The sequence below is a fragment of the Actinomycetospora sp. 2LY8.5 genome (assembly GCF_057180585.1).
The window spans coordinates 344089-401406 of the sequence record NZ_JBXUHE010000004.1 but is presented as its reverse complement, the minus strand read 5'-3'; the positions used below and the strand labels follow the sequence as shown (position 1 = coordinate 401406).

The following is a 57318-nucleotide window of genomic DNA, read 5'->3' as shown; positions in this document are numbered from 1 at the left end:
CGGCGCGTTCCACCACACCGTCTACGTCCTCGACGGCGGCCTGCTCTTCGGCCTGCACACCCACCACGGTAAGGAGTCGAAGGACCGCTTCGACGAGCACCGCACGGGTCTGGACCACATCTCGTTCGGGCTCCCCGGCAGCGCCGAGCTCGAGCAGTGGCGCGACAAGCTCGACGCGCTGGGCATCGCCCACAGCGGCATCAAGAAGGCGCACTACGGGACGGGCATCTCGTTCCGCGATCCCGACAACATCGCTCTCGAGTTCTTCATCGCGCCCGGCACCTGAGCCGGCTCGTGCCAGGATGCAGCGAACGCCCTGTCGGCGTGCTCGGCTGGATGTTCGCTGCGTCTCTGCGCTCGAAGTCCCGTGGATCACCGGCGGGTCGCGCGCCGCGTTCGCGTGGGAAGTCGGCGTGGGTACGGCCGAGCACGGATCGTGATAGTCCTACAAAGCAACTTATCGGGTCGGTAGACGTATCCAGTGGTAGGGTGCGGCTATGGCTGCTCGGCGGGACTACTTCGACGGCTGCGGCGCTGCGCACGCGCTCGACCTCGTGGGGGAGCGGTGGGCGCTGCTCGTCGTGCGTGAGCTGGTGCTCGGCCCCAAGCGCTTCACCGACCTGCGGGCCGGGCTGCCGCACGCGAGCCCGAACGTGCTCTCCCAGCGGCTGCGCGAGCTCGAGGACGCCGGCGTGCTGCGCCGGCGCCGGCTGCCCCCGCCCGCCGCGTCCGCGGTGTACGAGCTCACCGAGTGGGGCCAGGAGCTCGAGCCGGTGCTCCAGGCGCTCGGCCGCTGGGCCGCCCGCTCGTTGCCCGAGGCCGACGGCATCAAGGTCGACTCGTTCATCCTGTCGCTGCGCACCCTGTTCGTGCCCGAGCGCGCCGTCGACGTCGACGTGACCCTGCAGCTGGTGCTCGACGAGCAGCCGTTCAAGGTCCACCTCGCGCACGGCGAGCTCGACATCGAGCGCGGCGAGGTGTCCGGCGCGGACGTCACCGTGCGGTGCTCGCCGACGACGCTGGCCGGCGTGGTGCACATGGGCCTGCCGATCGCCGACGCCGAGGCCCAGGGGCGGCTCGTGCTCACCGGCGACGCCGCCGCGCTGACCCGCCTCGTCGACAGCGTGCAGATGCCCGAACCCCTGCCCGCCTAGGGTCGCCGCCTAGGGTCGCTGCGGCCAGCCGGGCGCCAGATCGACGTGGTCACGCGTGCGGCGCAGCGGGAACGCCGGCGCGCGCTTGTCCAGGAACGCCGTGACGCCCTCGGCGGCGTCGGCGTCGCGCCCCAGCTCGGCCACGGCCCGCGAGTCGAGGGCGTGCGCCTCCCACGGCGAGCTCGCCGAGAGCATCGACCACATCATCTGCCGGGTGAGCGCCACCGACACCGACGAGGTGTTCTCGGCGACCTCCCGGGCCAGGGCGTAGGCCGTGTCGAGGAGGTCCTCGTCGGGCACCACACGCGAGACGAGCCTGCCCTCCAACGCCTCGCGCGCGCCGAAGACCCGGCCGGTCATCGCCCACTCCATGGCCTGCGAGATGCCCACGACGCGCGGCAGGAACCAGCTCGACGCCGCCTCGGGCACGATCCCGCGGCGCGCGAACACGAAGCCGAAGCGGGCCGACGCGCCCGCGATCCGCACGTCCATCGGCAGGGTCATCGTCGCGCCGACACCCACCGCGGGGCCGTTGACCGCCGCGATCACGGGCACCCGCAGCGCGGCGAGGCGCAGCGACACCACACCGCCCCGGTCGCGTCCCACGCCGTCGATCTCGCCGTAGTGCTCGGCCTCGTCGCGGCCCCGGTCGTCGAACGTGCTGCCCCCCTCGCCCAGGTCGGCCCCGGCGCAGAACGCCCGCCCCCGCCCGGTGACCACCAGCACCCGCACCGCGTCGTCGGCGTCGATGGCGTCGCAGGCGGCGACGAGCTCGTCGCACATCCGGCCGGTGAAGGCGTTCATCCGCGCCTCCCGGTCGAGCACGATCGTGGCGATCCCGCCCACCACCGAGTACTCGATCTCGGTGTAGTCCTCCCCCGGCACGCGCGCCTCCCGTCCCTCGGTCCCCGACGCGACGCACCCTCTCGCCGCCGACGAGAACGGTCAACCCTGACCGGAACCGAGCACGGCTCGTCGCGCGCCGTTGGGCCGGACGGGCGACGGTGGGCAACGCGACGTTCTCGGGTGTCGCAGGGTGTGGACAGGCTGCGCACGGGGTAGGAAGGTCGGACGTCCGGGTCGACGGTGCGGTCGCCCGTTCCCCAGCCGGCGCCCCCGAGCGCCCGAGGAGGACCCGTGACCACCGTGATGCGCTCCCCCCTCACACCCGCCGAGGACGTCGTCGTCCCGGTTCCCGAGACGGTCGACGCGGCCACCCTGAGCTGCCGGCTGCACGCCGTCATCGCCGACCCCGCGACGCTGACGGTCGTCGTGGAGGCCGGCGACCGCGCCGACGACCCCGACCTCGCCCGCGTGCTCGCCTGCGCCCGCGACGCCGCCACCGGCCGGGGTCTGGGCTTCGTCATCAGGTAGTCGCCGTCGGACCCCCGTGGTTTCCTGGGGACATGCCGTTCGTCCACGGGCACCCGCGCGAGTCGGGGTGGGTCGTCTCCCACTACCGTCGCCCGCAACGCGCCGGGGACGACCAGCTCGACCTCATCGTGCCCGCCCCGCGCGCCCGCGACCACGAGCCGGGCGACGATCAGGACCGCGAGAGCACCTCCGACGAGGACGCCGACGACCCCGAGGACCCAGACGACCCCGACGACGCTCCCCGCGCCAGCGTCTTCTCCATCCCGCGCCGCACCGCGTCGACGAGATAGGGCCGCAACCGCTCGGGGTCGACGATCGCGTGCACCGAGCCCATCTCCCGAGCCCGGGCCACCGAGTGCTTGGTGTCGAACTCGTCGGCCACCTCGCCGAGCTTCTCCGAGCGCACCACCGGCCGCACGCCGGCCAGTTCGCCGCGCAGCTCCGCGACGTCCTCGCCGCGCTCGAGCCGTTCGCTGATCCGGCTCTCGAGGTCCGCGACGCGCGGGTCGGCGGCCGTGCGCTTGGCGACCTCGCCCGAGAACACCACCGCGGCCGCCGGCGCCCCGCCGATCACCGAGGCGTACGAACCCTCGACCGCGGCGATCTCCATCTCGTCGTTGAGCGTCCCGGAGAACACGACGAAGGCGCCGCCGTGGTACCGCGAGACGACGCAGAAGACGATCGGCCCGTCGAAGTTCACGACCGCCCGGCCGATCTCCGCGCCGTACTCGAGCTGCAGCCCGCGCAGCGACTCCGGCGAGCCGTCGAAGCCCGACAGGTTGGCCAGCACGACCACCGGCCGGTTGCCGCTCGCCGCGTTGATCGCCCGCGCCGTCTTCTTCGACGACCGCGGGAACAGCGTGCCCGCGGTCCACTGCGACGGCCCGTCCACCGGCGGCGGCCCCCGTCGGGGGATCGGCTTGGACTCGATGCCGATGAGCTCGACGGGCCGGCCGCCGAGGTGGGCGTCGAGCACCACCACCGACTCCGCGGCCTGCATGTCGGCCCAGCGCTCGAGCGTCGGGTGGTCGGTGTCGGCGACGCCGCTCATCAGCGAGCGGATGTCGAACGGCTTCTTGCGCTCGGCGTTGCTCGCCGGGTCGAAGATCTCCCCGATGACGGTGAACCCGTCGCCGTGGTGCGGCGCCGACCGGACGTCGCGCTCGACCGGGTCGTGGGTGGGGGCGGGACGAGGGAAGCGCTCGCCGGGCACGACGTAGGTGTGCCGGTAGTGCGCGAGCAGCACGTCGACGGCCCCCGAGAGGTCCGGCGCCCAGTACTGGGCCTCGCCGTTCGGGCCCATGATGCGGTCGTAGCCGCCGATGCCGTAGTTGTCCTCGGCCGAGACGCCTCCGGAGTAGTCGAGCGACTGCTTGCCGGTGAGCACCATCGCCGAGTCCGGGGTCATGACGAGGATGCCCCGGGTGTGCATGAGCATCGTGGCCTCGGCGTTCCAGTAGGGCTGGGCGCCGACGTTGATGCCGGTGACGACGACGTTGATCTCGCCGCCGGCCTGCGTGAAGTCGATGATCGCCCGGAGCACCCGGGAGATCCAGTCCATGTTCTCGGTGCCGGAGTCCATGGCGATCTTCGCGCCCGCCGACACCGCGTACCACTCGATGGGCACGCGGTGCTCGCGCGCGAGGTCGATGGCGGCGAGGACGCGACGGCACTCCGGCTCGGCGATCGCCCCCAGCGCGCGGGTCGGGTCGCCGAGCAGCACCACGCGCGTGAGGCCCTCGGGTTGGCGCAGGGTCGGCGTCGTGACCATGCCGAGGACGAAGTTGGCCGTGTTCGACCCGGGCGCGCGGTCGACCGGGACCGGCTCGAGGGTCTCGGGGTCGATGTCGTACTCGGTGAACGTGCCCGCCTCACCGCCCGGGTCGGGGCTGCGGGTGAGCAGCGGGACGAGCTCGTAGGGGTAGAGCGCACCGCGGCGCGCGGCCTTGATGACCTTCTGGGTGTACGCGTCGAGCTCGGCCATCGGCCGGGTCGGCGGGGTGGTCACCCGCAGGGTGAGCCCGGCGCCCGGCGGGCGGGACATCCGCAGCAGGAACTCGCCGTCCGGGGTCCGGAACCGCACCATGACCTGCTCGATGCCCAGCGACTCGGTGCGCGGGGCGAGCGTGCGCACGATCCCGTCCAGCTCGGCCAGCGGGACCTCGACGAGCGGCCAGACGTAGAGCAGCACGCGGTTCCAGCGCAGCGCCGCCAGCTCCGAGTCGGCGGCGCGCGCCGAGCGCAGGCTGTCGAGCGCCGCGTCGAGCACGGCCTCGACCTGGGGCAGCGCCCGCACCGTCCCGTCGTCGCCGCGCAGGATCGTGAGGTCCCGGACGTCGCCGGTGACGATCAGCCGGCGGTCCTCCGGAACGTGGCGGCCCCGGGCGTGGAACAGGTGGACGTCGGTGGCCGAGGGCAGGCGGGTCAGGTCGAAGTCGCGCAGCCGCCACAGCCCGAGCCGCTCGGCGACCATCGGGTGCAGGCCGCGCAGGGTGCGGTCCTCGACCGGGAGGCGAAGCGACGGGGGGAGCGCACCGAGCGGGGAGCTCGACCCGGGAGGCGGCGCGTGCGCGTCGTCGGGCCGGAAGGTGAACCAGCTGGTGGCGGCGCCGCCGTGGTCGCCGTCGTGCCCGGTGCCGCGGATGCCGACCGTCACGCGCCCGACGGCCGCGGGGATCGTGCCGATCGAGTCGCGGATGCGCCTCGCGCGTTCCTCGGGCCCGTCGGGGGCCTCGGGGCCGCGCGGTGAGGTGACGTAGAGGTCGACGAGCACGGTGTCGCCGTCCGGGAGCGCCTCGATGAGGCGGTGCAGGTCGGTCGACACGGTCGCCGGGGCCGTGGCGCCGTCGGGCTGGTCGACCGTCGCCACGGTCGCGAGGACCACGTACGAGTCGCCGTCGTGGGTGTACCGCGCGGTGAGCAGCGGGCGCCCCGGGTGCTCGTCGACGTGCACGTCGCCGACGTCGCGGATGAGCCCGTAGTAGCGCCGGGTCATCACCTCGAGCATCACCGCGTGGTGGCGCTCGGAGAACAGCCCGAGGATCGGCTCGCCGGACGCGACGATCTCGTCGATCTGCGCCGACCGGGTCGCGGGGTCGTCGGACAGCGCGTCGAGCTCGGCGCGCACCCGCTCCTGGGTCTGCTCGCGCTCGGACTCGATCAGCGGGGCGTCGAAGCAGCGGAACCGCACCTGGCGGGCCAGGTCGCCGACCTGCGGGTGCCGCACCTGGGTGGCGGCGACGAGGTGGTCGAGCACCGCGCGGTAGGCCTCCCCCTGATCGTCGCCGTCGGCGTGGACCGACTCCGGCGCTCGCAGGCGGGCGCGCATCAGCGCGGCGACCACCGGCTGGTGCGCGCCGGAGCGGCGGTGGGCCAGGAACATCCGGTACAGCGCGGGCCCGAGCAGCTCCGGGGCGGCGGTCAGGTCGGGTACCCCGTAGTGCTCGAGCGCCCGGGTGAGCTTGAGCCGGAAGGACTCGGGCAGGACCTCGGCGTCGGCGTCGCGCGAGCGCAGGTAGGCGTAGAAGTACTCCTGCGGGTTGCGCGTCGACTCCTCGTCGACCGCGGTGTCGTCGAGCTCGCCCGGACCGCCCTCGAGGCGGCGGTTGCGCGAGAGGGCGGAGAGGTCCGCGACGATGCGCAGGATGCCCATCTCGTCGGCGAGCAGGTCGCGGTCGTCGGCGGGGAGCTCCTCGCGGGCGCGGTCCAGCGCCTCCAGCAGGGGCGTGGTCTCGCGCTCGTCGACGTCGTAGCCCAGCACGAGCGCGCGCAGGGCCGCGAGCGCGTCACGGGCCCGGGTGCGGGCGTCGGCCCGCACGTCCTCGGGCATCGGCGAGGCCAGCGCGGCGAGGCTGACCCGCTCCTCGCCCGACGAGCCGCCCGGGTCGTCGGCGTCGGGCTCGAGCCGCACGAGCCGCGACCCGCCCTCGACCTGGGTGTTGGCGTCGACCAGCACCTCGGCGACCCGCCCGCTGACCGGGGCGCGCAGTGCGGTCTCGAGCTTCATGCTCTCGACGACGGCGACCGTGTCGCCCTCGCTGACGGGGTCACCGGGGGAGACGGGGATCGAGACGACCATCGCCGGTGCGGGGGCGCGCACGAGCCCGGCCTCACCGCCGGCGATGCGGTGCACGGCGCCGTCGACCTCGACGAGGTAGTCGGGGCCCTGCGCCACCGACAGGACGCCGAAGGTGCGCCCGCCGACGGTCAGGCGGCGCTCGAAGCGCCCGGAGCGCTCGACGACGACGTCCACCCCGGAACCATCACCGTCGCCCTCCAGCACCACCCGGTAGTGCGACGGCCGCGTGCGGGCCACCCGCAGCCGGTAGGACTCGCCCACGACGCGGACGTCGACCTGGTGCCACACCTCGTGGCCGACCTCGGGCCGGCCGCGCTCGGCGGAGAGGAACAGGCGGCCCTCCTGGCGGAACTCGTGCGCCTCGTGCGCCTCGACGGCGGCGGCGAGCAGGGCGACGTCGACGCGGCGCGGCGGGGTGTAGCCGTCGGCCATCATCGTGTCGAGCCAGGTCGTGTCCGCGGTGCCCTCGGTGACCTCGGGCCGCGAGAGCAGGTCGAGCAGGAACGCCTTGTTGGTGGTGCCGCCCTCGACGACCACGGCCGTCTGGCGGATCGCGCGCGACAGCCGGGCGCGGGCCTCGTCGCGGGTGCGGCCCCACGCGATCACCTTGGCGATCATCGAGTCGTACTGCGGCGGGATGACGTCCCCGGTGGCCACGCCGGTGTCGACGCGGATGCCGGGGCCCGCGGGCAGCACGAGGTGGCGGATCGCGCCGGGGGCGGGCGCGAAGCCACGCTCGGGGTCCTCGGCGGTCAGGCGGGCCTCGATGGCGTGCCCGGAGGCCGGTGGGCGGATCGGGTCCGCCTCGCCCAGAACCTCGGCCAGCTCGCCGCCCATCGCGACGTGGAGCTGGAGCTTGACGACGTCGACACCGGTGACGGCCTCGGTGACCGGGTGCTCGACCTGCAGCCGGGTGTTGACCTCCATGAACGAGAGGACCTCGTTCGCCGGGTCGTAGAGGAACTCCACCGTGCCGGCGTTGACGTAGCCCGCGGCGCGGGCGAGGTCGGCGGCGCTCTGACGCAGCAACCGGTCCTGCTCGGCGTCGAGGGCCGTGGACGCGGACTCCTCGAGCACCTTCTGGTGGCGGCGCTGGACGCTGCAGTCGCGCACGCCGAGCGTCACGACCCCGCCCGCGGCGTCGGCGACCACCTGTACCTCGACGTGCCGCCCGCCGCGCACGGCGCCCTCGAGGAACACCGTGCCGTCGCCCGCGGTGCGCGCGCCCTCGGACGAGGCGCGGGTGACGGCGTCGTCGAGGTCCTCGGCCCGGCCGACGAAACGGATGCCGCGACCCCCGCCGCCGGCGGTGGCCTTGACCATCAGCGGGAAACCGATCTTCTCCGCGGCGGTGCGTGCGGCCTCGACGTCGGCGACCGGGCCGCCGCTCCAAGGGGCCATCGGCACGCCGACGCTCTCCGCGATCCGCTTCGACTCGATCTTGTCGCCGAGCCGGCGCATGGTCTCGGAGTTCGGGCCGACGAACGCGATGCCCAGCCGCTCGCACAGCGCGGCGAACTCGGCCCGTTCGGACACGAAGCCCCAGCCCGGCCACACGGCGTCGGCGCGGCAGGAGACCAGCGCCCGCTCGAGCTCGGGGAGGTCGAGGTAGGGCACCGGGCCCATGTCGTCCGGGTCGTCCGGGCCGATCAGCACGGCCTCGTCGGCCTCGCGCACCGCCATCGCGTGGCGGTCGACCGCCGTGTGCACGGCGATGGTGCGGATCGGCGGGAGGACGCCGTCGTTCTCGACGTTCCACTCCCGTACGGCGTTGATCAGACGCATCGCGGGCTCACCGCGGTTGACGATCGCCAGGCGCTGGAACGGACGAGGCGGCACGCTCACGGTCGCCGACCCTAACGGCGACCGGCGGGTCACGCGGAGTCCTCGGGGTGCTCGCTAGCCCGCCGGGTGGCTCCCGTGCCCGATCCCTCTCACCGCTCGCCGGACCGCGGCGGGAACGTCATCAGGTCGGGGACGCGCCCGACGCTCGCGGGCCCGGACGCCCGTGGGGTCTCGTCGCGCAGCTCGCGGAGCAGGTCGGTCACGGGTCGGCCCTGCCCGTGGGCGGCCGGGTGCGCGGTGCGCGCGAGGTCGGCGAAGATCGGCGTCGGCTCCATCGCGGCGATGCTAGCCGCGACCGTCCGTTCCCGGACCGACGCGCCCACGGTCGTGCGGAAGCGCATCACCCGCCCGAAGGGCACCCACGAGCCGGACCACGACGCCGACGGCACCGAGGCCGCCGAGCGCGAGCAGCACCACGGTGCCCCACCCGTCGAGCGCGCCCTGGATGAGCACGGCGTGCCCCACGCCGAGCACCACGACCAGACCGGCCAGGCTCCCGTGCACGAACCGCCAGGTGGCTGCCGACCAGCGCAGGCGCCGCCGCAGGAGCCCGAGCAGCGTGACCACCGCCAGCAGGATCGTCGCGATCAGCGCCATGCGAGCCCGCGTCGGGCCGTCGATCGACATCGCGTAGAGCGCGTCGTCCGGGCTCTCGACCACGAGCGCGAGCACGTGCACGGCCACGAGCACGGCGATCACCCCGCCGGCGCGGACGTGCGCGCCGACCTTCCGGCGCGTGAGCCAGGGCTGGGCGGCGAGGGCGGCGACGGCGACGCAGGCCGCGAGTGTCGACACGACGAGCACGGGGGAGGCCTGCGCGAGGTGGGGCGCGGCCACCGCGAGGCCGAGCAGGAGCACCCCGCCCAGCGTCGCGACCCCGAGGACCACTCTCACGAGGCCGGCACCAGCGTGAGGTCGACGACGGCGAGGGGGTCCTCGGGGTCGACGACGTGCCGCTGCCACACCGACTCCCACGGGCTGCGGTCGGGATCGTGGGCGACGTGCACGTTGGGCTCGCCGAACTGGGCCACCGCCGGGTCGGTGTCGACGCGGTAGCGCCCGTCCGGGCCGGTGAGGACGGTGGTCCGGTTCTCGCGCTCGCTGCCCAGCGCGGTCTGCAGCCACACCTGGACGGGAACGCCGTGCAGCGGACGGCACGCGGTGTCGCGAACGATCCCGGTGATCTCGAGACCGCGGCCGAGCGGCACGTCGAGCGGGGCGTCCTCGCGGTAGTTGTTGCGTCCGCCGGGGTTGGTCACCGTCGGCGGGCAGGTTGCGCCGGGGGCGGGCGCCGGCGCGGCGGTCACGACCTCCGTCGCGCCCACGTTCCGCGCACCGGTGCCCGACTCGTCCGAGCGCCACAGCGCCGCGGCGATGATCGCGACGAGCAGGACCACCGAGGCGACCGCGACGGGGTGCGGGCGGGTGCGGGGCACGTCCCGAGCATGCCTGGTGTCCGGGTCAGTCGGGGACGCGGGCGAGCACCACGGAGTTGACGACGTCGGTGTGCGGGTGCAGCACAGCGAGCGGTTCCAGCCCGCCGAGACCCTCGTCGGCGACGTCGAGCACGGGGTAGAGCAGGCCACGCAGTGAATGCGCGCTGCGGGCGAGCACGGTGGCGCCGGGGCGCATCCGCGCGCGGACGTGGGCGAGGGCGGCGGCCTTGTCGCCGGGGGCGAGACCGACGAGGGCGGCGACGCACACGAGGTCGTAGCCGGTGAGGTCGTCGAGGGCCAGGACGTCGCCCCGGGTGACCGTGACGTCGTCGCCCAGCGCGCGCGCCACGGCGCCGCCGAGCGCGACGGCCTCCGGGTCGAGGTCGACGGCGTCGACGGTGACGCCGTGGCGTGCGAGCAGCAGCGCCGAGAGCGGCAGCGGCCCGGAGCCGACGAACAGGGCGCGGCGGGGCGCGCGCGGGGCGTGGCCGGCGACGGCGTGGTACTCGATGCGGGTGAGGTCGCGGTAGTTCTGCAGGTACGGGAAGCGCTCGAGCTCGGCGTCGGGGTCGGTCGCGGCGAGCACGCGGCCGGCCCAGGCCCGCTCGAGGGCGTACTCGCCGCTCGCACATCGGGCCCGCAGGTCGGGCAGGCGGTCGGTCAGCTCCGGGTCGGCCAGCACGGCCTCGACGACGTGGTGCGGGCGCGGCGTGACGGCGAGGCCGACGAGCCGGGTGAACAGCGCATCGGTGTCGGGGCCGGGCTCCAGGTCGGGCGCGGCGACCAGGGCGTCGTGCAGGGAGAGGATCTCGGCGAGGAGGGCGGTGTGCTCGGCGGCGGTACCGCAGGCCCGAACCGGGAGACGGCCGGCGCGGGTCCGGGCGGTCGGGCGGGTGATCGCGCGGTTGTACGGGGTGCTCATCTCCGAGGGGACCTCCCACCGGCGGGCGACATCGTCCGAGAGCCCATGGAACGCGATCTCTCGCTCTGGCACGATACGTAAACGTGTACGCAACTGACAACGCCGGATCGTCGGACGGCGGGTTCGCGGACCTCCCCGCGAGCGAGCACGTCGACGTCGCGGTCGAGGGACTGCGGATGCTCGCGGACCCGACGCGGTTGCGGATGTTGTGGCTGCTCTGCGGCGACGAGCTCGACGTGTCGACGCTCGCGGAACGCCTGGGCGCGACGCGGCCCGCGGTCTCGCAGCACCTCGCGAAGCTCCGCCTCGCCGGTCTGGTCACCCAGCGACGTGCGGGACGTCACGTCCTCTCGCGTGCGCGGGATCACCACGTCGGCGACCTGCTCGACGTGCTCCTCCACGACGCGGGACACCGTCGGGCGATGACCGCGCACCCGCCGGAGGCCCCGCCGTAGGGTCCGGTGCCGTGGGGGAGCCGGACGGTCAGCTGGCGTGCTCGAGCGCGAGGTCTGGCACGACCTCCTCACCCCCGACGCCGCGGACACCCTGCGCCGCGAGCTGCACCCACGTCTCGCCGACCCGACGACCACGCCGCTGTGGGTGCTGTCGATCGGTCTGCGGATCGGCGGGCGCCACCGCGACGTCGGCATGCTCGGGGTGACGTTGCGTCACCCCGACGGGAGCCCTCTCGGCGCGGTCCTGATCTACGCGCCGCTCCTGCCCGCGCGGGTGCTCGCGCTGGTCACCGAGGGCGACGAGGCCATGTTCGAGCGCATGGCCGACCTCTCCGCGCCCGCCCAGCGGTCGGCCGCGGTGGTGTTCGCCGACATCGACGGGTCCGGGCCGTTGTCCCGGCGCCTGCCGACGCCGGTCTACTTCGAACTGATCCGCGGGGTCACGACCGCGTTCGACGAGCTGGTCGGCCGGCACGGCGGCATCGTCGGCAAGCACGCGGGCGACGGGGCGAGCGCCTACTTCCTGAGCGACTCCCACGGGTCCGACGCCGACGCCGCGAGCGCCGCGCTGCGCGTCGTGCAGGAGCTGCCGGGCGTCGTGGCCGACGTCGTCGCCGATCTGGCCGAGAGCGGTGCGGAGGTCCGCGCCGAGGACTGCCGCATGAACTTCGGCGCGCACTGGGGCGCCGGGCTGTTCATCGGGCAGATCGTCACCGGCGGCCGGCTCGAGGTCACGGCGCTGGGCGACGAGGTCAACGAGTGCGCGCGCGTGGAGCAGGTCGCGACCGGGGGCCAGCGGCTCGTCACCAAGAACCTCGTCGAGCGCCTCGGCGAGGACTCCGCCGCCGCGCTCGGCCTGCGTCCCCGTGGCCTGACCTACCGGATGCTCGCCGAGCTCACCCGCGACGGCGGTGCGGGCGGCGGCAAGGCCGAGCGCGATGCGGGGTCGTTGGCGGTCCACGATCTCGGTTGAACTCCTCTACGGTCTCGGGAATGAGCGCCGACAAGAGTTCCCTGATCAGTGAGGACGAGCGGCAGCGGCTGACGGCGGCGCGCGACCGGATCCGCGAGGAGTTCCTCTACTCGCGTGAGAACCGGCCGCCCTCGACGGGCAAGGGCATCCACCACACCGCGCTGGTCTGCCGCGACGTGCGCACCACCGTCGAGTGGTACCAGAACGTGGCGGGCTTCCCGGTCACCGTGCTGTTCGAGAACCGCGACCTCGCCGGCTCGACGCACTTCTTCTTCGACGTCGGCAACGGCAACTGCCTCGCCTTCTTCGATCTTCCGGGCGTCGATCCGGGCCCCTACGCCGAAGTGCTCGGCGGGCTGCACCACATCGCGATCTCCGTGCCCGGGAGCCAGTGGTACGGGATCAAGCGCCGCCTCGACGAGCGCGGCGTGGAGTACGTGATCGAGTCCGAGGTCTCGATCTACACACACGACCCTGACGGCGCACGCGTCGAGTTCATCATGGACCCGCTGGGCGAGATGTACGGCGAGGACACCGTCTAGGAGACCGCCTCGCCGGTGCTGGCACAGCCAGGCCGCCCGTCAAGCGGGTGGCGAGAGGTCGTTGCGGGCGGCGCTGGCGCCTTCGCGGAAGCGGTTGAGGTGCGCGCCGACCGTGCGGGGGTCGGGTGTCGGGGCCGGGCGGGCCCGCGTCGGGGCCTGGATACCGCCGGGGGCGAGGCGGGCGGAGGGCTCGCGGATCGGTAGCCCGGCCGGCGTCAGCTCCACGGTCGACTCGCGCAGCGCGGTGCGCGCCGCCTCGTGGCCGCTGTCGGCCGGGGACGACCAGGCGGCGCCGGGCTCCGAGGACTCCAGGAACCACGCCGACAGCTCGTCGAAGATCGGTTCGCTGGTCGCGGCCCGGCGGTGGGCCCCGCTCGGCCGCTCGGGCGCGCTCGGTGGCGGCGGCGGGACGGTCTCGACCGGCCGGAAGGCCTCGCTGGGCGTGCGCGCCGCCGGGAGCGGGGGCGTCACCGGATCCGGGGGCGTGATCGGCTCGGAGGGTGCCTGCTCGGACGGCGTCGCCGGCGTGGACGGCGCACGGAACGACGGCGCACGGAACGACGGCGCACGGAACGACGGCGCACGGAACGACGGCGCACGGAACGACGGCGTCGTCGTCGGGTCCCAGCGCGCCATCAGCTCGCGCACCTCGCCGTCGGTGTGGGCGGGGACCCGGACGACGGGGACGCCGTAGCGCTGCACGCGACGCCGGAACCGCTCGGGCAGCTGACTGAAGCGCAGCCCGTCGAGCTGTTCGAGGTACTCACCCGCCGACGTGGTCACGCCGGCCACGGGCAACTCGTCGTGGGTGAACCGCCAGAGGGCGCGGAGGCGTTCGTTGCCGTCGAGCAGGACCTCGCGCTCGTCGTCGCTGGCGATGACGAGCGCGGGCAGCGGCCAGTTCCGCAGCACGGTGTCGACGAGGAGCTGCTGGCGCCGCCGGTCCCACCCGTCCGTCGCGTCCCACCCGGTCTCGAGCTCACCACGCGCCACGCGCGTGAGCAGCACCTCGGCCTCGACGACGGAGTGATGGAGGTGCATACGGGCTCCCTCCCGGGCGGCGTGGCGCCACATCGTAGGCGACGACGTCCAGGGGCCGCCGCCCGCGCGTGACCGAACTCGGGAGACGCGCAGCACGACGCCGTCGCCGCGGGTCGGAGCCCGGCGACCCCCTTTCGCCGCCGACGTGACCACGGGGAGCCCCGATCGACCCGGTCGGGTGGTGCGTCCGATCCGACCGGGTCAGCGGCCCTTCCACTGCGGGGCGCGCTTCTCGGCGAACGCGGCGGCGCCCTCGCGAGCGTCCTCGCTGCCCAGCACCGGCCGGAGGATCGTGCCCTGGCGCTCCCACATCTCGTCGGCCGTCCACGACGCCGACTCGACGATCACCTGCTTGCTCGCGCGCACCGCGAGCGGGCCGTTGGCGCCGATCCGGCCGGCCAGCTCGCGGGCGCCGTCGAGCGCGCCACCGGGGGCGGTCAGGTGGTTGACCAGACCCCAGCGGTGCGCGTCGGCGGCGGAGATCGGGTCGCCGGTCAGCGCCAGCTCCATCGCGACCGTGCGCGGGATGCGCGCGGGCAGGCGCATCAGCCCGCCGGCCGCGGCCGCGAGCCCGCGCTTGACCTCCGGGATGCCGAAGCTCGCCTCCTCCGAGGCCACGACGAGATCGCACGACAGCGCCAGCTCGCAGCCGCCGGCCAGCGCCGGGCCCTCGACCGCGGCGATGAGCGGCTTCGACGGCGGGCGCTGGGTGATGCCGGCGAACCCGCGGTCCCCGATGTGCGGGCGCTCGCCGCGCAGGAACGCCTTGAGGTCCATGCCGGCGCTGAAGAACCCGCCGGCGCCGGTGAGGATGCCGGTGACCAGCTCGTCGTCGCCGTCGAGCTCGTCGAGGGCGTCGGCGATCCCCTGGGCCACGGCGGTGTTGACCGAGTTCCGGGCCTTCGGCCGGTCGATCGTGATGACCAGCGTCGTGCCCTCGCGCTCGGTGCGGAGGACGACCTCGTCGTCGCTCGTCCCGCTCACCGCGGCGCCATCCGGATCGCGCCGTCGAGGCGGATCGTCTCGCCGTTGAGCATGGGGTTCTGCAGCATCGAGACCGCCATCTGCCCGTACTCGGCCGGGTCGCCGAGGCGGCGGGGGTTGGGCACCGAGTCGCCGAGCGCCTTGCGGACGTCCTCGGAGAGCGTCGCGAACAGCGGGGTGTCGAACAGCCCCGGTGCGATCGTGTTGACGCGCACCAGCTTCGAGGCGAGGTCGCGCGCGGCGCACAGGGTCATCGACACGACGCCGCCCTTGGATGCCGAGTAGGCCATCTGCCCGATCTGGCCCTCGAACGCCGCCACCGACGCCGTCATGATCATCGCGCCGCGCTCGCCGTTCACGGGCTCGGTGCGGGCGATCGCGGCACCGCCGAGGCGCAGGGCGTTGAACGAGCCGAACAGGTTCACCCGGATGACCCGCTCGAAGGACTCCATGTCGCCGGGGTCGCCGTTCTTCTCCACGACGCGGGTGAGGCTCCCGATGCCGGCGCAGTGCACGAGCGCGCGGAACGGGCCGGCGGCCTCGGCCGCGGCGACCGCGGAGCCCAGGGCGTCGGCGTCGGTGACGTCGGCGGCCACGAACTCGCCCCCGAGGTCGGCGGCGACCTCCTTGCCGTTCGACGACGGGAGGTCCGCGACGACGACATGGCCGCCCGCGGCGGTGATCGCCTTCGCGGTGGCCAGCCCGAGGCCGGACGCGCCGCCGGTGACGAGGGCCGAGACGCCCTGCAGATCCATGATCAGTCCCTTCGGTGAGCGGTGACGTGGACCGCACCATAAACGGTCAGGGCTGACCGTGTCACCCGGCCCGGCTGCCGGTCCGCGTCCCGGTCACGAGCGCCGCCGCGACCGCGACGAGCAGCGTGATGCCGGCGGCCACCCCGATCGCCGCGGCCGGCGCGACCCGGTCGATGAGCACGCCCGCGAGCGGCGAGGCCACCGTGGCGCCGACCATGAGCGCCGAGCCGTGCAGGCCCGTCGCGACACCGCGGGCGTCGTCGGGGGCGAGGCGGCCGACGGTCTCGGCCGCCGCGGCGAGCGCGGGTGCGCAGAAGGCCCCGGCCGGCACGAGCAGCAGCGTCAGCGTCCACCACGGCCCGCCGAGGGCGACCGGCAGCGACCCGACGGCGAGCAGCCCGAGCAGCACCGCGGTCGGGGGCGGGCGTCGCGCCGCTCCGTAGATCCAGCCGCCGACCAGCGACGCCGCACACCAGACCGTGTTGGCGAGCGCGAACCAGGCCGTCTCGTCCCGCGCGGTGAGCATCGCGACCACGGACAGCTCGGTGGCCGTGAGCATGAGGATCGCGGCGGCCGTGGCACCCAGGGCGACGAGCATCGCGCCGCGCAGCCACGTGCGCACCGGCGGCGCCGGGCGCTCACCCGGCCGGGCATCCCCGGCGCGCACGGGCGGGTCGAGCCAGCCGAGCGCGACGGTGGCGAGGACGAACGCCACGCCGACGAGCCACGGACCGGCACCGGGCAGCGCGAGGACCACGAGGGTGCCGAGGGCCGGGCCGACCGCGTAGGCGACCTCGGTGGACATCGCGTCGAGGGCGAAGGCCGGACGCTGGTGCTCCGGGGGTACGGACGCCGCCAGGGACTGGCGCACCACGGCGAACGCGGGCGGGGCCAGCAGCCCCGCGGTGAGCGCGGCGGGGATCAGCCCGGTGGCGTCGAGGAGCGGGACCAGTGCCCAGAACACGGCCTGCGCGAGCCCGCAGAGCACGAGCACCGGGCGCAGCCCGTGGTGGTCGACCAGACGGCCCACGAACGGCGCGCCGAGCGCGATGCCCGCGGTGATCGCGCCACCGACCAGCCCCGCCGCGGCGAAGCCCTCGTCGAGCCCGATCGCGACGTGCAGGGTGAGGACGACGCCCGTCGCGGTCACGGGCAGGCGCGCGGCGAACCCGATGAGGTAGAGCGGGGCGAGGCGCGGGAGCCGGAGCACCGTCCGGTAGGTGGCGACGCCCCCGCCGACAGCACCCGCCACGTGTCCATCATGACCCACGCGGGCACGTCGTTTCCGACGTGATCCGCCGCGGGCACCTGTGGGCCATGACCGCACCACCCGTCCTCCCCACCGCCACCTACGCCGTCACCGGCGCCTCCGGCCACCTCGGACGCCTCGCGGTCGACGCCCTGCTGCGCCGCGGAGTCCCGGCCCGCAACGTGTTCGCGCTCGTCCGCCGCCCCGACAAGGCCGGCGACCTCGCCGACCTGGGCGTCAGCGTGCGCGAGGCCGACTACGACCGGCCGGAGACCCTCGACGCGGCGCTCGAGGGCATCGAGCGGCTCCTGCTCGTGTCGAGCCCGACCGTCGGCAACCGCGTCGAGCAGCACACGAACGTCCTGCGGGCGGCGGACGCCGCCGACGTCGGCTTCGTCGTCTACACGAGCGTGCTGCACGCCGACGAGACCGAGCTGGTCCTGGCGCCCGAGCACGCCGGCAGCGAGGACGTGCTGCAGGCCTCGGGGCTGCCGTTCGCCGTCGCCCGCAACGGCTGGTACACGGAGAACTACACCGGCCGCCTCGACGAGTACCTCGCGCGCGGCGAGATCGTCGGCGCCGCCGGGGACGGGCGGGTGTCCGCCGCGACGCGCGCCGACTACGCCGAGGCCGCCGTGTCTCTGCTCGTCGGCGACATCGTCGACCAGCAGGGCTACTGGGAGCTCGGCGGGCCCGCCTTCTCGATGGCCGATCTGGCCGCGACGATCACCGAGGTCACCGGCACCGAGGTCTCCTACCGCGATCTCACGCCCGAGGCGTTCACCGACCTCCTGCGCGGGGCGGGGGCGGACGACGACACCGCCCGGTTCGTCACCGCGCTCGAGACCTCCACCGCGCAGGGCGAGCTCGAGACCGACAGCCCGGCGCTGGAGAACCTGCTCGGCCGCGCGCCGACGTCCCTCGCCGACGCGATCCGGGCCGCGCGGTTGTCGCCGCCGTTGTAGCTTCCGGGCCATGGAGACCTTGCACGGGCGCGAGGAGCTCCTCGCGTCGCTGGGCCGCGAGCTCGGGCCGGGGGAGTGGCTGGAGATCGGCCAGGACCGGATCGACGGCTTCGCCGACGTCACCGGCGACCACCAGTGGATCCACATCGACCCGGAGCGCGCCGCCGCAGGTCCGTTCGGCGCGACCGTGGCCCACGGGTTCCTGACGCTGTCGCTCGTACCGCTGCTGCTCGACGGGCTGCGCCGGGTCGAGGGCACCCGGATGGGCCTGAACTACGGGCTGGAACGCGTCCGGTTCCCGTCCGCGGTGCGCTCCGGCACGCGGGTCCGGGCGCGCTCGACGCTCGTCGACGCCACCGACGTCGGCGACGGCGGGCTCCAGCTGGTCACCCGCGTGACGATCGAGGTCGAGGGTTCGGAGAAACCGGCCTGCGTGGCCGACCTCGTGACCCGCGCCTACTTCTGAGCGCTCACGCCGACCTCATGCCACGGGTCGGACGGCCGGCGGGTCGAGGAAACGGGTGTCGACCCCGACCTGCCGGTCGGGGTGCTCCTGGAGGAAGCCGCGCACGAGCGGGCACAGCGGGACGATCCGGTAGCCACGGTGGCGCAGGAGGGCCAGGGCCCCGTCGAACAGGGCGGCCACGGCGTCCTCGTCGGCGCCGTCGAGCTGGGTGAACGCGAGGACCGCGGCGTCGGCGCGCAGGCCGTACTCGACGAATCCCACCGCCGTTCCGTGGCGACGAACCTCGACACGCGTGCGCACGGGGTCGTAGGCGATCTCGAACGCCTGCTCCATGTGCGGTCCCCCGACCCTGAGTACGACTTCGGACACTCAGCGTCGTCGGTACGGCCAGCAGGCGCAAGGGCGCTGTCATCACAGCGGGTGATGCCGTGACCTCGGAGAGGTGGACGGGCCGTGCGGTGCGACGACCGGCCGCTCGGCTCACGATCGGGCCCCACTCGACCGGATCGTCCGGGGGCGTGCGGTTGGCGCCGACGACCGAGGGGTAGCTCAGGACTGCCGGTGCGCAGCGGAGCGTGACCGGGCGAGGAGGTGGCCGTCATGGACGCCACGCCCACCGCCATCGGGCGGACCCCCGCCGACACGACGGTCGACCCTTCGGCCTCGTCCCTCCCGTTCCCGTCCTGGTGGCTCACGGCCACGGACCTGGTGCGCGCCTCGGTCGAGACGGTCACCTGGCACACGGTGCGTCACGTCCTGCCGCGTGGCGGACGTGGCGAGGGCCGGCCCGTGCTCGTGGTCCCCGGGTTCCTCACCAGCGACATCACCACCGCCGCCTTGCGCGCCCACCTGCGCAGCCGCGGCTTCCACACCCACCGCTGGACGCTGGGGCTCAACCACGGCTTCACCGACGCGATCCTCGACGGGGTCGTCGACCGGCTCGACGAGCTGCACGCCCGCCACGGTCGCCCGGTGGCGATCGTGGGGTGGAGCCTGGGCGGCCTCATGGCCCGGTGGCTGGCGCACCTCCGTCCCGATGCCGTCGAGCGGATCGTCTGCCTCGGCTCGCCGTGGCGCGCCGAGGCCGAGGAGACCCGCGTCAACGGCGCGTTCCGCGCCGCCGAGCGGCACTGGGGCTTCTCCGCCGACACCGAGGCCGTGATCGACCTGATCCGCCGGCCGGTGCCCGTACGGTCGATCGCCGTATACTCACCGTTCGACGGTCTCCTGCACGGCGAGGGCTGCCGACAGGACGACGGCGACCTGTGCGAGAACGTCGTGGTCCCGGGCAGTCACTGCGGGCTGACCCACAACCCGGCCGCGCTCGTCGCGGTCGCCGACCGCCTCGAGGTCCCGCTCGACCGGTGGCGCCCGTTCCGCTGGTCGCAGGCCGTGTCCCACGGTCTGTCCGGCGCCGGCAAGGACCGCTCCGGTCGGCCGTGGACCGCGGAGGCGGAGCCGGCGCCGTTGGTGACGGCCGCCTGACCGCGCGGGTGGGGAGCAGCCGTCCCCAGCACTGCCTGCTCGACCGGGGAGACGGGGATCTCACACCGACGCACGCCGACGGGGTGTACGACAGTCGGTAGGAGGTGTGCATCAATGGCTGATGTGTCCCGGCTCCCGTGGGCGATCACCGATCACTGGGACTGGCAGCGCCACGCCGCCTGTCGCGGCATGAACTCGGAGCTGTTCTTCCATCCCGACGGCGAACGTGACCCCGGGCGCAGCCGGCGCGTGGCGGAGGCCGCGCGCATCTGCGCCGGTTGCCCCGTGCAGGAGCCCTGCCGCGCCTGGGCCCGGCGTGTGAACGAGCCGTACGGCATCTGGGGTGGCGAGAGCGAACAGGAGCGCCGTGCGTACCTGGCGCACAGCCACCACGGCCGCTGAGCCCGCGACAGCACCCCGGTCACGGTCTGCTGCGCGACGGACCGGTCATCGTCACCCGCCTGGACGTGACCGCCCCCGAGGACTGAGCCGACCATGCCGCGGAATACCAGAGTTGCTTCAACACTTGTAGCTGCTATCAAGCACGAGTGATGGGGTGACGAGATGACCGAGCTGTTGCTGGTCCCCGTCGACGACAACGTGGTCTTCCCGGGCATGACCGTGGTGATCCCGGCCGCGGAGGTCGGGCCCGTCGAGGCGGGCGAGCAGGTCCTGCTCGTGCCGCGGCACGAGGGGACGTTCGCAGGAGTCGGCACGGTCGCCGACGTCAGTGAGCGCACGCGCCTGCCGGGTGGCGTGACCGCCGTCCAGCTGACCGGTGTCAGCCGCGGCCGGGCGGGGTCGGGGCGGACCGACGACGAGGGCCGCCTGCGCGTCGACGTGACGGCCCACCCGGACGCCACGGAGCGCGACGGGCGGACCCGCGAGCTGGAGAGCACGTACCGCGCGGTGGTCGAGGAGGTCCTCGAGCTGCGCGGCGACGACGGCCGCGGTGCCGCCTTCCTGCGCGGTATCGACGAGCCGGGCGCGCTGGCCGACACGGCCGGCTGGGCGCCCGAGATTCCCTACGAGGAGAAGGTGTCCCTGCTGGGGACGCTCGACGTCCGCGAGCGCCTCGAGCTGGCCCTGCGCCTGCAGCGCGAACGGCTCGCGGAGCTGCAGGTGCGCAAGTCGCTGCGCGAGGACGTCGAGTCCGGCGCGGCGAAGCAGCAGCGTGAGTACGTGCTGCGCCGCCAGCTGGAGGCGATTCGCAAGGAGCTAGGCGACGCCGACGCCGGCGCGACCGGCGAGGACTACGGCGCGAAGATCGCCGAGGCCGGCATGCCCGACCACGTGCGCGAGCAGGCCGAGCGCGAGCTCGCCCGTCTCGAGCGCTCGGGGGAGCAGTCCGGCGAGTCGTCCATGATCCGGACCTACCTCGACTGGTTGCTGGCGCTGCCGTGGTCGGAGCACTCCGAGGAGCAGCTCGACCCGGTCGCGGCCCGGACGGTGCTCGACGCCGACCACACCGGACTCGAGGACGTGAAGGACCGCATCGTCGAGAACCTGGCCGTCCGCAAGCTGCGGCGTGACCGTGGCGTCTCCGACGACAAGCTCGGGTCTTCTTCTGGCCCAGGCACGATCCTGACGCTGGTCGGGCCCCCGGGCACCGGCAAGACGTCGATCGGCGAGTCGGTCGCCCGCGCGATGGGCCGCAGGTTCGTCCGGATGTCGCTCGGCGGCGTCCGGGACGAGGCCGAGATCCGCGGTCACCGCCGGACCTACGTCGGTGCCTTGCCCGGCCGGCTGGTGCGGGCCCTGCGGGACGCGGGCACGATGAACCCGGTGATCCTGCTCGACGAGGTGGACAAGGTCGGCGCCGACTGGCGCGGTGACCCGTCCGCGGCGCTGCTCGAGGTGCTGGACCCGGCGCAGAACCACGCCTTCCGGGATCACTACCTCGACGTCGAGATCGACCTGTCGCAGGTGGTGTTCCTGGCGACGGCCAACCAGCTCGACACGATCCCGGGCCCGTTGCTCGACCGCATGGAGGTCATCTCCTTCGACGGCTACACCGTCGAGGAGAAGGTCGCGATCGCGCGGGACCACCTGCTGCCGCGGCAGATCACCGGGGCCGGCCTCACGGGCGGTGTCGACGGCGACGTGACCGCCGACGAGTCGGCGCTGCGCCTCGTGGTGTCGGAGTACACCCGCGAGTCCGGCGTCCGCCAGCTCGACCGCGAGCTGGGCAAGCTGACGCGCAAGATCGCGACGGAGATCGCGTCCGGCTCGGATCCCGTCGTCGTCGACACCGACGTGGTGCGCAAGCACCTCGGACGGCAGCGGGTCTTCACCGAGGCCGTCGAGCGGACCGCGGTCCCCGGCGTCGCGACCGGCATGGCCGTGACCGGCGCAGGCGGCGACGTCCTGTTCGTCGAGGCCGCCGCGCTCTCTGATTCGGATCCGGGAATGGGCGCCTCGGGCCTGGTCCTCACCGGCCAGCTCGGCGACGTCATGAAGGAGTCGGCCCGGATTGCCCTGTCGTGGGTGCGCTCGCACGCCGCGGAGCTGGGCATCGCCGAGGACGCGTTCACGGGACGGTCGTTCCACGTGCACGTCCCCGCGGGCGCGATCCCGAAGGACGGACCGTCGGCCGGCGTCACGATGGCGACGGCCCTGGTCTCACTGCTGACGGGCCGCCCCGTGCGGCACACCGTCGCGATGACGGGGGAGCTGACCCTGCAGGGCCGGGTCCTGCCCATCGGCGGGGTGAAGCAGAAGGTGCTGGCCGCGCACGCGGCGGGCCTGACCCAGATCGTCGTCCCGGAGCGCAACCGCGCCGACCTCGAGGACGTCCCCGCCGACGTGGCCGCGCAGCTGGAGTTCCACCCGTCGATGACGCTGACCGAGGTCCTCTCGGTGGCGTTGGAGCCGGCGACCGACCCGGCCGCGCTCGAGGTGGCCGCCTGACATGTGCTCGCGGGAGCCGGTACCGCCCGAGGTGCGCGCGCTGACGGCACTGCTGGAGCGGCGCTGGTCGCTCTCGGTGCTCTACGCCGCGCACCTCGGTGCGGTCCGGTTCTCGGAGTTCGAGCAGGCTCTCGGTCAGGTGCCGCCCGCGACGCTCGCGGCGCGCCTGGCCGACCTCGAGGACGCGGGGCTCATCGACCGGCGGGTGCTCGACACCCGCCCGCCCCGTACCGAGTACGCGCTCTCCGCGGAGGGCCGCCGCCTCGCCCCGCTGCTGGAGGCGCTCACGGCGTGCAGTCGCGAGCGGCGTCACCGGTGATCGGTGGTCACGCTGCGCGAGCCTGACGGCGATGACGTCGACCGGACGGCCGAGCAGCGGTAGCGTCGACCCGTCGTTGGGGGGCGACAGCCGGTGAGCACGCGGGCTCTCGGTCGTGTGCCCCGGCAGGCCGCGAGCCCCTGGAGGAAGGACGTGGCGCCTCCGCTGCGCTTGGTCACCGAGGTGCAGCGTCTCGGCGCCGTGGTCGCGATCGCGGCCCTCGTGGTCGTCGTGATCTCCGTGGGTCGGCTGTCCTGGGCCGCCCTCGTGACCATCCCCGAGAGCAACGACCTGCGCACGGGTCTCCTCGCACTGGAGGACTCCCAGGACGCGGTGATGGGCACCGACTCGCTCCTGCGCGCCTATCTCGCGACGCGGGATCCCTACTTCGTCGCGCAGGCCGCCGTCCGGGCGCCCGAGATCGCCGCGGCCGAGGGGGCGATGCTCGCGACCCTGAACCTGCCGGGAGTCTTCCCACGGGTCCTCGACCTGGTCACGGCGCAGCGCGAATGGCAGGCCGGCTGGGTCGGCCAGGTGCGCGCCGTGCCGCCCGATCGCATCCCCGAGTTCGTCGCGCGGGGCGACGAGCTCATGCGCGACTACCGCGCGGCGAGCGCCGCCGCGCGGACCGTCCTCCTCGCGGAGATCGAGGGCCAGGACGCTGCCGTGCGCCTGATCCAGCGGTCGCTCATCGTCGTGACCGCCCTCGTGGCGGCGGCGGCCCTGGTGGTGGCGTTGCGGGCCCGGCGACGGCTCCTCGAGCACGTCGTCGCGCCCGTGGACGGGCTGCTCGCCTCGGTCCGGGGCATCGGCGAGGGTCGCCTGACGCCCCCGGAGCCGGTGGCGGGTTCCGCCGAGCTGGTCGCCCTGCGCGACGGTCTCGCCGAGATGACCGTGGCCCTGCGCGCCCAGCAAGACGAGACGGCGGCGCAGGCCGAGCGCCTCCAGGTGCGGACCGACCGGCTGCGCACCATCCTGATCATGACCCGCGAGATCGCGGGCAGCCTCAACACCCGCTACGTCATCGACGCCACCGTCCAGGCCGCCGTCGCGGTCACCGACGGGCGCGTGCTGCTCTGGTTGCTGCTCGACGACGGCACGGCCCTCGAGCTGGCGCACGACTCCGACCGCGGGACGGTCTCCCCGATGGAGGAGGACTGCCCCCTCGCCGTGGGGGTGGTCGGGCGCTCGGCGCGGTACGGGCAGATTTCGCGCGGGGATCCCGGCGCGGGGGAGGACCCGGCGGTCGCGGTGCCGATGGTCGTCGGTGCCCGGGTGATCGGGGTCGTCGAGTGCTGGGACTCGCCCGACGGCGAGGTCGACGGGCAACGGCTCTCGTCGGTGGAGATGCTCGCGACCCTGGCCGGTTCGGCCATCGAGGCCAGCCGCCTGCACGCCGCCACCGAGCGGCTCTCGGAGTTCGACCCGTTGACCCAGCTCGCCAACCGCCGCCGGCTCGGTGTGGACCTGGAACGGGCGGTGGCCGACGCCAAGCGGTCCTCGTCGCCGATGTCGGTGATCATCCTGGACCTCGACCACTTCAAGGAGCTCAACGACCGCTACGGCCACCAGCAGGGCGACGTCGTGCTCCAGCAGGTCGCGGGCATCCTGCGCTCGGCCGTGCACGACGGCGAGGTCGCCTACCGCTGGGGCGGCGAGGAGTTCGCCGTCCTCGTCCCGCGCGCCCGCCCCGACGAGGCCACGGCGCTGGCGGAGCGCCTGCGGGTCCGCGTCGAGGAGGACTTCCGGCGCGGCGACAAGCAGCTGCTCACGGCCTCGTTCGGCGTGGCCGGCCTGCCCGAGCACGCCGGCGACGGCGAGGCCCTGCTCAGCGAGGCCGACCGCGCGCTCTACGCGGCGAAGAACGCCGGCCGCAACCGCGTCCACCGCGCAGGGTGATCCGGTCGTGGGTCCGACACTCTCGTGTAGCGGGACACACCGGTGAGGAGCGATCACCGGCCGTCTATGCTGCGAGTCGCCGATGCCGCAGGTCGACCTTCATCGACGACACCGGTAGGCCCGCCCCCGTAGTCCAATCGGCAGAGACCATGGCCTCAAAATCCATCCAGTGTGGGTTCGAGTCCCACCGGGGGCACCCCGTGGAACGTGACCCGGCGCGCGTGACGACCGGGCCGCGTAGCCAGCGTCACCGTCGGGAGAACGTGGTCGGCCGGGTACTCTCCTGAATCGAAACGGCCTGCTCCGACGGTCTTCCCGGAGGGTGGGTCGGCCGTTCTTCCCGAGGTCTCACCGGGGCGGCCCGACGAGGGACGGCGCAACGAGGCGTGAGGTCCGGGGTGCTCCGCACCCGGACCACCCGAGGAGGAGCCGCTCATGAGTCAGCCGGCCGACACCATCACCGAGCCCGAGAGCACTCCGGAGACCGAGACCCCCGCCGGTCTGCGCGTGGTGGTCGCCGAGGACGAGGCGCTGATCCGCCTCGACCTCGTCGAGATGCTGCGCGAGGAGGGCTACGAGGTCGTCGGCGAGGCCGGCGACGGCGAGGAGGCCGTGCGCCTCGCCCGCGAGCTCCGGCCGAACCTGATCATGATGGACATCAAGATGCCCGGCACCGACGGGCTCGAGGCCGCGCGCACGATCGCGGGGGAGCGGCTCGCGCCGGTCGTCATGCTCACCGCGTTCAGCCAGCGCGAGCTCGTCGAGTCCGCGCGCGACGCCGGCGCGATGGCCTACCTGATCAAGCCGTTCTCCAAGACCGACGTGGTGCCGGCCATCGAGCTGGCCGCCTCGCGCTACGCCGAGGTCGCGGCGCTCGAGGAGGAGGTCGCCGGGCTCACCGAGCGGCTCGAGACCCGCAAGGCGGTCGAGCGCGCCAAGGGCCTGCTCATGGCGAAGAAGAAGATGTCGGAGCCCGACGCCTTCCGCTGGATCCAGCGCACCGCCATGGACCGCCGCACGACCATGCGGGCCGTCGCCGACGCCGTGGTCGAGACCTTCGGCTGAACGCTACGCAGCGTGCATCACCTGAACGGGCGCTACACGCTCACCCACGCGCCTCCGGGTCGCTGACCAGGACGGACGCGTTTCTGCCGTCCCCTGCGCGGCTCTCACTCGGCCGTGACCTACCGTGGGCACCCGCCACGCCACGAGCACGGTGGGACACGCCAGGAGGTCGGACGAGTGCGACGGCTTCGTCGGAGCGGGACGGTCGCGGCCCTCGCGGCGCTCACCATGGTGCTCGCGGCCTGCGGGGGAGCGGGCGGGTCGTCGGGCGACGGCGGCGACTGCGACACCAGCCGCGGGACGCTCGTCGTCGGTCTCGTGGCCCCGCTCTCCGGCGAGCTCTCGTCGGTCGGGCTCGGCATGAAGAACTCCGCCGACCTCGCCGTCACCCAGGCCAACGCCCGGTGCGCCGTCCCCGGCTACCACCTCGCGGTGCAGAGCCAGGACGACCGCGCCGACCCGGCGACCGGCGCCGCCGCGGCCGCGACCCTGGCGCGCGACCCCTCGCTGATCGGCGTGCTCGGGCCCTTCAACTCGTCGGTCGCCCAGGCCGTGCAGCCGGTGCTGAGCGACGCGGGGATCGTCCAGATCTCCCCGGGCAGCACCGCGACGTCGCTGACCCGCGGCGCCAACGCCGTCACCGCGCCGCTGCGGCAGTACCAGACGTTCTTCCGCACCGTGGCCACCGACGGCGTGCAGGGCCCCGCCGCGGCGAGCTATCTCACGCGCACCGAGAACAAGCGCCGCGTCGCCGTCGTCTCGGACGGCAAGACCTACGGCGAGGGCATCGCCGACGAGTTCGCCAAGCAGCTCGCGACCGAGGGCGGGCAGGTCGTCGCCCGGGTGACCGCGGCGCCGGGAACGGGCCGCGCCGCGGTCGTCTCCCGGGTGACGGCCGCCCGGCCGGAGGCGGTCTTCTACGGCGGCGAGTACCCCGAGGGCGGGCCGCTGTCGGCCGCGCTCGCCGCGGGCGGCCTGTCCGTGCCGGTGGTCGGCGGTGACGGCATCGTGAACCCGGGTTACGTCACGGCCGGCGGGCGCGAGGGCGATCTCGGCACGTCGGTCGGGCCGCCGCCCGAGACGCTGCCGGCCGCACGGGAGTTCGTCGAGGCGTACCGGCAGGCGGGCTATCCCGAGAGCATCGGTTCGTACGGGGCGTCGACCTTCGACGCGACGAACGTCCTTGTCGACTCCACCGTCCGCACGCTGGGCGAGGACGGCGACTGGAGCCCGGCGCTGCGCCCGGAGGTCGTCCGGTCGGTGCAGGGCTTCCACGGCGACGGGATCACCGGCCCGCTGTCGTTCGACCGCTTCGGCGACGTCAGCACCGACGCGGTCACGGTGTACCGCGTGCAGGGCGGCGGCTGGACCGTCCTCGGCCCGGCCGACTGAGCCGATCGGCGGATCTTCGACGTTCTCGGACGGATCTCCGCACGACCTCGGGCGTTACGGTCCGAATACGGCGGCGCAGGCGCTTGCGCGAGCGGGCTCACACGCCTATACCTTCCACACCCGACCGGGCGAGCGATCACGCGGACCCGACGTGAATTCCTGACGGCAGGTGACGGAGGTGGACGTGTACCGACGACGGCTCGCGGCCGCGGGTGCGCTCGTGGCTGCGGTGGCGCTGGTCCTGAGCGGCTGCGCCAACCAGGGGGGCGGGCAGCAGCAGGGCGGTGGTCCGGCGGCGGGTGCGCCGAGCCAGCCCACCGATGCGGTTCTCCCGGCCGGTGACGGGCAGGGGCGCTGCGCTCCCGGCACGTCGATCGCCTACACCGGCACGATCGCCGGGCAGAACGCGGCGCTCGGCATCGCGATCGTCAACGCGGTGCAGCTCGCGGTCGACCAGCACAACGCGGCCAACCCGAACTGCCAGGTCACCCTGGTGCGCGCGGACACCGGCGGCACGCCGGACACCGCGGTCGGCCCGGTCACGGCCGTGATCAACAACCCGCAGGTGCTCGGCATCGTGGGCCTGCCGTTCTCCGGCGAGTCGCGCGCGGTCGGCCCGGCCCTCAACGCCGCCGGCCTGGTGAACATCACCCCGTCGGCCACCAACCCGGCGCTGTCCACGAACGGCTGGACGAACTTCTTCCGGGGCCTCGGCAACGACGCGGTCCAGGGTCCGGCGATCGCGCGTTACATCCAGCAGCGGCTCAACGCCCAGAGCGTCTGCGTCATCAAGGACGACTCCGACTACGGCATCGGGCTCGCCCAGCAGGTCACGCAGGCGCTCGGCCCGGCAGCCTCCTGCCAGGCGGATGTCCGCACCAACCAGCGCGAGTTCTCCGCGGTCATCGGCCAGGTCCAGCAGGCCAACCCGCAGGCGATCTTCTACTCGGGCTACTACCAGGAAGCCTCGCCGCTGGTCCAGCAGCTGCGTGACGCCGGTGTGCAGACCCCGTTCATCGGCCCGGACGGTGTGAAGGACGAGCAGTTCGTCGTCAACGCGGCCGGCGCCGCCGACGGTTCCCTGCTGTCCTGCCCGTGCGTGCCGCAGGAGGGCTTCACCGACTTCACCAACGCCTACCAGCAGGCCTTCGGCGTCCCGCCGCAGACCTACTCGGCCGAGGGGTACGACGCCACCACGATCCTGCTCCAGGGCATCGACCGTGGTGCGGCGGACCGTGCTGCGCTGCTGAACTTCGTGCGCAGCTACAACGGCCAGGGCCTCACCAAGCGATTCCAGTGGAGCCCGACCGGTGAGCTCACCCAGACCCCAGTCTACATGTACCGGGTGCAGGGCAACCAGATCGTCACCGACAGCCAGATCTGATCTCCTACCGCCGGCCGCGTCCACTCCGCATCGCCGCGGAGGGGCGCGGCCGGCGGCTGTCGGTGACGCTGTCGGTGACGCCGACGTGACCGCCTGGCACCATCCCGCGACACCACTCGAACCCCCTGCGCCCCTGCGGGCGCCCGACGCCCCGGGGAGCGCGTCATCTCGTCCTTCGCGGTACTCGCACACGCGGCGCCGTTGGCCGCGAGCACCGAGCCCTGGATCCATTTCGACGTCGGTCTGCTGATCGACCGGTTCTGGGCGAACACGGTGAACGGTCTGGCCTACGGCAGCATCTACGCGCTGGTCGCGCTGGGGTACACGCTGGTCTACGGCGTGCTCCAGCTGATCAACTTCGCGCACTCCGAGATCTTCATCCTCGGGGTGTTCGGGGTGTACCTGACGTTCCTGGCGTTCGGCTTCGAGCCCGGCGCGATCCCCAACCTGCCGCTCGGGTTCATCATCGTCGACCTGATCGTCGCCGGGCTGGTCGGCATGGCCGTGTCGGGCCTCGCCGCGATCCTGTTGGAACGCACGGCCTATCGACCACTGCGGCGGCGCAACGCGCCGCGCCTCGCGTTCCTGATCACCGCCATCGGTGCGTCGTTCGTGCTGCAGCAGCTCATCCGCATCTGGCGGGGCTCCAACCCCGAGGGCACGATCCGGCTGCTCCCGCCGTCGCCGGTGTTCACGATCTTCGGCGCGCCGGTGACGAACCTGCAGATCATCATCTTCGTGGCCTCGCTCGCGATGTTCTTCGTCGCGGACACCTTCGTGAACCGCACCCGGTTGGGTCGTGGCATCCGTGCCGTGGCCCAGGACCCGAACACCGCGACGCTCATGGGCGTCAACCGGGAGCGCGTCATCACGATCACGTTCATGGTCGGCGGGGTGCTCGCCGGCGCGGCCGGGCTCTTCTACCTGATGACCATCCCGCAGGGCGCGGTCTACAACGGCGGCTTCCTGCTCGGCATCAAGGCGTTCACCGCCGCGGTCCTCGGCGGGATCGGCAACCTGCGGGGCGCGCTGCTGGGCGGCCTGATCCTCGGCGTGGCCGAGAACTACGGACAGAGCCTGTTCGGCGGCGACTGGCGTGACATCGTGGCCTTCGTGCTGCTGGTGGTCGTGCTGATGTTCCGGCCGACGGGCATCCTCGGCGAGTCGTTGGCGAGGTCGCGGGCATGACGGACACGAAGCCTGTGGGAGCGCGACCGTCGATGAGAGAGCGCATGTCGCAGGTCTCGACGTTCTGGAACGCCCGCAGCCGCGTACAGCAGTGGGGTCTGCTGATCCCGGTCGTGGTCTTCCTGCTCTGGCTGCCGGTGCTCAACCCGCCGATCATCACGACGGAGCCGGCCACCGACTTCCCGATCGCGCTGTTCAACGCGGCGGTGCTCGCGCTGATCGCCATCGGCCTCAACGTGGTGATCGGGCAGGCGGGCCTGCTCGACCTCGGGTACGTCGGCTTCTTCGCGATCGGCGCCTACACGACGGCGCTGCTCTCGAGCCCGGACTCGATCCTCGGGGTGCGCTACCCGTGGCTGGTGATCGTCCCGATCGCCATGCTGGTCACGATGATCTCCGGGGTCATCCTGGGGACGCCGACGCTGCGACTGCGCGGCGACTACCTCGCGATCGTGACGCTGGGCTTCGGCGAGATCGTCCGGCTCCTCGCGGACAACATCGACCCGCTGCGCGGCAACCGGGGCTTCCAGAACATCGCCCGCCCGGAGGCCAGCTACCCCGACGGCTCGCCGGTGTTCACCCAGACCGACGTCCTCGGCTTCTACTGGTTGGCGGTCTGTCTGATCGTCATCGTGCTGATGCTGATGGGGAACCTGGAACGCTCCCGGGTCGGTCGGGCGTGGATCGCGGTGCGCGAGGACGAGGACGCCGCCGAGCTGACCGGCGTGCCGACCTACCGCTTCAAGATCTGGGCGTTCGCCATCGGCGCCGCGGTGGGCGGCCTGTCGGGTGCCCTGTTCGCGGCGCAGGTCGGGTACGTCAACAATCAGCGCTTCGACGTCGCGACGTCGATCCTCTATCTCGCCGCGGTCGTGCTCGGGGGTGCGGGGAACAAGGTCGGCGTCATCGTCGGCGCGTTCCTCGTGTCCTACATCCCCGACCGCTTCCAGTTCGAGCCGCAGTACCGCTTCCTGGTGTTCGGCGTCGCCCTCATGGTGCTCATGGCCTTCCGGCCCCAGGGCCTGCTCGGGATGCGCCAGCACCTGCTCGCCTACGGGCGCGAGGCGTACCAGAAGCTCTTCGGGAAACGCACCGGTGTCGGCCCGACCGGGATGACACCCTCGACCAGGGCGCAGGGCGACCTGCCCGAGACCACACCCGACGACCACGCGGGCACCTCACCGCGAGGGGGTGGCGAATGACCGCGGGAGACGATGAGGGGAGCACGCCGAGAGGGGAGCGGAGCTCGACCACTCGTATCGGGGAGCCGACGCGGGAAGGTCTGCTCACCGACCTCGAGCACATGGACGCGGCCGCCCGTGCCGAGCACGAGGCCGAGGTGTCGGGCACGGTCGCGCCGGACCGCGAGATCGCGGTCGGCATGGGCGAGACGCTGCTGGCGGTGGACGGGTTGACGGTCCGCTTCGGTGGTCTGACCGCGCTCGACAACGTGTCCTTCGACGTCAGGCGCGGCGAGATCCTGGGTCTGATCGGGCCCAACGGTGCCGGCAAGACCACGTGCTTCAACATCATGACCGGGGTCTACCGGCCGACGGAGGGCGACATCCGGCTCGAGGGCAACTCGCTCGCGACGATGAAGCGCTACCGGATCATCCAGACCGGCATCGCGCGCACGTTCCAGAACATCCGGCTCTTCGGGGCGATGACCGCTCTGGAGAACGTGGTGGTCGGCACCGACGCGCGGCACCGGACGTCGATCCCGGGTGCGCTGCTGCGCCTCCCGCGCCACGGCCGCGAGGAGCGCGAGGGCGTGGACAGGGCGATGGCGCTGCTCGAGTTCGTCGGGATCGCGCACCGCGCGGCGGACAAGGCGACGGCGTTGCCCTACGGCGACCAGCGCCGGCTCGAGATCGCGCGGGCCCTGGCCACCGAGCCGAAGGTGCTCTGCCTCGACGAGCCCGCGGCCGGCTTCTCGGCGACCGAGAAGGACGCGCTGTCCGAGCTCATCCTCAAGATCCGCGACGACGGGTACACGGTGGTGATCGTGGAGCACGACATGCGTGTCGTCCTCGGCGTCACCGACCGGCTCGTGGTGCTCGACTTCGGTCGCAAGATCGCCGACGGGCTCCCCGACGACGTCCGCCGGGACCCGGCCGTGATCTCGGCCTACCTCGGTGGTGCCGTCGACGAGGAGGCCACCGCGGGCACGGGGGAGGAGCCGTCGTGAGCCTGCTCGAACTCGACGACGTCAACGTCGCGTACGGCCGTATCCAGGCGCTGCGGGGCATCAGCCTGCGTGTCGAGGAGGGCCAGATCGTCGCCCTCATCGGCGCCAACGGTGCCGGCAAGACCACGACGATGAAGGCGATCTCGGGGATCCTGGGTCTGCAGTCCGGGGCGATGCGCTTCGACGGCGAGGACCTCACGAAGGTCCGGGCGGATCTCCGGGTGGTCAAGGGCATCTCCCAGGTGCCCGAGGGCCGCGGGATCTTCCCGGGCATGACGGTCGCCGAGAACATCGACATGGGCGCCTACGTGCGCAAGGACCGGCGCAGCCCGGAGTTCGCCGCCGACCTGGAACGCGTCTACGAGCTCTTCCCGCGCCTGTCCGAGCGCCGGTCGCAGACCGGGGGCACGCTGTCGGGCGGCGAGCAGCAGATGCTCGCCATCGGCCGGGCGCTCATGGCGAAGCCGCGCCTACTGCTGCTCGACGAGCCCTCGATGGGCCTCGCGCCGCAGTTCATCGCCCAGATCTTCCGAGTGATCCAGGAGATCAACTCCCAGGGCACGACGGTCCTGCTGGTGGAGCAGAACGCCACCCAGGCGCTCGGGCTCGCGCAGGAGGCCTACGTGCTCGAGACCGGCGAGGTCACCCGCTCCGGCACCGGCGCGGAGCTCCTCGCCGACCCGACGATCCAGGACGCCTACCTGGGCGTGAGCTAACCGGCGCCTCGGGGTTCTGCAGCGAACGTGGTGTTCGCTGCTTCTATGCGCGCGAAGTCCACGTTGATCACCATGCGCGGGTCAGCTGGTCGACCCCGGCGGGCGGTGGCGGTAGACGCAGCTGAGCTTCGCGGTGCAGACGCGGCGGTCCTCGTCGTCGGTGATGACGATCTCGAACGTGCCGATCGTGCGCCCGACCGACAGCGGTGTGCAGACGCCCGTGACGGTCCCGTCCAGCGCCGAACGGTGATGCGTGCAGGAGAGCTCGAGGCCCACGGGCATCCGCTCGGGCAGCCCGTGGAGGGCGGCGGCGGTGGAGCCGAGGGTCTCGGCGAGGACACCGTTGGCGCCGCCGTGGAGGAGCCCGAAAGGCTGGCGGTTCCCGGCGACGGGCATGGTGCCCACGACCCGGTCGGCGTCCCAGGACGTGATCTCGATGCCCATCCGGGTGGCGAGCTGCTCGTCGGGGTAGCGCACCTCGAGATCGGGCACGGCGGTCTGCTCGGGGACACGCACGGGTTCGGACACGGCGATCATGATAAGTGGTGCCGACGGTGACCGGTCGGGAGGCGGTGCCCTCGTCAGGGTCCGGATCGAGATGAGGTCGTGACACCGGTCGGCCGAGATCCCTGACGGAGCGTCGAGGTCCATCACCCGACGGCCGCCAGGGACGTTCGGTGGATTACACCCCATCGTCCGCGTTCGTTCCTTCTCCTCCGCGAAGCGTCCTGCTGGCATGCTCGTGCTCGCTGTCGATACGTCGTCTCCGGCACGCGTCGCGGTCACCACCGCGGCCCGCGTCATGTCGTGGGGAGCGCACCGTGTCCATCACCGCCGATTTCTCGGACATCGATCTGCTGTCGCCCGAGCTCTTCCCCGATCCGCATCCGGTCCTCGACCGGTTGCGACGCGAGGCCCCGGTCTTCTTCAGCAAGCAGCTCCGCTCGTGGGTACTCACCTCCTACGCCGACGTGACCGCCGCGCTGCGGGATCCCCGGCTCTCGGTGGTCGAGGAGATGAAGCGCCTCGACGACCTGACCGCGGCCGACCGGGAGGCCCTCCGACCGCTCCACGAGATCTTCACGTCCTGGGGCAACCGGGTCGACCCGGAGGCGCACCGCACCTTCACCTCGCTGCTGAAGAAGTACTTCACGCCGGGCCGCGTGGAGGCGCAGGAGGCCCGTGTCCAGCGCATCCTCGACGGACTGCTCGCGGCGGCCGTCGTCGGCGGCACGATGGACGTCGTCAACGACGTGGCGCACCCGCTCGCCATGACGCTGATGTCGGAGATCCTCGGCCTGCCGGCCGACCGCGAGACCGTGGCCTGGTACCTGGAGTGCTCCAACGAGATATCGCAATTGCTCGAGATGGGCGAGCGTGACCAGTTGTTCGGGTGCCAGCACGGGATGACCGCGCTCGCGGACTTCCTGCTACCGATTCTGCGGGAGCGCCGCGCGGACCCGGGCGAGGATCTGATCAGCGCCTTCTTCCGGGCCGATCCGACGGGGGAGCACTTCCCGGACCGTTACGTGGCCGCGCAGGTCATCATGTTCCTGGTGGTCGGCTACCACACGACGGCCAATCAATTGTGCAACGGACTGCAGATTCTCCTCGACAATCCGGGTGAGCGCGCGCGTCTCGCGGCCGATTTCTCGCTGATCCCGAACGCGTTCGACGAGATGATGCGTTTCCACGGGGCCGTCGCGTCGGTCCGCCGCATGGCGCTGCGTGATCTGACGATCCGTGACCGCACGATCCCCGCCGGCGACACGCTGGTGCTCGTGCTCGCGGCGGCCAACCGCGACCCCGACGCGTTCCCGGCTCCTGACGTCGTCGACCTGTCCCGCCCCCGGGCCAACAAGCAGGTCGGCTTCACCATCGGCCCGTTCTCCTGCATGGGTCAGGCGCTGGCCCGGCTGGAGGGCCAGGTCTTCTACCGGACGCTGCTCACCCGCTACCCGCACATGCGAGCCCGTCGCCGGGTCCCCGACATCGTCAGCTTCCGTCCGTTCGGGCGGGAGCTGCGGACGCTCGAGGTCGAGGGGGTCGCAGCGTGAAGGCCGTGCGGGAACGGATCGAGGAGCGCACGAGCCGGATCGCGACGCACCCGCTCTACACGTGGATCGCCACCGAGGCGCCCTCGATCACGCACTTCGACTTCGCCGCGGTGCTCGCCCCGTTCATCATGGGCTTCACCGACATGAACCGGTGGTTCCTGCGCTACCCGGACGCGAGCGACGGCCTGCGCCGGGCGATCAACCACCACACCCTCGAGGACGAGCAGCACTCGGCGCTGTTCGTCGAGGACTGGCGCCTGCTCGGGCTCGACGAGCGGCTGGGTTGGACCCCGGGCGAGACGCTCGCCTGGTATCACGCGTCGCCGTGGACCGAGCCGATCCGCCGGGACGGGCAGTGGATGCTGCGGGCGATCGTCGAGAACCCCGACCCGCTGCTGCGCTTCGCGCTGATGGAGTCCATCGAGTCGTGGGGCCACGTGATGTTCGCGGCGACGGCGCGGTCGGCCTCGGCGTTGACCCGCCGGACCGGTCAGGAGTACCGCTACTTCGGTCCCTTCCACCTCGAGCGCGAGCTCGGCACCCTGATCGACGGCGAGGAACTGTTCGACGAGGCCGTGCTCGACCCGGCGCGGCGGACCGCGGCTCTCTCGCTCGTCGACGGCCTGTTCGACCTCGCGGAGCGAGAGAGCGACCTCCTGCTGCCGGTGGCCCGCGACGGGCTCCACGTCTCCCCACCCCCGCCCGACCCGCCCCTGCCCGACCCGCCGCCGACCCCGCGGTCCGCGCCTCCGGTCCCCGCGGCGCCGGGACCCGAGCCCGAGCCGTCGGACGGCACGCGGCGGATCGAGTGCCTGCTCGACGACCGGCGACGGGCGGCGGCGAAACATCCACTGCTGGCGTGGATGGCCGCCGACGGCGACCCGCTCGACAAGCTGCGCCGCGTCGCGGCCTTCTGGGCGCCCGACTGTCTGGGCTACCGCGACCTCACCGTGAACGCCGTCGGCTACCCGTGGCCGTCGAGCCCCGAGGAGCGGGCCGTCAACCGCTGGACCGCGGCCCTCGGTGGCCACCAGGAGCTCTTCCTGCGTGACTGGGCCGCCCTCGGGATGGACGAGCACCTCGCGCTCACGGCGAGCGAGACCCTGGAGCACTACTGTCGCAGCGCGCACAGCGAGGTCCAGCGCGCGAGCGCGGCCGCGTTCGCGACCCTCGCGCACCGCCACCCCGACCCGCTCGTGCGTCACTGGCTGCTGGTCGCGCTGCAGGCCAGTGGCGACGCGTTCTTCGCGGCGACCCGGGCCCTCGCGCAGCGGGTCGAGGCGCAGCACGGGGTGCGCCTGGACTACCTCGCCGACCGCCACGGGCTCGCCGAGCCGGCGCTGCCTCCCGACCCCGAGGCGGAGGCCGTCGCGTTCCGGGCCCGCGAGCCCGACCCCGCGCAGGAGGCGGCGATCGCCGACATCGTGCGCGTCGTCTTCGACCGCCTGGCGGTGCAGATGACGGCGTCGCTCGCGCAGGCGCGACAGGGCCTCGACGCCCTCGAGGGACGGCGGCGCAGCGGGGAGCCGTTCCGGGCCGGTCCTCAGGTCCCGTTCGGCTCCGAGCGGTCCGCCTGACCGGTCCGGGCCCTGGGCACCACTCGCAGGTCCGCGCCGCCGACCGGGGCGAGCGCCCCGCCCACCTCGGCGGCGAGGCGCTCGGTGATCCCGTCCGCCGGGAGCGGACGGCTCCACAGGTACCCCTGCGCGGAGGAGCAGCCCAGTGCCCGCAGCCCCTCCGCCTCACCCGGCGTCTCCACCCCCTCGGCGACGGCCGCGAGGTCGAACGCGTCGATCACGGCGAGGATCGCCGCCGTGACACGGTGCTGGCGGGGGACCACGTCGAGCCCCTGGACGAGGGAGCGGTCGATCTTGATCGTGTCGACGAACGAGCGGCGGATGTAGCCGAGCGACGACGTGCCGGTGCCGAAGTCGTCGATGGCGACCCCGATCCCCGCCCGCCGCAGCGTCTCCATCGTCTGCATGGTGGGGAGGTCCTCGCCGAGCAGCTGGTTCTCGGTGATCTCCACCGTCACGTCGCCGGCGCGGACGCCGTGGCGCTCCAGGCAGGCGATGACGCCGTCGGCGAAGTGGGGCGCCCGCAACTCGATCGGGGACATGTTCACGTGCACCGCGAAGTCCCGGCCGTGCAGGACGGTGGCCCGCCACCGGGCGACCTGCGCGACCGCCTCCTCCAGGACGTAGTGGTCCACCGCCGCGACCAGCCCGGTGTCCTCGGCGACGGAGATGAACACCTCGGGGGAGAGCGCGCCGCGCTCGGGGTGGTTCCAGCGCACGAGGGCCTCGACGCCCGCCGTGGCGCCGGTCGCCACGTCGATGATCGGTTGGTAGTGGACGTTCAGCTGGCGGGTCGCGAGGGCCGTGCGCAGCTCGTCGGCGAGCTGCATCCGGGACAGCGCGGCCTGGTGCATCGAGGGCTCGAACACGCTCACGCCGCCGCGCATCCGCGCCTTGACGGCGTACATGGCGGTGTCGGCGTCGCGCAGGAACACCTCGGCGGCCTGGCCCCGGGTGCCGAAGCGCACGCCGATGCTCGCGGCGACCCAGCACGACTGGTCCCCGGCCCGGACGGGAGTGGACATGCTGGCCTGGACGCGGTCGGCGACCTCGAGGACCTGCTCCGGGTCGGCGTCCTGCACGACGATCGCGAACTCGTCGCCCCCGAGCCGGGCCACGGTGTCTCCCTCGCGGACCACACCGCGCAGCCGCTCGGCCACGGCCACCAGGAGATGGTCGCCGACGACGTGGCCGAAGCTGTCGTTGACGGCCTTGAAGCCATCGAGGTCGAGCACGAGGACGGAGGGCGGGGTGGCGCCGCGGTCGGCGCGCGCCATCGCCTGCCCGATGCGCTCGGCGAGCAGGGTGCGGTTGGCCAGGCCCGTGAGCGGGTCGTAGAGCGCGAGGCGCTCGAGGGCCTCGCGGGCGTTGGCGAGCTGGCTGGTCCGCTGGGCGACGCGCGCCTCGAGGTCGTTGGTGAGTGCCTGGAGCTCCTCGGCCAGCATGTTCAGGCCCACCACGACCGCGTCGATCTCGTCCGCCTCCGCGGACGACTCGAGCCGGGCGTCCAGCTGCCCGGACGCGAGCTCGAACACGAAGTCGACGAGGCGCTCGAAGCGCTCGGGATCGATGCGCCTCTCGCCCCGCTCAGGCCGCGGCGAGGTCATCGCACAGCCATCTCACGGCCGCGGTCTCGGAGGTGAAGAACCTCGTGGGTACCGGCTGCGCGCTGACGCTGAGCGCGAAGTTGGCCAGGACCTTGTCCACGGCGGAGCGACCGACCAGCGCGAGGCGCGTCGCGCCCGTGAACCGGGTGAAGGTCCTGCGGGCCTCGCGGGTGATCGAGGCCGTGCCCGTCATGTCGACGTAGAGGGGGAGCAGCCGCCCGTCGGTGAGCTCGGTGACCGCCCGCATGGCGGACCGGGCCAGCTCTTCGGTGATCTGCAGCCCCGGCTGCCAGCGCAGTCGCACGATGCCCGAGCCGTCGACGCGCACGTCCATCCGCGTGTCCGGCTCCGCGTCGCTCTCGCCCACGCAGCCCATCGTAGGACCCGTTGCTCCATTCAGTCTAACTACGGGAGCTTTGCCGTGCCTCATCGTCCGAACGAGGACGGCTGGTGCCACGCCCGGGGGAGGGAACCCGGGTGGGACGGGCCTGTCGGGGGGCGCGCCTAGACTCGCGCCGTGGCTCCGACCAGCACTGCTCCGTCCACCGCCGGGCAGCCCCCGACCGTCCCGGACGCCCCGGCGGGCGGGCGGGCACGCCTGCTCCTGCTCGACGGGCACTCGTTGGCCTACCGCGCGTTCTTCGCGCTGCCCACGGAGAACTTCAGCACCACGACGGGGCAGACGACGAACGCCGTCTACGGCTTCACGTCGATGCTCATCAACCTGTTGCGCGACGAGGAGCCGACGCATCTCGCGGTGGCGTTCGACGTCTCGCGCCAGACCTTTCGCGCCGAGACGTACGCGGCCTACAAGGCGAACCGGAGCACGACGCCGGACGAGTTCCGCGGCCAGATCGACCTGATCAAGGACATCCTTGCCGCGCTGGCCATCCCGGTGCTCGCGGTGGAGGGCTACGAGGCCGACGACCTCATCGCCACGCTGACCACCCAGGCGGTCGCGGAGGGGATGACGGTGTCGATCTGTACGGGCGACCGGGACGCGTTCCAGCTGGTCAGCCCCGAGGTCACCGTGCTCTACCCGCGCAAGGGCGTGTCCGACCTCGTGCGCTACACGCCCGAGCAGGTGATGGAGCGCTACACGCTCACGCCCCAGCAGTACCCGGACTTCGCGGCGCTGCGGGGCGACCCGAGCGACAACCTGCCGAGCATCCCCGGCGTCGGAGAGAAGACCGCGCAGAAGTGGATTCGCGAGTTCGGGTCGCTCGACGCCCTGGTCGACCGGGTGGACGAGGTGCGCGGCAAGGCCGGCGACGCGCTGCGCGAGCACCTGTCGTCGGTGGTGCTCAACCGCCAGCTCACCGAGCTCGTGCGCGACGTCGAGGGCATCGGCGTGGGCCCGGACGATCTGGTGGTGCGGCAGTGGGACCGCGACGCGGTGCACCAGCTGTTCGACAACCTCGAGTTCCGCGTCCTGCGCGAGCGGCTGTTCTCGACGCTCACCGCCGCCGAGCCGGAGGCCGACGAGGGCTTCGAGGTCCGCGGGTCGGCGCTCGAGACGGGCGCGGTGGCCGACTGGCTCACCGACCACGCCCGCGACGGCTCGCGGGTCGGGCTCGCGTTCCGGGGGCGGTGGGCGCACGGCACCGGCGATCTCGAGGGCGTCGCGCTCGCGGCCGCGGACGGCGAGTCGGCCTACCTCGACGTCCACGCGATGGACTCCTCCGACGAGAAGGCGCTCGCGGCGTGGCTGGCCGACGTCGACGTCCCCAAGGCGGGCCACGAGATCAAGGGGCCGATCCACGCGGTGCGCGCCCGGGGCTGGACGCTCGACGGGGTCACCAGCGACACCGCGCTCGCGGCCTACCTCGCCCGCCCCGGCGAGCGCAGCTTCGACCTCGCCGACCTCGCGCTGCGCTACCTGCGCCGCGAGCTGCGTGTCGAGGAGAGCGGTGGCAGCGAGCAGCTCACCCTCGACGGCGGCGAGGAGGAGGCCGACACCGCGCTCGCGCAGGCCGAGATGCTCCGGGCCCGCGCCGTCATCGACCTGGCCGACAAGCTCGACTCCGACCTCGCCGAGCTCGGCGGCACCGCGCTGCTCACCGAGCTCGAGCTGCCGCTGCTCGCCGTGCTGGCCGATCTCGAGGCCGCGGGCGTCGCCGTCGACGTCAGCGCGCTGCACGACCTCGAGTCGCAGTTCGGGGCCCGGGTCCAGGCGGCGGCGCAGTCGGCGTACGACGTCATCGGTAAGGAGATCAACCTCGGGTCCCCGAAGCAGTTGCAGGTCGTCCTGTTCGACGAGCTCCAGATGCCGAAGACCAAGCGCACCAAGACCGGCTACACCACCGACGCGGACGCGCTGCAGACGCTCAACGAGTCGAACCCCCACCCCTTCCTCGAGCACCTGCTCGAGCACCGCGACGCGACGCGGCTGCGCGTGACGGTCAAGGGCCTGCTCGACGCGCTCTCCGACGACGGACGCATCCACACCACGTTCAACCAGACCATCGCGCGCACCGGGCGGCTGAGCTCCACCGAGCCCAACCTGCAGAACATCCCGGTGCGCACCGCCGAGGGCCGGCGCATCCGCGACACCTTCGTCGTCGGGTCCGACTCCGCCGACGGCGCGTTCTCCGACCTCATGACCGTCGACTACTCGCAGATCGAGATGCGCATCATGGCGCACCTCTCCCGCGACGAGGCGCTCATCGAGGCGTTCCAGTCGGGCTACGACTTCCACTCGGCGACGGCCGCGCGGGTGTTCGGGGTCGCCGAGGACGAGGTCGATCCCGCGCAGCGCGCCAAGATCAAGGCGATGAACTACGGCCTGGCCTACGGGCTGTCCGCCTACGGGCTCTCCGCCCAGCTCCGGATCTCCAGCGACGAGGCCAAGGAGCTGATGGAGGAGTACTTCGCGCGGTTCGGCGGCGTGCGCGACTACCTGCGCCAGGTGGTCGTCCAGGCCGGCAAGGACGGCTACACGTCCTCGATCCTCGGGCGCCGGCGCTACCTGCCCGACCTCACCAGCGACAACCGCCAGCGCCGCGAGATGGCCGAGCGGATGGCGCTCAACGCACCGATCCAGGGCAGCGCGGCCGACATCATCAAGGTCGCGATGCTCGGGGTGCACCAGGCCCTGCGCGCGGAGGGTCTGCGCTCACGGATCCTCCTGCAGGTGCACGACGAGCTCGTGCTCGAGGTCGCCTCCGAGGAGAAGGAGGCCGTCACCGAGCTGGTGCGTCGCGAGATGGGCGCGGCGTTCGAGCTCGACGTGCCGCTCGAGGTGTCGGTCGGCTTCGGGAAGTCCTGGGACCAGGCCGCCCACTAGCGTGGTCACCCTCTCGCCGGCCACCCATCGGGGACCGGGGCGCCCGTGCTCGTCGCGCCGCTCCGGGCGGAGCCGGGCCGGGCCGGGCCGGCACGAGCCCCAGTCCGCCGCGGACTGTTGAGCCCGACGCGGAACGAGTGGTACGCGGAAGTACCAGTTGCTACGGTGGTACGCGTGAGTACCGAGCATCTCGATGTCGTCGTCGTCGGCGCGGGCCTGTCCGGGGTCGGGACCGCGTGCCACCTCGAGCGCGACCTGCCGGACACCAGCTACGCGGTGCTGGAGGCGCGGGGGGACCTCGGCGGCACGTGGAGCCTCTTCCGCTACCCGGGCATCCGCTCGGACTCCGACATGCACACCCTCGGCTACCGCTTCCGCCCGTGGAGCAGCCCGACCGCCCTGGCCGACGGCCCGTCGATCCTGGAGTACGTGCGCGACACCGCGCGCGAGTACGGCGTCGACCAGAAGATCCGCTACGGCCACCGCGTCACCCGCGCGTCGTGGGACTCCGAGACCCAGCGCTGGACCCTCGAGATGCCCGGGCAGGATCCGCTGACCTGCTCGTTCCTGCTCATGTGCTCGGGCTACTACCGTTACGACCACGGGTACACGCCCGAGCTGCCGGGCATCGAGCAGTTCGGCGGCACCGTGGTGCACCCGCAGCTGTGGGACCCAGAGCTCGACTACACCGGCAAGCGCGTCGTCGTGATCGGCAGCGGCGCGACGGCGGTGACGCTGGTCCCCGCTCTGTTGGACGACCATCCGGGCGCCGAGGGCTCCGGCGCCGCCGCGCACGTCACCCAGCTCCAGCGCTCGCCGAGCTACGTCCTGTCGATCGGGCGCACGGACCCCGTGGCCGCCACCCTCTCCCGCTGGCTGCCGCGATCGATCGCCGACCCGATCACCCGTGCCAAGAACATCGCCCAGATCATCGCGCTCTACCAGATCAGCCAGCGCTTCCCGCGGTTCGTCCGCGGCCTGCTGCGCACGGCGACACGCTCGGCGCTGCCCGAGGGCTACGACGTCGACACCCACTTCAACCCGCGTTACGACCCGTGGGACCAGCGGATGTGCATGGTCGGAGACGGCGACCTCTTCCGCGCCGTCCGCCACGGCGACGCGGAGATCGTCACCGACACCATCGACACCTTCACCGGCACCGGCATCCGGCTCACGTCGGGCCGCGAGCTCGACGCGGACATCGTCGTCACGGCCACCGGCCTGACGCTGCAGATGTTCGGTGGCGCGGAGATCGTCATCGACGACGAGCCGGTGCACCTGCCCGACACCATGGCCTACAAGGGCATGATGCTCTCCGGCGTGCCGAACCTCGTCTACATGATCGGCTACACGAACGCCTCCTGGACGCTCAAGGTCGACCTCGTCGGCGAGTACGTCGTGCGCCTCCTGCGCCACCTGCGCGACAAGGGGCTCGGCGTCGCGGTGCCCGTGCGGGACCCGGACGTCGGAGAGGCGCCGTTCCTCGACTTCGGCGCCGGCTACGTCCAGCGCTCGATCGACGAGCTGCCGAAGCAGGGCACCCGCGCGCCGTGGCGGCTCGCGATGAACTACGCCGTCGACGCCGTGACGCTGCGCCGCAGCCGGGTCGACGACGCGGCGATGCGCTTCGAGCCGGCGCGCGCCCGGCGGGAGACGCGCGAGCGCGCGGTGGGCTGAGCTTGCCCGACGCCGGCGTGCCGACGCCGGCCGTCGCGGCGACCGAGGCGATCACCGGGTCACGCTCCGTGGTCGTCCGGGTCGAAGCGTTCGCGAGCGGGTCCGTGCGCCGATCAGGCCAGCGCGGCCGACCGCTCGCGTCCACCTGTCGCTCCGCACAGGAGGGGAGCACCCACCCTCGGAGCAGTCGAGAACTCTTTCGGAGCCTTTTTCCTCATCGTGAGCACCGGCGGCCCTCGGGCCGAACGGTCCAACGGAGCCCCTCCGTTCGGAGGCAGAGGGTGTGCGTCGTCCGGCCCCGGACGACACCGCATCTACCACGCTGCGTGACAACATGTCCGACGACCCAGGCTTTCGAAGGACGCCGACCCCTTCGTTGCGCGGACATGGTGAACGGCGCGTGTACGGTTCCGCGGCGTTCGTCCGACAGAACCACCGACACCCGAGGACGGTGAATCGCTCGCATGGCCCGTGTCATGGACTACCTCCCCCGGGGGGACATGGTCGACGACGCGGCCTGGCAGCGGCGTCACCGTTTCCTCCTCGGGGCACTGGTGTCGCTCGCGCCGCTGCTGCTGGTGTTCGGGCTGCTCGTCGGCAACTCGCTGCTGTTCGCCGGTCTGGTGGCCCTCGTCCCGCTGCTCACGGCCGCCGGCGGCCACGTCGTCGCCGGTCGGCCGGCCGGCGAGATCGTCGTGTCGGCGGGTCTCTCGGCGTCCTGTGCCGGACTGGTGATCCTCTCCGGCGGTTACATCGAGGCGCACTTCTCGTTCTTCGTGATCATCGGTTTCCTCATGCTCTACCAGAGCTGGGTGCCGTTCGCCGTCAGCCTCGTCCTCACGACGCTCTCCCACGGCCTCGGCACGCTCCTGGTGCCGACGCTGTTCTTCGACCACCACGCCGCGCAGCACTCGCCGTGGATCTGGTCGGTGATCCACGGTCTCGCCGTGCTGCTCGCGTGCGTGGGTGTCACGATCTTCGTGAAGATCACGGAGGACGAACAGCGGCGCCGCGGCGAGCTCACGAAGGACCTGCACGACGCCAAGGTGCGCCAGCAGGAGTTCACCTCCGAGCTGCTGCTCAACCTCGCGCGGCGGAACCAGAGCATGTTCCACCGGCAGCTGGACATCATCAACGACCTCGAGGAGCGCGAGCGCGACCCCGACGCGCTGGCCGACCTCTTCCGGCTCGACCACCTCGCCACCCGGGTCCGGCGCAACGCGGAGAGCCTGCTCGTGCTCTCCGGCGAGCAGCCGGCCCGGGTGTGGTCGGCGCCGGTCGCCCTGCGCGACGTCGTGCGGGCGGGTGTCGCCGAGACCGAGGACCTCGACCGCGTCACCCTCGTGGTCGACGAGCGCCAGCGGCTCACCGGCAGCACGGTCGCCGACCTGACCCACATGATCGCCGAGCTCGTCGAGAACGCGGCCCGCTACTCGCCACCCTCGGCGCCCGTAGTGATCCAGAGTCGCGCGTACCACCGGTCGCCGGGCGCGCACCTGCTCGTCATCGAGGACACCGGCATCGGTATGCCGCCCGACGAGCTCGCCGCGGCCAACGAGTTGTTGGCCCGGCCGCAGGGGGCCGACGTGTCCGAGGCCGCGCGGCGCCTCGGCTTCCACGTCGTCGCCCGTCTCGCGCAGCGCCACGGCATCGGCGTCTCGCTCACCCCGACGCCGGGGTGCGGGCTCACGGCCGTCCTCCTGCTCCCCGCGGCGCTGTTCGCCGAGGCGGTGGCGGCGGAGCCGGTCGTGCCGGCGGTCGGCGACCGCGGCCTCGAGCGGGTCGCGGCCTCCGCGGTGCCGGTCCCGCGGCGCGGCTCGGCCGACGGCGGCGACCGGACCCCGGCGCGCGGCAACGGTGCTGCGCCCGTCTCGGGGCCCGTCCCCGTCGACGGCCGCCACGCCTGGCCGGGTCGCACGGACCCGGACCGCCCGAACGGGCACGGGGCGTCCGCCGACGGGAACGGCGAGCGCCCGCGCCGCGGTGCCCACGCGGCGCCCGGACCCGAGGACGACGGGGCCGCTCCCGTGAACGCCACGGCCACCGGGGACAGCGACCCCCACGCCACGCTCGAGGACGTCCCGGCCCCCGGCAGCGCCGGGAGCCCCGCCCCCGCCCGGCGGGGCCTGATCCACCCGATCGTCGTGCCACCGCCGGCGCCCGCGGAGGAGGGGGACGAGGCGACGGGCGACGCAGCCGCCGCCCCGTCCGCCCTGTCCGCCCCGTCCCCCGAGGCTCCCGAGGCGCCCGCCCCGCGCCGCTCGGACGAGGACGACCCGGTCGCCGTCGGCCCGCACGGCCTCGTGCTCGCCCGGCGCCGGCCCCAGACCCACCTGGCACCCGAGCTCATCCGCAAGACCCCCGGCATCCCGGCGGCCACTCCCACGACCGCGGCCCACGCCGCGCCGCCCACCCCCCCGACCGGGCCCCGCCGCCCGTTCGCGCCGCCGGGTGAGCGCGGTGCGATGGACGCGCTGTCGGCCTACCAGGCCAGCCGGGCCGCGGCCCGGTCGGTCATCTCCGACGGGGGCACCGGCGACGCCGCCGGCGGCGACGAGGCCCCGTCGACCACCGACCACCCGCAGCGCGGAAGCATCCCCGGGAGGCAGACGTGAGTGCACCGACCGACAGCGGACTGGACTGGCTGCTCTCCGAGTTCGCGAACGGCACGCCGGGCGTGTTCCACGTCCTCGTGGTGTCCGCCGACGGACTGCGCCTCGCGGTCAGCGACGGTGTCGACCCGCACCTCGCCGACCAGCTCTGCGCCGCGGTGTCCGGCCTCGTGAGCCTCGCGCGGGGCACCGCGACGCTCATCGACGCCGAACCGGTCACCCAGACCATCGTGGAGATGGACGGCGGCTACCTGTTCGCCACGTCGATCAGCCTGGGCTCCACGCTCGCGGTGGTCACCGACCGGTCCGCCGACATGGGCCTCGTCGGCTACGAGATGACCTTGCTCGCCTCGCGGGTCGGGCACGCCCTCACCCCGGGGATGGCCGCCGGGCGTGGTGGCGACACGTCAGCGCCGTGATCGTGGACCGCCGCCAGCGACCGCAGGCCGACGGCGGGCGGGTCGTGCCGAACTACGCGTTCACCGGCGGGCGGACCCGGTCGCTCGCCGGGAGCGACATGCCCATCGAGGCCCTGGTGACCGCCACCGAGCTGGGCCTCGCGAAGGCGCCCGGGATGCCCCCCGAGTCGCGCGCGATCGTCGAGGCGAGCACCGAGCCGCAGTCGCTCGCCGAGATCGGCGCGCTGCTCGGCGTCCCGATCGGTGTCGCGCGGGTCCTCGTCAGCGACCTCGCCGCGGACGACCACCTGGCTGTGCACCTGCCCCTGGTCGGGACGGACGGTCGCCCCCGACGCGAACTCCTGGAGAGGCTGCTCGATGGACTCCGTACACGCTGACGACCGGGCGGGTACGGCCGGCGGTGTCGCCGAGGCACCGCGCCGCGACCTGCTCCCGCTGAAGATCCTGGTCGCGGGCGGCTTCGGCGTCGGCAAGACGACGCTGGTGGGCGCCCTCTCGGAGGTGCCGCCGCTGTCGACCGAGCAGCGGATGACGAGCCTGTCCGACGGCGTGGACGACACGAGCATCGTTCCCGAGAAGACCACGACGACCGTCGCCATGGACTTCGGGCGTGTCACGATCGACGACTCGCTGGTCCTCTACCTGTTCGGGACACCGGGCCAGTCGCGGTTCTGGTTCATGTGGGACGAGCTGGCCCGCGGGGCGGTCGGTGCCGTCGTGCTGGTCGACCTGCGGCGCATCGACGACTGTTTCGCCGCGATCGACTACTTCGAGAACCGCGGTCTGCCGTTCGTCGTCGCCCTCAACGGGTTCCCGGGCACCGACGGGATCGACGACGAACTCGTGCGCGAGGCGCTGGCGGTCCCGCCCGGCTGCCCGCTGGTGCACGTCGACGCGCGCGACGACGACTCGTGCACCCGCGCGCTGATCGTGCTCGTCGAGCACGCCCTGGCGCGCAGCGGCTGACGGCCCGACCGCTACGAGGCCCGCAGCGCCGCGAGGAGGTCGTCGAGGGCGTCGAGACGGTGGGCGCTCACGACCGCGTCGCACCACGGCCAGGCGGCGGCGATCCCGCCGGCGAGGGGCTCGAAGCCGGGGCGGGCGACGCGCGGGTTCGCCCAGACGATCCGGTGCGCGATCCGTCGCAGCCGCGCCATCTCGCGTCCGAGGTCGGCGGGGTCCCCGGTGTCCCAGCCGTCGGAGACGACGAGCACGACGGAGCCGCGGGCCATCCCGCGCCGGCCCCAGCGGCGCGAGAACTCGCCGATGGACGCGCCGATGCGGCTGCCGCTCGACCAGTCCGGGGCGAGCGTGCCGGCGCGCGCCAGCGCCGTCTGGGGTCGCCGGGCCATCGCCGGGGTCACGCGGGTCAGGCGGGTGGCGAACGTGAAGACCTCGGCGCGTGTCCCGACGCGGGCACACCAGAGCAGCTGGAGCAGCGCGCGGGCGTAGGGCTCCATCGACCCCGAGATGTCGCAGAGCACGACCAGGCGCCGGGGCCGGACGCGGCGCGCCCGGCGCGCCAGGGTCACGGGGTGGCCCCCGGTGCGGCGGGCCCGGCGCAGCGTCGCCCGCAGGTCCACGGCGGGCCCGCGGGGCGAGGACCGGAACCGCCGGGACGGGCGCGGAGGGGTCGCCACCCGGAAACGGCGCATCGCGGCGGCCAGCTCGGCCAGCTCGGCCGCGGACAGCTCGGCGAAGTCCCGCCCGCCGAGACGTTCGGCGGCACCGGCGGTGGTCGCGACGGCGCGCGTGGCGCCGTCCCGAGCCCCGGAGCCAGGGCCATCCGGGGTGACCCGGGACGCTCCCGCCGCGCCCGCCCGGGGCGGGACCCCGTGCACGGGCGGCGGGCCGGACGGGTCGCCGCGGGCGCCAGCGGGGTCCTCGGGCATCGGGGGAGCCGCCGCGAACACCGCGGCGAAGACGGCGTCGAACACCGCTCGGGCCGCGGTGTCGGTCAGCAGCGTCACGCGGGCGACCCAGTAGAGCTCGCCGGTGGTCGCCGGCGCGGCGGCCACCACCGCGGCGGCGAACCGGGCGGCCTGCCCGACGCCGACGGGCACGCCGGCCGCTCGCAGGGCGTCGCTGAACCGGGCCGCGACGGTGGCGAGGTCAGGGTCCACCGACCACCGTCTCCAGCCCCGCGGACAGGACGAGCTCGCGGTCCTCGTCGTGCTTGACGACGGCCCCCAGGGTGCGGCGGGCCGTCGCGACGTCGAGACGCGTCGTCCCGAGGGCGTGCAGCGCCCGGACCCAGTCGATCGCCTCCGCGACGCCCGGCGGCTTGAGCAGCGGGGACTTCCGCAGCCGTGTCAGGGCGCGCGCGACCTGGTCGGTCAGGACGTCGCCCACCTCCGGCACCCGCACGCGGATGATCGCCTCGACCGCGGCGGTGTCCGGGTGCGCAATCGCGTGGTGCAGGCAGCGTCGGGTCAGCGCGTCGTGCAGGTCGCGGGTCCGGTTGGACGTCAGCACGACGACCGGCCGGTGGACCGCGCGGCGGGTCCCGATCTCGGGGATCGTCACCGCGCCCTCGGCGAGCAGCTCGAGCAGGTGGGCCTCGAACTCGTCGTCGGCCCGGTCGACCTCGTCGACGAGCAGGACCGCCGGGCGCGGCCCGGGGTGCGTGACCGAGGCCAGGAGCGGCCGGGCCAGCAGGAAGTCCTCGCCGAACAGGTCGTCGTCCCGCAACGCCTCACCGCGGCTCTCGGCGAGGCGGATCGCGAGCAGCTGGCGGGGGTGGTTCCACTCGTAGAGCGCCTCGGCCGCGGTGAGCCCCTCGTAGCACTGCAGCCGCAGCAGCGGGGTGTCGAGCACGTCGGCCAGCGCGATCGCGGCCCGCGTCTTGCCGACGCCGGGCTCGCCCTCCAGCAGCAGCGGCTGGCGCAGCGCGACCGCGAGGAACAGCGCGGTCGCGAGCCCGTCGTCGGCGAGGTAGCCCGTGCGGGCCAGCGCGGTCCGCACCGTGGCGACGTCGGTGGGCAGCTCGGTCATGAACCCACCAGGAACCGGGCGGGCTCGTCGAGGAACGCCCGCCGGCATCCCGATCCGCAGAACCACCAGGTCGTCCCGTCCACGACGGCGGACGGGTCGGCGCCGGTCGCGGCGACGGTCATCCCGCAGACCGGGTCGACCGTGGGCTCCCGGTCCTCGCCGGGCTCGACCACGCCGCCCGGGTCGGCGACCCGCTCCCGGCCGGCGACGATCTCCGCATAGATCGACAGGGCGATCTCCGCAGGCGTCGTCGCGCCGAGGTCGAGGCCCGCGGGGGTGCGGACCCGGGCGCGCTCGGCCGCGTCGACGGGCAGCGCCTCGAGCACCGCCGTCCCCCGCGCGCGGCTCGCGACCAGGGCGACGTAGGGCACGCCCGCCCGCAGCGCCGCCGTGAGCACCTCCTCCTCGTCGCGGCCGTGGGAGGCGACGACCACCGCGGCGGTCGTCGGGACCGGTGGGCCACCGCGGCGGAGGTCGTAGTCCATCGCCTCGCCGATCCGCACGAGGGCCCGCGCGACGGGGGCGTCCCCGTGGACGTGCACCACGGTCGGCGGCACCATCGCCTCGAGGAAGATCTCCAGGGTCCCGCCGGACAGGCACGGGTTGTCGACGGTGATCACCCCGTCGCCGGCCTCCGCGGATTCGCTCCCCGTCGCCCCCGGCACGATCCGCAGCAGCGTCGACGTGCGGTCGCGCAGCAGGCGCAGGCCCTCGACGCGCACCGTGGACTCCGCGCAGGTCCCGCCGACGAACCCCTCGAGGGTGCCGTCGGGCAGGACCAGCGCGCTGTCGCCGGCCCGGGCGCTGGTCGGGCTCGCGGCCCGCACGACCGTGGCGAGCACGAACGGCGTCCCCGCGTCGCGCAGCGCCCCGGCGCGACGGAGGACCTGCACCGACGTCACGTGATCGCGAGATCGGTGCGCAGGGGCCTGCCCTGCGCGGCGGACCAGACGGCGGCCGGGGTGAGCGGCATGTCGGCGTGCCGCACCCCGAAGGGGGCGAGCGCGTCGATCACCGCGTTGACCACCGCCGGCGGCGACCCGACCGTCGCCGACTCGCCGACGCCCTTGGCGCCGATGGGGTGGTGCGGTGACGGCGTCACCGTCTCGCCGAGCTCCCACGACGGGCACTCCAGGGACGTCGGCAGCAGGTAGTCCATCATCGAGCCGCCGAGGCAGTTGCCGTCGAGGTCGAAAGCGATGCCCTGCATCAGCGCCATCCCCACGCCGTCGGCGAGCCCGCCGTGGATCTGTCCCTCGACGATCATGGGGTTGATCCGCACGCCGCAGTCGTCCACGGCCACGAACCGCCGGACGTGCACGGCGCCGGTGCCGGGGTCGACGTCGACCACGCACACGTAGGCGCCGCACGGGTAGGTGAGGTTCGGCGGGTTGTAGACGCACGTCGCGTCCAGGTGGCCCTCGACGCCCTCGGGCAGTTCGAGGTTCGAGTGGGCCGCCATGGCGATCTCGGCCATCGACCGTGACGCCTCCGGGTCGCCGACGACCTGCCAGCGCCCGTCGTTCCACTCGAGGTCGTCGGCCGACACCTCGAGCATCGCCGACGCGACGATCTTCGCGCGCTCGCGCACCTTGCGGGCCACGATCGCCGTCGCCGCGCCCGACACCGGTGTCGAGCGCGACCCGTAGGTGCCGAGCCCGAACGGGGTCTGGTCGGTGTCGCCGTGCACCACGTCGATGTCGTCGGGCGACATCCCGAGCTCCGCGGCCACGATCTGCGCGAACGTCGTCTCGTGGCCCTGGCCCTGGCTCTGTACCGAGATCCGCAGCACGGCCTTGCCGGTGGGGTGCACCCGTAGCTCCGCGCCGTCGGCCATCCCGAGCCCGAGGATGTCCATCGTGCGCCGCGGGCCGGCGCCGACGGCCTCGGTGAAGAAGCTCAGCCCGAGGCCCATGAGGTCGGGCCGCTCGCCCGCCTCCCACTGGCGGCGCCGCTGCGCCTGCTCGGCCCGCAGCTCGGTCCAGCCGGCCTTCTCGAGGGCGACCTCCAGGGTGTGCGGGTAGTCGCCGGAGTCGTATTCCCAGCCGGTCGCGCTCCGGTACGGGAACTGGTCGGGCTGCAGCAGGTTGCGCCTCCGCAGCTCGGCGGGGTCCATGCCGAGGTCGTGGGCGACGACGTCGACCATCCGCTCGATGAGGTAGACGGCCTCGGTGATCCGGAACGAGCACGCGTACGCGACGCCGCCGGAGGCCTTGGTGGTGTAGACGCCGGTGACCGAGCAGTGCGCGGCCTCGAGGTCGTAGGAGCCGGTGAACACCCCGAAGAACCCGGCGGGGAACTTCGTCGGCTGCGCGGTCGCGTTGAACGCGCCGTGGTCGGCCAGGACGTGCACGCGGACGGCCCGGATCCGCCCCTCGCGTGTCACCGCCACCTCCCCGCGCATGTGGTAGTCGCGGGCGAAGGACGTGCTCATGAGGTTCTCCGAGCGGTCCTCCATCCACTTGACGGGACGGCCGGTGACGATCGAGCCGACGACCGCGCAGACGTAGCCCGGGTAGATGCCGACCTTGTTGCCGAAGCCGCCGCCGATGTCGGGCGACACGACGCGGATCTTGTGCTCGGGCAGGCCGGCGACCAGGGCGTACAGCGTCCGGTGGGCGTGCGGCGCCTGGGTGGTGGTCCAGAGCGTGAGCTTGCCGGTGACCGGGTCCATGTCGGCGATCGCGCCGCACGTCTCCAGCGGCGCCGGGTGGACCCGCGGGTAGAGCACGTCGGCGGCCACGACCAGCTGGTCGGCGTCCGCCTCGGCCTCGGCGAACACCGCGTCGGTCGCCGCGGCGTCCCCGCTCGCCCAGTCGAAGATGTGGTTGTCCGTACGGCCCTCCTGGTCGTCACGGACCACCGCGGCGTCCTCGTCGAGGGCCCGTCGCGCGTCGATGACGGGCTCGAGCGGCTCGTACTGCACGTCGATGAGGTCGAGCGCGTCCCGGGCCGAGTACTTGTCGTCGGCGACGACGAAGGCGACCTCCTGGCCCTGGAAGCGGACCTTGTCGGTGGCCAGGACCGCCTGCGTGTCCTGCGAGAGCGTCGGCATCCACGCCAGACCCAGGCCGGCGAGCGTCTCGCCGGTGATGACCGCGTGCACCTTCGGGTGCGCCTCCGCCGCGCTCGTGTCCACCGACGTGATCCGCGCGTGCGCCAGCGGGCTGCGCAGCACGGCGCCGTGCAGCATCCCCGGCAGCACCACGTCGTCGACGTACTGACCGCGTCCGCGCACGAAGCGCGCGTCCTCCTTGCGTTTCATCGCGCCGTAGCCGCGTGGGGTCTCCTCGGCCGCGTGGATCTGGACCGCCGGGTCCTGGACGCCGGTCACGAGGTCACCTCGGCGCGCTGGTGCTCGGCGGCCCACCGGACCGAGCGCACGATGTTCTCGTAGCCCGTGCAGCGGCAGATCTGCCCGGAGATCGCCTCCCGGATCGTCGCGGGGGAGGGGTCGGGGTCGCGGTCCAGCAGCGCCCGGCTCGTCATGAGCATCCCGGGCGTGCAGAACCCGCACTGCAGGCCGTGGCAGGTCACGAATCCCTCCTGGACGGGGTCCAGCTGGGCACCGTGCGCCAGGCCCTCGACCGTGTCCACGGCGGCGCCGTCGGCCATGGCGGCGAGCACGGTGCAGGACTTGACCGGCACCCCGTCGAGGCGCACGACGCACGCCCCGCAGTTGGTGGTGTCGCAGCCCCAGTGCGTGCCGGTGAGTCGCAGCTCGTCGCGCAGGAAATGGGTGAGAAGCAGCCGCGGCTCGACATCGCGGGTGGTCGGCGTGCCGTTGACGGTGACGGTGATCTGCATTATCGGTCCTCCCCCCGCGCGCGGGCCGTGGCCCGCCGCAACGTCCGGGTCACGAGCTCGGAGACCAGGTGGCGCTTGTAGTCGACGGGGCCGCGCTGGTCGGCGCCCGGCGAGCAGTGCTCGGCGGCGATCCGCCCGGCGGCGGCGAAGGCCTCGTGGGTGGCGGGACCCCCGCGCAGGGCGTCCTCGGCCTCGGACGCGACGAAGTGCGCGGCGCCCACCGCGGTCAGCCCGATGCCGGCCTCGCGGACGGTGTCGCCCTCGAGGGTGATCACGGCGCCCGCCGACGCGACAGCCCAGTCACCGGCCCGCCGCTCCACCTTCTGGTAGGCGCTGCCGGTACCGGGACGGATCGGGACGCGGACCTCGACCAGGAGCTCGCCGTGCTCGACGGCGGTCTCGTAGGGGCCGCGGTGGAACTCGCGGACCGCCACGACCCGCTCGCCCCGCGCCGAGCGGATCACGACCGAGGCGCGCAGCGCCGAGAACGCCGCCGAGAGATCCTCGGACGGGTCGGCCTGGCAGAGCGAACCGCCGACCGTGCCCCGGTTGCGCACGATCGGATCGGCGATCACGCGCTCGGCGTCGGTCAGGATCGGGAAGTGCTCGCGCACCACCGGTGACTCGAGGACCGTGGCGTGCCGGACGAGCGCGCCGAGCCGGACCTCGTCACCCTCGACCCGGACGTGGCCGAGCTCGGTCAGGCCGTTGATGTCGACGAGCGTCGACGGCTCGGCCAGCCGGAGCTTCATCATCGGCAGCAGACTGTGGCCGCCGGCGACGACCAGGGAGTCCGGGCCGTGACGGGCGAGCAGAGCGATCGCCTCGTCGACGGTCGCGGCTCGCTCGTAGGCGAACTGGGCAGGAACCTGCATGGGATCGTCCCCCGAGCTCTCCGACCGGCGCCGATGCCGATCGCGCTCGGATCAGGTTCGCGAAGGTCCGGCCGCGGAGGAAGTCGTCCCTGAGCGATCGCTTAAGGGAGCGCTGGCGGCCGGATGAGGTTGCGCCCACACTCGCCGGGGTGACGCTCACCCAGCTGCACACCTTCGTGCTCGTGGCGCGCCTGGGCACGGTGCACGCGGCCGCGGAGGCCCTGGGGGTGTCCGACTCGGCCGTCTCCCAGGCCCTCGCGGTGCTGCGCAAGCACCTCGACGACCCGCTCGTCGTGCGCGTGGAGGGCCGGATGGAGCCCACCCCGGCCGGCACACGCCTGCTCGGCCTGGCCTCGCAGATGGTGGCTCTCGGCGCCGAGGCCGAGGCGGCCGTGCGCTCGGTCCAGGGGCGGGCCCAGGAGCTGCGGGTGGTGACCGCCTCCGTGATGGCCGAGTTCGTGGCGAGCCCGCTGGCCGCCGCGTTCGACACCCGCTCGGGTGGCTACGAGGTCTCGACGAGCGTGGCCTCGACGGCCGAGCTCGAGGTCCTCGTCGCGAACCGGCTCGCCGACATCGCCCTCGGTCCGGCGATCGGTGCGGACCCGGCGTTGCGCCTGGTCAGCGAGCCCGTCCTGCGCGCCCAGGTGGTCGTCGTCGCCGCTCCCGACCTGAGCCTGGCGGGGCGTCCGCTCGGCTGGCCCTGGCTCGTCGACCCGAGCGCGGGCGACGACCACAGCGTCACCGCGGGGCTGCTGCGCCGGCTGGCCGTGCCCGAGAAGCGCATCCAGGTGTTCTCCTCCCACGCGGGTGCGTGGGAGGCGGCGGTCGCCGGCGGGGGTGTCGCGGTCGCGACCGCCCACCTCGTGATCAACCAGCTTCGGCGCGGCGACCTGCGCGTGGTCCCGACCGCCGCGACACCGGTGGACACCCCGTGGCACGCGACCACCCTCCGCCCCGAGATCCGCAGCGCGGGGGCGGCGGCGTTCGCGCGGTTCCTCACCACACCGGAGGCGACGGCCGTGATGCGCTCGCCGCACCGCGGCGTCGTCCCGTCCCGTTTCCGCCCGCCGGTGTACGTGACGATCTGGAACTAGTTGCTCGAGGTGCCGCCTAGCGGAGTGCTGTTGCGGGCCGGACCTCCCAGAGCGTCCACAGCGGGCGGTAGCCGTGACGAGGCCAGAACACCGAGGACACCGGGTTCGGTGGGTTGTAGTAGAGGTAGGTCCCTCGCGCACCGGGCGGCTGCAGGGCGGGCAGCGCGGCCGTGACGAGCGCGTGCCCGACCCCGTGTCCGCGCAGGCCGGGCAGCACCGAAGCACAGTTGACGTAGCCCCAGCGGCCGGCGGGCAGCAGTCCCGCGAGCCAGGTGCCCGGGGTGGCGTCGGTGAGGCCGCACTCGAGCAAGCCGACCAACCGGGCCTCGCGCTCGGCGACCCAGATCGGCTCGCCGCGGTGCCAGCGCTCGCGCAGCGCCGCGCGCTTCACCGCCTCGGCGTCGGGGCGCAGCACGCTGCCGCCGACCAGGCTGGAGTAGGCGATCTCGTGCATCGCCAGCTCGAGGCACGCGTCGAGGTCGTCGTCGCGGGCCGGGCGCAGGGTGAGCGCCGGATCGGGGTCGGCGACGGCGGGCAGCGGTCCGGGCGGGCGCACGGCGAGCACCGCGAGGGGCACGAGCCCGTGGTCGAGGAACGCGCGCGCCGCGGCGACGTCGCGGCTGGGCCAGGTGACGACGGCGGCCGAGTCGCTCGCTGCGCGCACCCGCGGGGGGATGCGGGCGAGCCACTCGGTGATTAGCGCGTCGGCACCGGCGCGGCCGGAGTGCCCGAGCACCGGGTGCAGCTCGGTGACCTCGGACGCCGACCACAGCAGGGGAGCGCTGCCGGCCGGCCAGCTGTGGTGGGTGACGACGGCGGCGGCCTCGCCGGCCGCGCCGGTGTCGACGACCACCACGTCGCCGGGTGGGGGCAGCACCGCGGGCGGCAGGCCGGCGTCGGTCTCGGCGAAGCGCGCCTGCTGGTCGCGCAGCAGCTCGGTGAGGACGAGCTCGGGCGAGCGTCCCGCCGCCCGCGACCGGCCGATCACGCCGATGCCCCGGGGGTCGAGCTCCGCCGCCCTGTCGGCGTGCTCCCCTCGACCTCTCCCGGTCGCCGGCAGCAGAAGATCGCCGTGCCCGGGAAGAGCCGTCCCCGCAGCGGTGACCACTGGCCCCAGACGGCGTCGAGGTCCTCCGGCCACTCCGGCTCGACCAGCCGCTCGAGCACCAGCCCGGCGCGGACGACGTCGGCGACCCGGTCGCCGAGCGTGCGGTGGTGCTCGACGTAGACGGCGCCGCCGTCGTCGTCGACCTCGACGTAGGGCGTGCGATCGAAGTACGACTGGGACACGGTCAGGCCGGCGGGACCCGGGTCGTCCGGGAACATCCAGCGCATCGGGTGGTTCACGGCGAACACCCAGGGCGCGCCGGGACGCAGCACGCGCGCCACCTCCCGCATCACCGCACCGGGGTCGGCGACGAAGGGGATGGCCCCGAAGGCCGAGAAGGCCGCGTCCACACTGCCGTCGGGCAGGGGGATCGCGCCGGCGTCGGCCTGCACGAGCGGCACGGTCGTCCCCGTGCGGGCGTCGGCGGCGTGGGCGTGGCGGAGCATGCCGGCCGAGAGGTCGAGGCCGACGACCCGCGCGCCGGTCCGGGCGAGCCACCGAGAGCACGAGGCGGCTCCGCACCCCACCTCGAGCACCCGGAGGCCGCGCAGCGTCGCGGGGTCGCCGAGCAGGTGCGCGTCGGCCTCCCGCAGGCGCTCCGGGCACCAGACGAAGTCGTCGTCACCGAGGAACGCGCCGTGCTCGGCCTGGTAGTCGTCGGCGTCGGCGTCCCACCACGCCCGGCTCGCGGCGCACGACTCCTCCGGCCCGACCGCCCGCCGCGCGACGCCCGCCGCGCCGGGCGCGAGCCCCGCCGACGTCTCCTCCGCGGGAGGGAGAGGCGCGGGGTTCGGCACCGGGGCATCCTGACACGCCCGGATGCGGGGTCCGCGTCGCCCGGCCGGGGGCTCGGCGGGAGCGACACGCCGTCCGTTCCGCGTGCGACACGCCGGGAATCGGTGCGGGGTGCCCCGATTGCCGGGCCGTGTCGGACGCGGTTACGATGAAGGTCCACGTGAGTGGTCTCGCCCTGTCCGCGTTCCGTTACTCAGGCAGCGGTGGGCGGCGATTCTCGTCTCCACCTTGGCGTTCGTCGGGCTCGACGGTGCGCGCGTCAGGACGGCGGCCCCCGCGTGGGGTCCCTGCACGCTCGATCTGACCATGTTCCCGGAGCCGTCCACCGTATGTCCATCGACACCCACACCGCCCCGACGACGACCAGCCCCCAGGTGGCTGTGAACGACATCGGGTCGGAAGAGGACTTCCTCGCCGCCATCGACCAGACGATCAAGTACTTCAACGATGGCGACATCGTCGAAGGAACCATCGTGAAGGTCGACCGGGACGAGGTCCTCCTCGACATCGGCTACAAGACCGAGGGCGTCATCCCCTCGCGTGAGCTGTCCATCAAGCACGATGTCGACCCCAATGAGGTCGTCGCCGTCGGCGACGAGGTCGAAGCCCTCGTTCTCCAGAAGGA

General features: G+C 73.4%; 52 protein-coding genes and 1 tRNA gene (2 of these 53 cut by a window edge). 31 read left to right on the top strand and 22 right to left on the bottom strand.

Annotation, left to right across the window (positions count from 1 at the left end):
• A protein-coding gene (locus AC2A1K_RS08290) for a VOC family protein (protein WP_483895830.1) crosses the window boundary here: on the top strand, positions 1-286 show its 3' portion. Its footprint begins 116 nt before the window's first position; 286 of the gene's 402 nt are visible here — the last part of the coding sequence; its start codon lies off the left edge, out of view; its stop codon occupies positions 284-286.
• 211 nt (positions 287-497) lie between these two features.
• Positions 498-1154: a winged helix-turn-helix transcriptional regulator gene (locus AC2A1K_RS08285; RefSeq protein WP_483895829.1), complete on the top strand. Its 657-nt coding sequence runs from the start codon at positions 498-500 to the stop codon at positions 1152-1154.
• A gap of 9 nt (positions 1155-1163) precedes the next feature.
• On the opposite strand, the gene AC2A1K_RS08280 is transcribed toward AC2A1K_RS08285, so the two are convergent.
• Positions 1164-2039: an enoyl-CoA hydratase-related protein gene (locus AC2A1K_RS08280; protein WP_483895828.1), complete on the bottom strand. Its 876-nt coding sequence runs from the start codon at positions 2037-2039 to the stop codon at positions 1164-1166.
• Between the two features lie 252 nt (positions 2040-2291).
• Here AC2A1K_RS08280 and AC2A1K_RS08275 point away from each other — a divergent pair, with 252 nt between their 5' ends.
• Positions 2292-2528, top strand: a complete 237-nt coding sequence (locus AC2A1K_RS08275; RefSeq protein ID WP_483895827.1) for a hypothetical protein — start codon at positions 2292-2294, stop codon at positions 2526-2528.
• A 169-nt stretch (positions 2529-2697) separates the two neighbouring features.
• On the opposite strand, the gene AC2A1K_RS08270 is transcribed toward AC2A1K_RS08275, so the two are convergent.
• From AC2A1K_RS08270 to AC2A1K_RS08250, 5 genes are all read right to left on the bottom strand, one after another.
• Complete coding sequence (locus AC2A1K_RS08270; protein ID WP_483895826.1) at positions 2698-8451, bottom strand: ATP-binding protein; 5754 nt, start codon at positions 8449-8451, stop codon at positions 2698-2700.
• An 89-nt stretch (positions 8452-8540) separates the two neighbouring features.
• Positions 8541-8726 carry a hypothetical protein gene (locus AC2A1K_RS08265; protein WP_483895825.1) on the bottom strand — a complete coding sequence of 62 codons (186 nt, stop codon included), beginning with the start codon at positions 8724-8726 and terminating at the stop codon, positions 8541-8543.
• 10 nt (positions 8727-8736) lie between these two features.
• A complete protein-coding gene (locus tag AC2A1K_RS08260; RefSeq protein ID WP_483895824.1) occupies positions 8737-9345 on the bottom strand; it encodes a ferric reductase-like transmembrane domain-containing protein in 609 nt (202 codons plus the stop codon).
• Positions 9342-9887: a hypothetical protein gene (locus AC2A1K_RS08255; protein ID WP_483895823.1), complete on the bottom strand. Its 546-nt coding sequence runs from the start codon at positions 9885-9887 to the stop codon at positions 9342-9344. Before AC2A1K_RS08255 ends, AC2A1K_RS08260 begins: the two co-directional genes overlap by 4 nt.
• Positions 9888-9912: 25 nt before the next feature.
• Positions 9913-10881 carry a nicotianamine synthase family protein gene (locus AC2A1K_RS08250; RefSeq protein WP_483895822.1) on the bottom strand — a complete coding sequence of 323 codons (969 nt, stop codon included), beginning with the start codon at positions 10879-10881 and terminating at the stop codon, positions 9913-9915.
• An 11-nt stretch (positions 10882-10892) separates the two neighbouring features.
• On the opposite strand from AC2A1K_RS08250, the gene AC2A1K_RS08245 reads away from it, so the two are divergent.
• From AC2A1K_RS08245 to AC2A1K_RS08235, 3 genes are read left to right on the top strand one after another with little or no spacing between them, the layout of a single operon-like run.
• A complete protein-coding gene (locus AC2A1K_RS08245; protein ID WP_483895821.1) occupies positions 10893-11264 on the top strand; it encodes an ArsR/SmtB family transcription factor in 372 nt (123 codons plus the stop codon).
• Positions 11265-11301: 37 nt separating this feature from the next.
• Positions 11302-12237, top strand: coding sequence for an adenylate/guanylate cyclase domain-containing protein (locus AC2A1K_RS08240; RefSeq protein ID WP_483895820.1), 936 nt, complete (start codon positions 11302-11304; stop codon positions 12235-12237).
• Between the two features lie 20 nt (positions 12238-12257).
• Positions 12258-12779 carry a VOC family protein gene (locus tag AC2A1K_RS08235; protein WP_483895819.1) on the top strand — a complete coding sequence of 174 codons (522 nt, stop codon included), beginning with the start codon at positions 12258-12260 and terminating at the stop codon, positions 12777-12779.
• Positions 12780-12818: 39 nt separating this feature from the next.
• Here AC2A1K_RS08235 and AC2A1K_RS08230 read toward each other — a convergent pair whose 3' ends face one another.
• From AC2A1K_RS08230 to AC2A1K_RS08215, 4 genes are all read right to left on the bottom strand, one after another.
• Positions 12819-13820, bottom strand: coding sequence for a hypothetical protein (locus tag AC2A1K_RS08230; protein WP_483895818.1), 1002 nt, complete (start codon positions 13818-13820; stop codon positions 12819-12821).
• 201 nt (positions 13821-14021) lie between these two features.
• Complete coding sequence (locus AC2A1K_RS08225; protein ID WP_483895817.1) at positions 14022-14804, bottom strand: crotonase/enoyl-CoA hydratase family protein; 783 nt, start codon at positions 14802-14804, stop codon at positions 14022-14024.
• Entirely contained in the window at positions 14801-15559 is a 759-nt protein-coding gene (locus AC2A1K_RS08220; protein WP_483895816.1) for an SDR family NAD(P)-dependent oxidoreductase, read from the bottom strand. The genes AC2A1K_RS08225 and AC2A1K_RS08220 overlap by 4 nt, the downstream gene beginning before the upstream one ends.
• A 61-nt stretch (positions 15560-15620) precedes the next feature.
• Positions 15621-16811, bottom strand: a complete 1191-nt coding sequence (locus AC2A1K_RS08215; RefSeq protein ID WP_483895815.1) for an MFS transporter — start codon at positions 16809-16811, stop codon at positions 15621-15623.
• Between the two features lie 65 nt (positions 16812-16876).
• Between AC2A1K_RS08215 and AC2A1K_RS08210 the strand changes: the two genes are divergently transcribed.
• Both AC2A1K_RS08210 and AC2A1K_RS08205 read left to right on the top strand, forming a co-directional pair.
• Complete coding sequence (locus AC2A1K_RS08210) at positions 16877-17773, top strand: SDR family oxidoreductase (protein WP_483895814.1); 897 nt, start codon at positions 16877-16879, stop codon at positions 17771-17773.
• A gap of 10 nt (positions 17774-17783) precedes the next feature.
• Positions 17784-18239: a MaoC family dehydratase gene (locus AC2A1K_RS08205; RefSeq protein WP_483895813.1), complete on the top strand. Its 456-nt coding sequence runs from the start codon at positions 17784-17786 to the stop codon at positions 18237-18239.
• 15 nt (positions 18240-18254) lie between these two features.
• Here AC2A1K_RS08205 and AC2A1K_RS08200 read toward each other — a convergent pair whose 3' ends face one another.
• Positions 18255-18572, bottom strand: coding sequence for a GNAT family N-acetyltransferase (locus AC2A1K_RS08200; RefSeq protein ID WP_483895812.1), 318 nt, complete (start codon positions 18570-18572; stop codon positions 18255-18257).
• Positions 18573-18839: 267 nt separating this feature from the next.
• On the opposite strand from AC2A1K_RS08200, the gene AC2A1K_RS08195 reads away from it, so the two are divergent.
• From AC2A1K_RS08195 to AC2A1K_RS08135, 13 genes are all read left to right on the top strand, one after another.
• The gene (locus tag AC2A1K_RS08195) at positions 18840-19724 is read left to right on the top strand and encodes an esterase/lipase family protein (RefSeq protein ID WP_483895811.1); all 885 of its coding nucleotides are present in this window, start codon (positions 18840-18842) and stop codon (positions 19722-19724) included.
• A gap of 114 nt (positions 19725-19838) precedes the next feature.
• Positions 19839-20126, top strand: coding sequence for a WhiB family transcriptional regulator (locus AC2A1K_RS08190; protein ID WP_483895810.1), 288 nt, complete (start codon positions 19839-19841; stop codon positions 20124-20126).
• Positions 20127-20288: 162 nt separating this feature from the next.
• Positions 20289-22634: an endopeptidase La gene (lon, locus tag AC2A1K_RS08185; protein ID WP_483895809.1), complete on the top strand. Its 2346-nt coding sequence runs from the start codon at positions 20289-20291 to the stop codon at positions 22632-22634.
• A gap of 1 nt (position 22635) precedes the next feature.
• A complete protein-coding gene (locus AC2A1K_RS08180) occupies positions 22636-22953 on the top strand; it encodes a winged helix-turn-helix transcriptional regulator (RefSeq protein ID WP_483895808.1) in 318 nt (105 codons plus the stop codon).
• A gap of 153 nt (positions 22954-23106) precedes the next feature.
• Positions 23107-24852: a GGDEF domain-containing protein gene (locus tag AC2A1K_RS08175; RefSeq protein WP_483895807.1), complete on the top strand. Its 1746-nt coding sequence runs from the start codon at positions 23107-23109 to the stop codon at positions 24850-24852.
• Positions 24853-24974: 122 nt separating this feature from the next.
• Positions 24975-25048, top strand: a tRNA-Leu gene (locus tag AC2A1K_RS08170).
• 239 nt (positions 25049-25287) lie between these two features.
• On the top strand, positions 25288-25917 hold the full coding sequence (locus tag AC2A1K_RS08165) for an ANTAR domain-containing response regulator (RefSeq protein ID WP_483895806.1): 630 nt from the start codon (positions 25288-25290) through the stop codon (positions 25915-25917).
• Between the two features lie 177 nt (positions 25918-26094).
• A complete protein-coding gene (locus tag AC2A1K_RS08160; protein ID WP_483895805.1) occupies positions 26095-27309 on the top strand; it encodes a branched-chain amino acid ABC transporter substrate-binding protein in 1215 nt (404 codons plus the stop codon).
• Between the two features lie 178 nt (positions 27310-27487).
• Positions 27488-28693, top strand: a complete 1206-nt coding sequence (locus AC2A1K_RS08155) for a branched-chain amino acid ABC transporter substrate-binding protein (protein ID WP_483895804.1) — start codon at positions 27488-27490, stop codon at positions 28691-28693.
• 201 nt (positions 28694-28894) lie between these two features.
• On the top strand, positions 28895-29881 hold the full coding sequence (locus tag AC2A1K_RS08150) for a branched-chain amino acid ABC transporter permease (protein WP_483895803.1): 987 nt from the start codon (positions 28895-28897) through the stop codon (positions 29879-29881).
• Between the two features lie 44 nt (positions 29882-29925).
• A complete protein-coding gene (locus tag AC2A1K_RS08145; RefSeq protein WP_483895802.1) occupies positions 29926-31083 on the top strand; it encodes a branched-chain amino acid ABC transporter permease in 1158 nt (385 codons plus the stop codon).
• Positions 31084-31184: 101 nt separating this feature from the next.
• On the top strand, positions 31185-32069 hold the full coding sequence (locus AC2A1K_RS08140; RefSeq protein WP_483895872.1) for an ABC transporter ATP-binding protein: 885 nt from the start codon (positions 31185-31187) through the stop codon (positions 32067-32069).
• Complete coding sequence (locus AC2A1K_RS08135; protein WP_483895801.1) at positions 32066-32785, top strand: ABC transporter ATP-binding protein; 720 nt, start codon at positions 32066-32068, stop codon at positions 32783-32785. The genes AC2A1K_RS08140 and AC2A1K_RS08135 overlap by 4 nt, the downstream gene beginning before the upstream one ends.
• Positions 32786-32866: 81 nt before the next feature.
• On the opposite strand, the gene AC2A1K_RS08130 is transcribed toward AC2A1K_RS08135, so the two are convergent.
• Positions 32867-33322, bottom strand: a complete 456-nt coding sequence (locus AC2A1K_RS08130; RefSeq protein ID WP_483895800.1) for a PaaI family thioesterase — start codon at positions 33320-33322, stop codon at positions 32867-32869.
• A gap of 284 nt (positions 33323-33606) precedes the next feature.
• Here AC2A1K_RS08130 and AC2A1K_RS08125 point away from each other — a divergent pair, with 284 nt between their 5' ends.
• Positions 33607-34842 (top strand): cytochrome P450, encoded by a 1236-nt coding sequence (locus tag AC2A1K_RS08125; RefSeq protein ID WP_483895799.1) that lies wholly within the window; start codon positions 33607-33609, stop codon positions 34840-34842.
• 5 nt (positions 34843-34847) lie between these two features.
• Entirely contained in the window at positions 34848-36419 is a 1572-nt protein-coding gene (locus AC2A1K_RS08120) for a hypothetical protein (RefSeq protein WP_483895798.1), read from the top strand.
• On the opposite strand, the gene AC2A1K_RS08115 is transcribed toward AC2A1K_RS08120, so the two are convergent.
• Positions 36386-38026, bottom strand: a complete 1641-nt coding sequence (locus AC2A1K_RS08115; RefSeq protein ID WP_483895797.1) for a putative bifunctional diguanylate cyclase/phosphodiesterase — start codon at positions 38024-38026, stop codon at positions 36386-36388. The two genes, AC2A1K_RS08120 and AC2A1K_RS08115, sit on opposite strands and share 34 nt — an antisense overlap.
• On the bottom strand, positions 38007-38393 hold the full coding sequence (locus AC2A1K_RS08110; protein WP_483895796.1) for a DUF7793 family protein: 387 nt from the start codon (positions 38391-38393) through the stop codon (positions 38007-38009). The genes AC2A1K_RS08115 and AC2A1K_RS08110 overlap by 20 nt, the downstream gene beginning before the upstream one ends.
• Positions 38394-38543: 150 nt before the next feature.
• Here AC2A1K_RS08110 and polA point away from each other — a divergent pair, with 150 nt between their 5' ends.
• The 6 genes from polA (at position 38544) to AC2A1K_RS08080 (ending at position 46986) form a co-directional block, all read left to right on the top strand.
• On the top strand, positions 38544-41312 hold the full coding sequence (polA, locus tag AC2A1K_RS08105) for a DNA polymerase I (protein ID WP_483895795.1): 2769 nt from the start codon (positions 38544-38546) through the stop codon (positions 41310-41312).
• Positions 41313-41486: 174 nt separating this feature from the next.
• Entirely contained in the window at positions 41487-42989 is a 1503-nt protein-coding gene (locus AC2A1K_RS08100; RefSeq protein ID WP_483895794.1) for a flavin-containing monooxygenase, read from the top strand.
• Positions 42990-43453: 464 nt separating this feature from the next.
• On the top strand, positions 43454-45604 hold the full coding sequence (locus AC2A1K_RS08095; protein ID WP_483895793.1) for a sensor histidine kinase: 2151 nt from the start codon (positions 43454-43456) through the stop codon (positions 45602-45604).
• On the top strand, positions 45601-46020 hold the full coding sequence (locus AC2A1K_RS08090; protein WP_483895792.1) for a roadblock/LC7 domain-containing protein: 420 nt from the start codon (positions 45601-45603) through the stop codon (positions 46018-46020). The genes AC2A1K_RS08095 and AC2A1K_RS08090 overlap by 4 nt, the downstream gene beginning before the upstream one ends.
• A complete protein-coding gene (locus AC2A1K_RS08085) occupies positions 46017-46397 on the top strand; it encodes a DUF742 domain-containing protein (RefSeq protein ID WP_483895791.1) in 381 nt (126 codons plus the stop codon). Before AC2A1K_RS08090 ends, AC2A1K_RS08085 begins: the two co-directional genes overlap by 4 nt.
• Positions 46378-46986: a GTP-binding protein gene (locus tag AC2A1K_RS08080; RefSeq protein ID WP_483895790.1), complete on the top strand. Its 609-nt coding sequence runs from the start codon at positions 46378-46380 to the stop codon at positions 46984-46986. Before AC2A1K_RS08085 ends, AC2A1K_RS08080 begins: the two co-directional genes overlap by 20 nt.
• A gap of 11 nt (positions 46987-46997) precedes the next feature.
• Here AC2A1K_RS08080 and AC2A1K_RS08075 read toward each other — a convergent pair whose 3' ends face one another.
• From AC2A1K_RS08075 to AC2A1K_RS08050, 6 genes are all read right to left on the bottom strand, one after another.
• Entirely contained in the window at positions 46998-48143 is a 1146-nt protein-coding gene (locus AC2A1K_RS08075; protein WP_483895789.1) for a vWA domain-containing protein, read from the bottom strand.
• Positions 48133-49014, bottom strand: a complete 882-nt coding sequence (locus AC2A1K_RS08070) for an AAA family ATPase (RefSeq protein ID WP_483895788.1) — start codon at positions 49012-49014, stop codon at positions 48133-48135. The genes AC2A1K_RS08075 and AC2A1K_RS08070 overlap by 11 nt, the downstream gene beginning before the upstream one ends.
• A complete protein-coding gene (locus AC2A1K_RS08065; protein ID WP_483895787.1) occupies positions 49011-49907 on the bottom strand; it encodes an XdhC family protein in 897 nt (298 codons plus the stop codon). The genes AC2A1K_RS08070 and AC2A1K_RS08065 overlap by 4 nt, the downstream gene beginning before the upstream one ends.
• A 5-nt stretch (positions 49908-49912) precedes the next feature.
• Positions 49913-52279: an aerobic carbon-monoxide dehydrogenase large subunit gene (locus AC2A1K_RS08060; protein WP_483895871.1), complete on the bottom strand. Its 2367-nt coding sequence runs from the start codon at positions 52277-52279 to the stop codon at positions 49913-49915.
• Between the two features lie 65 nt (positions 52280-52344).
• A complete protein-coding gene (locus tag AC2A1K_RS08055; protein WP_483895786.1) occupies positions 52345-52821 on the bottom strand; it encodes a (2Fe-2S)-binding protein in 477 nt (158 codons plus the stop codon).
• Positions 52821-53696 carry an FAD binding domain-containing protein gene (locus AC2A1K_RS08050; RefSeq protein ID WP_483895785.1) on the bottom strand — a complete coding sequence of 292 codons (876 nt, stop codon included), beginning with the start codon at positions 53694-53696 and terminating at the stop codon, positions 52821-52823. Before AC2A1K_RS08050 ends, AC2A1K_RS08055 begins: the two co-directional genes overlap by 1 nt.
• Positions 53697-53845: 149 nt before the next feature.
• Between AC2A1K_RS08050 and AC2A1K_RS08045 the strand changes: the two genes are divergently transcribed.
• The gene (locus AC2A1K_RS08045; protein ID WP_483895784.1) at positions 53846-54790 is read left to right on the top strand and encodes a LysR family transcriptional regulator; all 945 of its coding nucleotides are present in this window, start codon (positions 53846-53848) and stop codon (positions 54788-54790) included.
• Positions 54791-54806: 16 nt separating this feature from the next.
• Here AC2A1K_RS08045 and AC2A1K_RS08040 read toward each other — a convergent pair whose 3' ends face one another.
• The gene (locus tag AC2A1K_RS08040; RefSeq protein WP_483895783.1) at positions 54807-55778 is read right to left on the bottom strand and encodes an N-acetyltransferase family protein; all 972 of its coding nucleotides are present in this window, start codon (positions 55776-55778) and stop codon (positions 54807-54809) included.
• Entirely contained in the window at positions 55775-56695 is a 921-nt protein-coding gene (locus AC2A1K_RS08035; RefSeq protein ID WP_483895782.1) for a class I SAM-dependent methyltransferase, read from the bottom strand. The genes AC2A1K_RS08040 and AC2A1K_RS08035 overlap by 4 nt, the downstream gene beginning before the upstream one ends.
• Positions 56696-57022: 327 nt before the next feature.
• Here AC2A1K_RS08035 and rpsA point away from each other — a divergent pair, with 327 nt between their 5' ends.
• Positions 57023-57318, top strand: partial view of a 30S ribosomal protein S1 gene (rpsA, locus tag AC2A1K_RS08030; RefSeq protein WP_483895781.1) — the 5' portion only. The gene runs 1231 nt beyond the window's last position; the window shows 296 of its 1527 coding nt (coding positions 1-296); its start codon is at positions 57023-57025; the stop codon falls past the right edge of the window.

What these genes read in the sequence shown, in the direction of transcription:
- AC2A1K_RS08080 (WP_483895790.1), top strand. Translation starts at nt 46,378, where the DNA reads ATGGACTCCGTACACGCTGACGACCGGGCGGGTACGGCCGGCGGTGTC.
- AC2A1K_RS08130 (WP_483895800.1), bottom strand. Translation starts at nt 33,322, where the DNA reads ATGATCGCCGTGTCCGAACCCGTGCGTGTCCCCGAGCAGACCGCCGTG.
- AC2A1K_RS08180 (WP_483895808.1), top strand. Translation starts at nt 22,636, where the DNA reads ATGTGCTCGCGGGAGCCGGTACCGCCCGAGGTGCGCGCGCTGACGGCA.
- AC2A1K_RS08070 (WP_483895788.1), bottom strand. Translation starts at nt 49,014, where the DNA reads ATGACCGAGCTGCCCACCGACGTCGCCACGGTGCGGACCGCGCTGGCC.
- AC2A1K_RS08210 (WP_483895814.1), top strand. Translation starts at nt 16,877, where the DNA reads ATGACCGCACCACCCGTCCTCCCCACCGCCACCTACGCCGTCACCGGC.
- AC2A1K_RS08140 (WP_483895872.1), top strand. Translation starts at nt 31,185, where the DNA reads ATGGACGCGGCCGCCCGTGCCGAGCACGAGGCCGAGGTGTCGGGCACG.
- AC2A1K_RS08265 (WP_483895825.1), bottom strand. Translation starts at nt 8,726, where the DNA reads ATGGAGCCGACGCCGATCTTCGCCGACCTCGCGCGCACCGCGCACCCG.
- AC2A1K_RS08200 (WP_483895812.1), bottom strand. Translation starts at nt 18,572, where the DNA reads ATGGAGCAGGCGTTCGAGATCGCCTACGACCCCGTGCGCACGCGTGTC.
- AC2A1K_RS08165 (WP_483895806.1), top strand. Translation starts at nt 25,288, where the DNA reads ATGAGTCAGCCGGCCGACACCATCACCGAGCCCGAGAGCACTCCGGAG.
- AC2A1K_RS08230 (WP_483895818.1), bottom strand. Translation starts at nt 13,820, where the DNA reads ATGCACCTCCATCACTCCGTCGTCGAGGCCGAGGTGCTGCTCACGCGC.
- AC2A1K_RS08285 (WP_483895829.1), top strand. Translation starts at nt 498, where the DNA reads ATGGCTGCTCGGCGGGACTACTTCGACGGCTGCGGCGCTGCGCACGCG.
- AC2A1K_RS08190 (WP_483895810.1), top strand. Translation starts at nt 19,839, where the DNA reads ATGGCTGATGTGTCCCGGCTCCCGTGGGCGATCACCGATCACTGGGAC.
- AC2A1K_RS08235 (WP_483895819.1), top strand. Translation starts at nt 12,258, where the DNA reads ATGAGCGCCGACAAGAGTTCCCTGATCAGTGAGGACGAGCGGCAGCGG.
- AC2A1K_RS08145 (WP_483895802.1), top strand. Translation starts at nt 29,926, where the DNA reads ATGTCGCAGGTCTCGACGTTCTGGAACGCCCGCAGCCGCGTACAGCAG.
- AC2A1K_RS08050 (WP_483895785.1), bottom strand. Translation starts at nt 53,696, where the DNA reads ATGCAGGTTCCTGCCCAGTTCGCCTACGAGCGAGCCGCGACCGTCGAC.
- AC2A1K_RS08195 (WP_483895811.1), top strand. Translation starts at nt 18,840, where the DNA reads ATGGACGCCACGCCCACCGCCATCGGGCGGACCCCCGCCGACACGACG.
- AC2A1K_RS08060 (WP_483895871.1), bottom strand. Translation starts at nt 52,279, where the DNA reads ATGAAACGCAAGGAGGACGCGCGCTTCGTGCGCGGACGCGGTCAGTAC.
- lon (WP_483895809.1), top strand. Translation starts at nt 20,289, where the DNA reads ATGACCGAGCTGTTGCTGGTCCCCGTCGACGACAACGTGGTCTTCCCG.
- AC2A1K_RS08055 (WP_483895786.1), bottom strand. Translation starts at nt 52,821, where the DNA reads ATGCAGATCACCGTCACCGTCAACGGCACGCCGACCACCCGCGATGTC.
- AC2A1K_RS08220 (WP_483895816.1), bottom strand. Translation starts at nt 15,559, where the DNA reads ATGGATCTGCAGGGCGTCTCGGCCCTCGTCACCGGCGGCGCGTCCGGC.
- AC2A1K_RS08095 (WP_483895793.1), top strand. Translation starts at nt 43,454, where the DNA reads ATGGCCCGTGTCATGGACTACCTCCCCCGGGGGGACATGGTCGACGAC.
- AC2A1K_RS08115 (WP_483895797.1), bottom strand. Translation starts at nt 38,026, where the DNA reads ATGACCTCGCCGCGGCCTGAGCGGGGCGAGAGGCGCATCGATCCCGAG.
- AC2A1K_RS08205 (WP_483895813.1), top strand. Translation starts at nt 17,784, where the DNA reads ATGGAGACCTTGCACGGGCGCGAGGAGCTCCTCGCGTCGCTGGGCCGC.